This is a genomic window from Motiliproteus sp. SC1-56, from assembly GCF_017309075.1.
Lineage (GTDB): Bacteria > Pseudomonadota > Gammaproteobacteria > Pseudomonadales > Balneatricaceae > Motiliproteus.
On the sequence record NZ_JAEMGS010000006.1, the window covers coordinates 1 to 57,008 of the forward strand.

A 57,008-nucleotide genomic window follows, 5' to 3' on the forward strand; every position below is an offset into this window, starting at 1 on the left:
GGGCGCTGTGTCTGCAGGGCTGAAAATGGGCCAATATTGGCCCAGAAAGCCGCCAAATAGGGCCATCAAGCCCGAATCACCAAAATCCGACGCCCAGCCGAAGGTTCATGAAAAATGCGGGCTAGGGTTGCGCCGGCCAGTCCGGCGTCCGCCGACCAGGACGTATGCAGGTGGGTATCACCGAAATAGACGTTCTGGGGGAAATGCTGACCAACATACGGCGAGTAGTCGTCACCGCCCTTCGGATAATCATTCTCATGCAGGGTGAATTCCTGCGCGAGGCAGGGCAATACCGTCAATATACCGAGTAGCGGCGCAGCCCTGCTCAATTTCATATCCTTAACCCCCTTAGACTGCGTGCCCCTTACAAGACCTGACGCGACAGCACCGATTGCCTTGGCAAGCCGACGTTGTAACATCTGCCCCCGACTCGCACGGCGGGGATCTCGCCGGTCATCCTATTAGTTATGATGCAGGCAAATTCCAGACCTTTTATTTTTTTTCAGATGCTTGCGTGCGCCACCGCATGGGGCTGTAAACAAAGCTGACAACAATTACCCAACCACAGGTAACGTAGATACTTGGGGGGCAGGACTCCGGCTACCGTTCGCGCGCTCGGCTACCGACCGTTCCTAGACAAGAAACACTAGCGAGCCGGCTTTACATCGGCATAAAAGCTGCCGCCAAGCCACACGGCAATATTCTTCTTGAGGTGGGGTGAGCCCTCTACCTCCAGGGCATGCTCACGGATGGCATTCATAATCGTGGTATCCCCCATCCAGACTGCGGTCAGGGTTTTCAGGTCGCTGCTGATCTTCAGGTCCACCTCGTAGCCCTGGTCTTTCAGGCAGACGTCCACGTCATCGGTGATCACCAGCCACCAGTGGCGGAACTTGGAGGTATAGTCGGTAAATTCGATCTGGATCACCGTGCGCTCGGCCTTGAAGAAGGCGGTATCGATGGTACGGTGGATATCCCAGACCAGCAAGGAAGGGTCCAGGTCCTCAGCGGAGAGGTCACTGCGCACCCAACGGTGGCCCCAGGTGCCCAACTGCATGATGATCGGCAACAGATCCTGGCCGGCGTCGGTCAGGTGGTAGCGCACGCCCCCTTCCTCTTCGCAGCGTTCGGCGACACCGGCCCGCTCCAGCGTCTTCAACCGGGTGGAGAGCAGCGAGGGGGAGATCAGCGGCAGGCCGCGGCGCAGGTCGTTAAAGGTTTCACTGCCCGCCCCCAGCTCGCGAACCACCAAGTGAGTCCAGCGCTCCCCGAGCACTTCCGAGGCCTTGGCGATGGGGCAGAACTGTCCATACCCTTTCATGTCTCTTTCCCCGCTCGGCTCGCTATCAAATTAGTCCCTCCCGCCGGGCCCCGGCAAGTCCAGATTCTGTACCTGATATCCGGCTCCCCTCAGATACGAGCCTTGGCCACTTTCAGCACAAATCGTGCAACCCGCTGTATAAATGGGCTTTTTTGTAGATAAAAAGAAAGCAGCGCAGCAAAAAAGGAGTACAAATTTTGTACTAGAGCGCAAAATCCAGCAGCGCAACAATGGCAACACCTCCACCAACAACACCAACGAGGCAAGCCATGAACACTCAAGTTTCGCCCCTTATCGACCAGACCGTTTCAGCCGAACGCATCAAGGCTCAGCACAAGGCCACCTGGGAAGACGGGGACTACGCCCGCTTTGCCGCGTATATGCAGGAGGGCGCCATCGAAGTGCTGCAAAATTGGCGTATCGAGCCCGGCACCCAGGTGCTCGATGTGGGGTGCGGCGCCGGCCAGACCGCCATCCCTGCCGCCAGAATAGGGGCCGAGGTCACCGGGCTTGATCTGGCCGAAAACCTGGTGGAGGCGGCCCGCGGGCGTGCCAGAAATGAAGCGCTGACCGCCCGTTTTGACGTGGGCGATGCCGAACGCCTTCCCTATCAGGAACGGAGCTACGACACCCTCATCTCGATGTTTGGCGCCATGTTCGCGCCCCGGCCGGCGCAGGTGGTGCGCGAGTTCGCCCGGGTACTCAAGCCCGGAGGCCGCCTGATCATGGCCAACTGGACCCCAACCAGCATGCCGGCACAGATGTTTAAGGCGGTGGCGGACGTAATCCCCCCCGCACCCGGCACCGTTCCGCCGGTTCTGTGGGGCGCAGAAGAGGCGGTCATCGAGCGGCTGCAGGAGGACTTTACCGACATCCAGCTCACTCGGCGCCTCTTCCCGCGGTGGTGCTACCCGTTCGACGCCGAGGAACTGCTGCACCTGTTCCGGACCTGTTTCGGCCCGGTCAAGCGGGCCTTTGAAGGCCGCAACAGGGAACAGCAAGCCTTCTTGCGGCGCGCACTGACCGCCATCTACGAGGCCAACAGCAGCGTCGATAATGGCATTCTGACCATCACCGGCGGCGAATTCCTGGAAGTGATCGCTACCCGGCGCTAAGTCGATTGATCGGAGGATTGAGTCATGAGTCTGTTACCGAGAAACATCCGCCTGCACCTGTTCGACAGCCTGTCCCGCAAGACCCTGCGCTGTGTGGATACGGTGCCACGCGCCGAGGCAACGGGGCTGGTGGCGACTGTTTACGCCCAGATCGAGCAGGATTTTTTTATCAACGGGTCGCTGACCAGCCGCTCGCGGGTACCGGAACTGCTCGCCGCGATCTGGGCCGCCGGTCGCGAGACGATCCTGGTGGATGACCGCCTGGATCGCACCACCAAGGAGGCGATGGCCGCCACCCTATCAACCGTCAACGACTGCCCCTACTGCGGCGACATGCTGGTGAGCCTGGTCCACGCCGGCAAGCAGAAAGACGCGGCGATGCGGATCTTCCAATGCCAGGAAGAGCAGATCGAAGACGGGTTGCTGCAGGAACGGCTGGCCTGGGTGAAAGCGGTGGGTACTCCCGGCGCCACCGCCCCGGAACGCGTCCCCTTCACCAACGAGCAGTTGCCCGAAGCACTCGGTTCACTCATGGCGATGGGGGATATCAACCGCTTCAGCCACGTGGTGATGGCCGGCTCGCCGGTGAGCGCCCCCTTTGGGCTCGCCGCCATCAAGGCCTGGGCCTTGCGCCGTTTCGGCGATGAGCTGGCCGCGACCCACCGACACCCCCTGACGCCGGGATCGGCCGCAGCGCTGTTGCCCAAAGCGACGCTGCCGGAGGATATGCAGTGGGCAACACCCAATCCCCGCATCGCCCGCACCCTGACCGGCTGGCATGCCGTTATCGAAAATGAAGCCGCGCCGCAGGTACCCGACGCCGTTCGACAACGGGTGATGCAGCAGCTGAAAGCCTGGGATGGCAACGCCATGCCCATGAGTCGCAGCTGGGTTGAGGATGAAACGGCCGGGCTTGCGGACGATACGCGCACCCTGGCCAAATTCGCCCTGCTACTGGCCAAGGCCCCCTACCAGCTTGACGAGGCGTTGATCTGGCAGACCCGCTACCGGTTCAAACACCAGGAAGCGTTCATCCGCGCGCTGGCGTGGTGCAGCTATACCGCATCCCGCTTCGTCACCGCGCGGATTGCAAAAAGCCTCTGCGGCGCATCGGTCACCCTGGGCGCCGCTGCCTGATCCGGCGCAACGGGCAAGGAAAGGGAGTTCCTTCGCCCTCGCCTCTCAACGCCCAACGGCGCCGCCTGCTTGGGAAAGCGCGGGCCTCGCTAAAACGCCTCGGTCATGCTCATTCCCTAGCAGGCCTCTTTTAATAACAAATCGCACTTTCACCAAATCCCGTGGGGTTGCTAACCTGCCATGACCGCCCGTGCAGGAGGACTGGCAATGAGCAATGCATACCCGAGAACCTTTTCCCACATCGGCATCTCCGTTCCGGACCTGGAAAAAGCGGTCGAGTTCTACACCCAGGTAATGGGCTGGTACCTGATCATGAAGCCCACGGATATTGAGGAGGATGATAGCGCCATTGGCGAAATGTGCACCGACGTGTTCGGGCCTGGTTGGGAGCACATTCGCATTGCCCACCTGGCCACCGGCGACCGGATTGGGGTGGAGCTGTTCCAGTTCAAGAACCAGACCAATCCCGAAGACAATTTTGAATACTGGAAAACCGGCGTCTTCCACTTCTGCGTGCAGGACCCGGACGTCGAGGGATTGGCCGATCGCATCGTGGCGGCAGGGGGCAAGAAACGGATGGAGAAGCCCCGCTACTACTACCCGGGGGAGAAGCCCTACCGCATGATTTACATGGAGGACCCCTTTGGCAACATCGTGGAGATTTACAGCCACAGCTACGAGCTGGTTTACAGCGCGGGGGCGTATTAACGGCACCTTCAGGCTTCGAGGCCAGGCGCCTCATAGCAGGAGAGCGACACCCTTTGTCGAACTGACGGCAGTTCTCGCCGCCGCGTCCTGGGTTGAAACAAGAACGCCCCGCACTGCCGCCGGTGAGCGTGCGTTGGTTTGGTAGCGGCAGATGGATCGTAGCGGCCCGCAGGCCGCTACGCCCCTTACGGGCTTCGGCGCTACGCGCCTCGTCTCAAAAGGCTGACGCCCTTTGTCGAACTGCCGACCTCTACCATGTCAACCGGGTCATCAGCTACTCAGCAAAAAGACCCGAGCAGAGGCTGGGGCTGAGGCAATCCCGAGCCTCGCCCCGGCTGCTGCCCCGGAACTCTGTAGGTGAACAGCCCACAATCCGTTTAAAAACCTTGGAAAAATAGGAAAAATCCCGGAAACCAGCGAGAAGCGCCACATCGCTGATCGATGCCGAAGGATGTTGCAGCAACCGCATCGCTTCCCCGATGCGTTGTTGCTGCAGATACTCTTGGAATGTCACTCCCATCGACTTTTTGAAGGCTCTACTAAAGGTGAAGGGGCCAAGCCCGCATACCTCAGCAACCTGACCCGTAGTGATTTTCTCGCGCAAGTTATTGTTGATAAATGACAAAGCCAGCCTCATGGAGTGCGAATCAGCCGGGGCTGGCTGCAAGCGCAACGCCTCAGGAACCAGGCAATTAGTATTCACCCGATGCAGCAAGTTGCTCAGCCCCTCGCCATCACGCTTGACCGCTGTGACGGCTTGGGCCACGTCCGCCACCTGAGCCGCGGTGATGGGGCTAACCAAAAGATCCCAGACATGGAGCCTTAACGCCCAAAGGGCCAGATCTTCTGAGCGATATTCGGTCAGCATCAGTATCGGCAGCGTCGGGTAGAGTTGTCGAACCTCCTTGAGAAATTTCAGGCCTAAAAGATCAGGGTAATCGAACTCAAAGCAACATAGATCCGGCCTCGACGCAACCGGCCCCAGCCCCAACTTATCTTGGCGTTTCCGTCGCTCCCCCGCCCCTGTGATCCTGTTGGCCACGGGTTTCGTTACCCCCCGCCGCTCAGAACGGATCGTAAACAAATCGCTGAAAAGCACCCGGCTAGACGCCGTCGTTCGCTCGCACCTGAGATCCACCCAGAACATCTTCGGCTTTCCCATACTACTCCCTGTACTTACTGCTCCTAAAATATTTCTTAGCCCTATCGCTCCGATATCGATCGATGCCTGCCTTCACAGGAAAACATGACTCAACAGGTTTTTGTCGAACCAGAAAAACCACGCATGGATTAAGACTATTGCAGGTTTCACGACAGGTCAAAAACAAAAGCTTTTAAAACAGTCGTTTGAAAGCATTAAAACAACAATCTCTAATTAAACTATTTATTATATAGTGGTGGGATATGACATCCGTGACGAAAAAACATTTGAACAATTTTGTTAAACCGCCCGTGTCTCTGCATGCGTCCGTCATTCTGCAGCGGCCTTGATCGCGCATCCGCTTAACGCCTCATACCCTTACGCCTTCCCGACAAACCGTCCGGATACGGTGACAGCAAGATCGTCATACTCGAACGCAAGATAACACCAACCGTCTTTTTTACCCCCTCTATAGTTTACCCAGAGTCAGGGCGGAACCTGCGTTTCACCCCGGCCATTGCCTAAAACACAACAATGAGGAAGGGATCATGACCGATCTGAAACAAGCGGTACTGAAATTTCTGCGGGACGAAGAAGGGCTGGAGACGGTGGAGTACGCCGTGGCTGGGAGCTTGATTGTGGCGGGCTCTGTCGCTGCCTTTACAGCCTTGGGCGATGCTGTCGTGACCGAACTCGGACGCCTTACTACTGCTATTACCGGGGTATAGAAAGAAACTACCGGGGGTACGAACGATACCCCCGGTAGTGAATTATTAATACTCATCGAACCTCAAGGCCAGACTGATGCTGCACCCGAATCACTTACCCACCGCGCTGATCGTCTGCATACTAGGTCTAGTGGTGCTGGCGGCGCTGTTCGATCTGGCCCAGCGGCGAATTCCGAACGCGTTGGTGCTCTGGGGGCTGCTGGTGGCGCTACCGTTGCGCTACCACTATTTCGGCCTGGCCGGTCTGGGGCTGGGGCTGGCCGGCTTCGCCCTCGCCCTGCTGGTCCTGATGCCGTTTTACCTAACCAAGGGGCTCGGCGCCGGTGACGTCAAACTGATGGCCGCCATCGGCGCCTTCCTGGGGCCACAGCAGGTCTGGATCGCCCTGGTCTTTTGCCTGGCCGCCGCCAGCGTCATCGGCGTCGGTTACCTGATCGTCAAAGGCGGGGTGGGCAGTTACCTGCGCCGCTACGGTCAGATGTTGAATACCCTCCGGGTCAGCGGTAGCTGGCTTTATATTCCGCCCCAGGAGGACGAGGTGGCGGCGGAGCGGTTTCCGTTCGGGGTCGCCATCGCCGCCGGCCTGTTCGGCTTTGTCTATTACACCTCGCCCGGTTTTTATGCCGGTCTGTTGACGATGCTCGGCCAGGGAGGCACGGTCTGATGGATGCGCTGACGGATATCACCCTGGCCGGCGGCAGCCACGGTTCCCAGACAGCCTCCCAGGCCAAACTGGAAGGTGACGCTGGTAAACCCCACACATATGACCTGGCCCCCCGGCCGCAGACCCTCGCCGACACGGGGCTGGACCAGGCGTTCCTGACCGAGTTGATCGCCAAACACCTGTACCAGTCGGGGGTGTCGAGCATCCGCCAGCTGGCCGAAAAGAGCGCCCTGAGCGGCACCCTGGTCGAATCGCTGTTGCACCTGCTGCGCCAGGAGGCGCTGGTCGAGGTGCTGGGCCAACAGGCCGACAGCCGGCAGCTTCGCTTCGGCCTCACGGACCGGGGACGTCAGGCGGCACAGGTCGCTTTCGCTCAAAGAGGCTATGTTGGCCCCGCCCCAGTTCCCCTGGAACATTACCGCCGGGTGGTGGCGGGCCAGTCGATCCACCACAGCCACGTGACCCGGGCCGGCATCAACCGCGCCTTCTCCGGTGTCGTCGTGCGCCCGGAGATTCTGGACCAGCTGGGCCCGGCGGTGATTTCGGGCCGTTCGATCTTTATCTACGGGCCGGCGGGCACCGGCAAGACCTTTCTCAGTCAACGCCTGAACCGCCTGTTCGGCGACAGCTGCCTGATTCCCTACGCGCTCTACGTCAACGACCAGGTGGTGCAGGTGTTCGATCCGCTGATCCACCACCGGATCGACAGCCAGACAGCGCCCGGGGAACAGCCCTGGCTGCTGGCCGAGGGGGAGGACCCGCGCTTCTGCCGCTGCCGGCGCCCGGTGGTCGTGACCGGCGGCGAGCTGACGCTGGATATGCTGGAGGTCTTCTACGACCCGGTGACCCGTGAATACCGGGCACCGCTGCAGCTCAAGGCCAACAGCGGCATGTTCATCATCGATGATATGGGGCGCCAGCACGCCTCGCCAATGCAGATCTTCAACCGCTGGATCGTGCCCCTGGAAGACAAACACGACTATCTCAGTCTGGGGGCCGGTCGCCATTTCCAAACTCCGTTCGACCAGGTGCTGGTGTTCTCCTCCAACATCGATCCCCGCGAGCTGGCGGACGAGGCCTTCCTGCGCCGAATCGGTTACAAGATCCATTTCGACCATATCAACGCCGACGAGTACCGGCAGATCTGGCAGCAGGTTTGTGACGAGCGAGGCCTGACCTACGACGCCAGCCAGGCGGACTACGTCATCGACAATCTGCACGGCCCCCGGCAGATTCCCATGTGCCCCTGCCACCCTCGCGACCTGATCGGCATCGCTTGCGACCGATTGCGGTATCTGGACCAGGGCGGTGAGCTGACACCCGCGCTGATGACCTGGGCATGGGAAACCTATTTCGTACAGATGAATGCGGCAGTTGACTAATCGACCGATACCGGAACCGAGGTATTGAGGAGACCAAAATGATCAAGGGCAGAACCACACTGTTATTAGTGCTGTCGCTCGCCATGGCGGGCGGCGCAGCACTGGTGGCCAACAACTGGCTGGCCAACCAGCAACCGACCCTGGCCGCCGACGACCGGGTACCGGTGGTGCTCGCCGCGGTGGACATTCCCTACGGCCAGAAGATTGAGAGCCATCATGTCAAGCTCGTCCACCTGGATCCCAAGGGCGTCCCTCCCGGCGCCGTGACGCAGATAGAAGAGGTTGAGGGCAAGGTCGCCAGCCAGGAGATGCTCAGCGACGAAATCGTCCATGCCAAGCGAATCACCGCTCACCTCGAGGGAAGTACTCTGGCGTCCCTGATCGAGCCCAATATGCGCGCCGTCACTGTCCGCGTCGATGACGTGATCGGCGTGGCCGGGTTTCTGCTGCCGGGCAACCGAGTGGACATTCTCGCCTCGCGAAAAGTGAAGCAGCGCGTGGTCAGCGAAACGGTGCTCAAGGATATCAAGGTTCTGGCGATCGACCAGAAAGCCCGAAACGATCAGGACGACCCGGTCATCGTCCGTGCCGTGACCCTGGAGGTCACACCGCAGCATGCAGAAGTATTAATGAAGGCGAAAGAGGAGGGCCGCATCCAGCTGGCGCTCAGGAACCCGCTGGATGAGGAAATCGCCGTCGTCACGAAGCCCGCACCCGCGCCCAAAGCCAAACCACGTCCACGGGTGCCCCACGTCCATCCCAGTTCGGTGACGGTGATTCGTGGAGTCGAGGTGAATAAGTCCAAGGTCTCTTTGTAGAACCCAGAACCGAGCTGAACGCAAACTAACCGGCGAATCCAGCGGCATGAGGAATCCGAGATGACGCAGCAGTTTCAAAAATACCACCCAGCCATAAGAATCAGGACGACGCTGCTTTGTCTCCTCTGGTCACTGCTGGCGTTCCCCCCGCTTATCCTCGCCCAACAACCTTCAGCCGCATCTGCTTCGTTCAACGGCGACACGCGGGAAATCAACGTTCCCATCTACAAATCCAGAATCATCAATCTCGATTCTCCAGTGGCCAAGGTCTCGGTCGGCAACCCGGAAGTCGCCGACCTGTTGATCATGCGGGCCCAGCAACTCTACCTGCTGGGCAAGGGGCTGGGGACCACCAACGTCCTGCTGTGGGACAAGAACAATAGGCTGGTGAGTAGCCTGGACGTTGAAGTCACCCACGACCTCAACAGTTTAAAAGCCAAACTGCACCGCTTGCTGCCCGGTGAAGATATCGCGGTCAACAGCTCCCAGGGCGCCATCGTGCTCAGCGGCGAAGTTTCCAGCCTGACGGCCCTGGACACCGCGCTGCAGCTGGCCACCAGTTTTGCCCAGCAGGCCAAGCGGGTCGAGAAAGAACAGACCGGCGAGGTGATAAACCTGCTCAGCGTCGGCGGCGGCCAGCAGGTGATGCTCAAGGTGACGGTCGCCGAGATGAACCGTGATGTGTTAAAGCGCCTAGGGATTAAATTCAATGCCTTCGGTCCCAGCGGCAACTGGCAGTTTGGGGCCGTAAACGGGGGCGCCACTTTTCCTGATGCTATCTTTGGAACGGATGGCCTGAGAACCCCGGTATTCATGGATGGCGCCATAGCCGGGCCTATGGTCGACGAATTTGCCCCCTCGGGCATGGGCATTACCGACAAGGGGCTGTTCGGCAGTTTTCTCAGCAATGATTTCCTGTTCAACGTCGCTATCGACGCGGCCAAAAACAACGGAACCGCCTCGATCCTAGCCGAACCCACTCTGACCACGCTTTCGGGCCAGGAAGCCCAGTTTCTATCGGGAGGAGAGTTCCCGATCCCCGTGCCCGGGGATGATGGCACGACCACCATCGAGTTCAAAGAGTTCGGGGTTGGCCTGAAGTTTGTTCCGGTGGTGCTCGACTCCGGCCGCATCAATCTCAAGGTGAACATCAGCGTCAGCGAACTGGTTTCGGCCAGTGGCCTGAATCTGTCGCCCAACAATTCCAACGGCGTGTTTGTGGTTCCCGCGCTGACCAAGCGCAGCGCTCACACCACGGTGGAACTGGCGAGCGGCCAGAGCATCGGCATTGCAGGGCTGATCAATGAAAACAGCCGTGATCTTGTCGAAAAATTCCCCGGCCTTGGCGACCTGCCGATTCTGGGTCACCTGTTCCGAAGTCAGGAGTATAAAAAGAACACCACCGAGCTGGTCATACTGGTCACTCCCGAGTTGGCCAAGCCGGTCGCCCGGACCGAGCTGAGTCTGCCTACTGATAATCACCTCGAGCCCAGCGACATGGAATTCTACTTGCTGGGGAAAAACCACGGTAAAGCCAGAACAGCCGAACAAGCGCAGGTTATAACCCCTGCCGGCACCAAGGGCGGCAGCGAAAGCCGGTTTGGTCACAGCATCCAATAAAACAGCAGGCAGGACCCGCCATGTCTTTCTCACACGTTAACACCAGTCTAGCCACGTTCTTATTCCTGACTCTCAGTGGCTGCTCGTCGACGGGGACGCTTCCCCCCGCCGGTGCATCGGTGCAGAACCTGGTCAGGCTGCAGACCGAACCCCCGCCGGCAACGGTTGCGGCTTCCAGAAAAACCACATTGAACGGCCAGCAAGCGGAAGAGGTGATGCGGCACTTCCGTACCAACGTCGCCAAGCCGGTTGAGATTAATAATGAGATCCATGTCAACATCGGCAATTAAACGGTGCCGGCGCCTACACGCTAAACAGCGCGGCAATATCGTGGCCGTTACCGCCATCGGCATGGTGGCGTTACTGGCAATGGGCGGCCTGGCACTGGATGGCGGCCATATGCTGCTCAATAAAACGCGGCTGCAGAATACCGTCGACGCCGCTGCACTCAGCGCCGCAAAGAGTTTAAGCCTGGGCGAAGATGTCAGTACCGCCCGGGCTGATGCCATCGCCACCTTCGCCTTAAATGCCGAGTCAACCGGCAACCAGGAACTGGCCGACGCTTACGCGGCGGGTGATATCAGCATCGTTGTCGAATACTCGGACAGCATCCATCCCTTTGCCCCCGACGCCACGCTGACTGACCCCGCCTTCGTTCGTGTCACGGTGAACAGCTTTCCGTTGCCGGTATGGCTGAGCCAGATCGTCGGCTTTACCGACAAAGAGGTCAGGGCCAGCGCCGTGGCCGGCGAAAGCCCGGTGCTGCAAGCCGAGGCCTGCGATGTGGCGCCGATCATGGCCTGCGGAGAAGAGTCGCCCACGGATGGTTCCTATTATGGCTACCGGCCTGGCGAACTGGAGGTGTTGAAACTGGGCGCCGGCGATGCGACGACCATGGGACCGGGTAATGCTCAAATCCTCGTAACCGACGGCACCGGTGGCGCTGAATACCGCGAAGATGCGGCCGGCGGGTTTGAAGGCTGCATTAAGGTCAGTGATGATCCCGTCGCCAATACGGAGGTACTCAGTGAACCCGGGGTAAAAGTCGGCCCCACAGTGCAGGGGTTCAATATGCGCATCGGTGACCCTTCCGGCCCCTTGGACGCCAGCGTCTATAAGCCGGACGTGATCACCTATTATGAAACCCCCCTGGTTGAGCTCGTAACCGGGGCGGACGGTAGTGAGTACATGGTCGATGGGGCCGGTAACATCATCGATGGCGCCGACGCCTCGGGCGACATCGTCGCCTATGACGCAAGCGGCACCCCCGTGCCCGCCAACATATACGCCTATAAGGAGTATGACGCCGATGTAAAAAGTGAATCCTGTTCCAGGATAGGCTGCACATATGACCCAAACGGTACCCCCTACCGGCGCATGCTGACCCTCCCCATCGGCAAGTGCGATGGCACTACGGCTGGCCGCAAGCCTGTCGAGGTGTTTGGTTTCGGTTGTTTCTTCATGATCCAGAAGGTCACCCAAAAGGGTGATGAGTCGCAACTGTTCGGCCAGTTCGTGGAGGATTGCTCGAACTTTGGCAGTTTCGTGCAAAACCCCACCGACACAGGAACAGGCCCGACGCGACTGATTCTGTATAAAGATTCTGCCAGCGGTGACTCCTGATGAACCGGTTACACAACAGCCATTCCGTAACCGCAAAGCGGCAACAAGGGATTGCCGTGGTCGAGATGACGCTGGTGCTGCCCCTGCTGCTGCTGCTGGTGCTGGCGGTCGCCGAATTAGGGCGGGTGCTTTATCAATACAACATCTTGACTCAGGCCCAGCGCGACGGCGCACGCTACCTGGCTTCCGTGGCCATCAAGGGGTCAACCGGAGAGATCGAACTCAACGAAACGGTCGGAGCCAACGCAGACCGGACACGCAAGCTGATTGTCTACGGCAACGTGGCCGGGACCGGTACCCCGCTGCTAAGCGGTCTGAGTACCAGCGACGTCGCCGTGACCGTAGCCAGTCCCACGCATATACGAGTGGATGTGGTCTACAACTTTACGCCGATCTGGGATATCACCCTGCCGACGTTTGGTTATGGCGCACCGATCTCACTGAACTTCCCGCTGCGCAGCAGCATGGTCATGCGAGCGTTATGAGGTGGAGCCAATGTTAACCCAGCCCCAGACCCGGCGCCGTCAAGCAGGCATGCATAGCGTCGAAATGGCGATCGTGAGCAGCGTGTTCTTTATGTTGCTATTCGCCGTGCTGGAGGTGGGTCGCGCCCTCTTTGTCTGGAACCTGCTCGATGAAGGCGTCAGGAGAGGTGCCAGGCTGGCGGCAGTGTGTCCGGTGCCCAGCACGGACGCCATCCAGCGAGCGGTGACCTTCGGAGGCAGCTTTGTGGCCGGACTTAATGCCACCGACACCTCGGTGAAAGTGGAATATCTGCCCGAAAGCGGAGCGCCTGTTATCGAGGATCCAGTCGCCAACTTTACCGCCATACGCTACGTCCGCGTGGTAATCAGCAACTTCAGCTTCCGGTTCTTGATTCCATTGGTTGATCTCTCGGTTACCGCGCCCGACTTCAGTGCCACGCTTCCCAGTGAAAGTCTGGGTGTGGCTCCATTCGGATTTACGTCCCCACCCTGCTGAGAAGAAACATCATGCCTTTGCAATCATCGCAACAGTACAAGCAACTGACTCGGGCACATCCTAAGAACCAGACAGTCAATGTGTTGGTTGCCAGCCGTCAGCAGCAAGACCTCGATCGTATTATGAACGCAGCAGCCGGCATAGAGGGGCTGGCGCTTTTCCCCCGCCTGATCTGCAACGGCCATTGCGACCCGCTGTATGGCTTGGAGCAGCTGCCGGACATATTGATTTTCCGGGCAGGAGCCGCCTGGCGCGAAGAGCTGGAGGCGCTCAAGAACCGTTCCCCCCAGTGTGTCCCTTTCATTTTGCTGATGCCGGAACAGGATGATGCACAGATGCTCCGAGCCGCCATGCAGGCGGGAGCCCGTGACTTCTTCATCGAACCTTATGAAACAGACGCGCTGCTGGAGTCCGTCAATCGGCTGATACCCGAATGCCTTGACCAGGGCCAGGAAACTACGGCAACCCTGACCACCTTCATCAATGCGAAAGGGGGCTCTGGATCCAGCCTGATAGCGACTAACGTGGCCCACATCATGGCCCAGGTTTCCAAGCTGAACGTAGCCTTGGTCGATCTGGATATTCAATTCGGAGGCCTGCCCTACTACCTCGGTTTAACCCCGAAACACGGAATTCTCGAAGCCGTCGAGCGGGTGGAAGAGCTCGATGAAATGGCGCTGAACGGTTTCTTTATCAAATGCGATAGTGGATTACAGGTGCTGGGAAGCAAAGCGGAGCACTTGGAAATGGTCGCGGACCTGGCTCCGGATAAGCTCGGCAAGCTGATAAACCTAATCAGAGCGAACCGTGACCACCTGTTTATCGATCTGCCACGGCATATAGACCTGCTAGCGACCAATGTTCTGGAGCGCTCGGACCAGGTGGTTATCGTCGTGCAGCAGAACCTCACCAGCCTGCATGACGGGGTACGGCTTATGGGCTTTCTCAAGCGCGACCTGAGCATCGAAAAAAGCCGAATCAAGGTGGTCGTCAACCGCTATCAACCCAAGTCCGAGATATCCCTCAAGGACATGGAACATGCGCTCCAGCATAGCCCCGATATCACCCTACCAAACGCGTACAAAGAGGTTTCCGAGAGTATACAGAGCGCCAAACCCCTGTACAGCGTATCCAAGGGTGCCGCAATCACTAAAGCGCTGATGAAGCTCGAAACCCACCTCGGCGGTCACTCAATGAACCGGCCCGGCGCCATTGCCCGATTCGTTACCCGCCTCAAGGGAGCTTAGATCCATGTTTACCAGGACCAAAACCCCCGACAACCGGCTCATTGAAGAACCCGTGCCTACCCTGCCGGTCGACCAACCGGAGCCTGAAACCCGGTATTCACTTCTGTCTGCGGCCGCAGAAGAGTGCAAGGAGAGAATTTATGGTGAGCTGATGAAGATCCTAGATCTGACATTACTCGACCATATCAGTCCCGAAGAAACACGCCAGCAGATTCAGTCAATCTGTAAGCAACTGATGGAGAAACAGGAGGTCCGGTTCAGTTACCAAGACCGCCAAAAGATCATTCAGCACATCGAACATGAAATCATTGGTCTCGGCCCTCTCGAGCCGTTACTGGCGGATAAAACGATCTCCGACATTTTGGTCAATGGCACCAATAGCATTTATCTGGAACGAAAAGGGAAGCTTGAGCGCTGCCCGTTGCGCTTCACCTCAGACCGGCACCTGACCAATATCATCGATCGTATCGTTTCACGCGTCGGCCGACGCATTGATGAGTCATCACCCCTTGTTGATGCCCGGCTGGAGGACGGTTCGAGGGTTAATGTCATTATTCCACCGCTGGCCATCGACGGGCCCGTGTTATCGATTCGCCGTTTCGCCGTCGAAAGGCTTAGCATGGAGAACCTGATCAAGCTCGGAACAGTACCCGACTTTCTGGCGCCGGTTCTGGACGCGATTATCAAAGCCCGACTCAACGTAGTTATATCCGGGGGCACGGGCTCCGGTAAGACCACGCTTCTCAATATCCTTTCGGCTTGCATCCCCGATTCAGACCGCATCATCACCATCGAAGACTCAGCCGAATTGCAACTGCAACAACCCCATACCGTCAGGCTGGAATCACGTCCTGCCAACGTCGAAAACAAAGGTGAGATCAGCCAGCGTGACCTGGTCCGCAACAGCTTAAGAATGCGCCCGGACAGGATAGTCCTTGGCGAAGTCAGGGGGGCGGAAGCACTGGACATGCTTCAGGCGATGAACACCGGGCACGACGGTTCGCTTTCCACGATTCACGCTAACGCCCCAAGAGATGCCCTGTCCAGAATTGAAAACATGATCGCGATGACCGGAATCAATTTTTCGGTCAAGGCGCTGCGCTCTCAAATCGCCTCAGCCATCCATGTGATTATCCAGGTTCAACGACAACAGGATGGTAAAAGACGCCTAGTCAGCGTTCAGGAAATCAATGGAATGGAAGGGGACATCATCACCATGTCCGAAATTTTCCGATTCCAGCGCCAGGGTATTGACGAAAACGGCAAGGTAATGGGCGAGTTTATGGCGACGGGTATCGTCCCCAGTTTCTACCCTGCCCTGAAACAGCATGGCATAGACCTACCGATCGAAGTCTTTTCCGAAGAGCGGAGAGAGTCCCATGTATAACGGCACCTTGGTATTCTTGTCGGCTGTCGCTTTTGCGGTATTCGTCTTGATGATCGGCGTTACTGTTCCTGTATTTGGCGAAAGAAAGAAGGTACAGAAACGGCTTAAGAAAAGACTCGAAAGCATTACTGCAAATCCCGATTACCAGCCGGCCCAGTCGATCATCCGACAAAAATATCTGAAGCAATTATCGCCGATTGAAAAACAACTGGAATCTCTACCCTTACTCGAACGTTTAGCCAGGCTCATAGAGCAAGCCGGCCATCAGCAGTTGGCGTATCGCTTTGTCCTTCGGAGTTTCTTATTTGCCGCAGCGGCAGCCTCCATTATCTGGATGTTAACCAACTTGATCTGGGCGGCGGTTACAGCGGGGCTGTTATTGCTGGTGGTCCCTTTCGTCAAACTGCTACATGACTGCCGTAAACGGATTGAAAAATTCGAAGAGCAGTTCCCGGAAGCCCTGGACCTGATGACCCGGTCGTTACAAGCGGGGCACCCGTTTAATAAATGTATTCAAATCGTCGCCCAGGAGTTCCCCGACCCCATTGCCAAGGAATTTTCCTTGACCTATGCCGACCTTAACTATGGCAACGATATCAACTGGGCACTGGCGGGGCTGCTCGAGCGGGTGCCCAGTGTGACGCTGATCGCGTTTGTCTCCTCGATACTGATCCATAAAGACAGCGGCGGAAACCTGGCTGAAGTATTGATGAAGATCAGTACCGTTATACGCGGACGGTTTAAATTTCACCGAAAGGTGAAGACGCTGACCGCCGAGGGACGTGTGTCGGCGATGGTCCTGACGCTGGTGCCATTCGCTCTCTTCGGCATGATCTGGCTCACGACACCCGATTACCTGACCATCCTCACGCAGAGTGCAGATGGAAGAAACCTTATCATGTACGGAATGATCGCCATGGTTGTCGGGGTTTACTGGATGCGCAAGCTGTTAAGGATAGAGGTTTAACATGTTTGATTATATTTTTGCCCTCATATCCAGCCAGACCAGTGGACCTGACCAGGCGAGAATGGTCTTCAGCGTCCTGGCTTTTATTTCGATGTTGTCGCTGATGGCCGCCATTTATCTTATTGTTAACGGGCTGACAAGCCCTTCCAGACGGCGGTTGAAGGAGTTAAACGAGGGAGACAGAAGTCCATCCACACCTGCTGCGGACAGCAACGGGGTAGGCGGATTCCTGACCTTTTTAAGCGGGCTTATTCCCAACAAACAGTCTGACAGGGATAAGACTCGTGAAACGTTGATCATGGCTGGATACCGTAAAAAAGAGAGCGTCTCTTTTTACTATGCTTCCAAGATCCTCCTTTCACTAACATTTATTTTTATAGGGTTACTGATCTCTAAATTAAGCCTTAAGATCACACCTGAGCAAACCCTTTTCATAGTTACTTCCCTTTTTATAGCGGGCTTTATGCTGCCAAACTTCATACTCAAAAAACTGCTGACGCACAGACAGCGGATAATTAGGAACGGTTTTCCAGACGCCCTAGATTTGCTCGTCGTTTGTGTAGAGTCGGGGCTGTCTTTAACATCAGCATTTCAACGTGTGGCAGAGAAAGTGGAGGTCAGCTGTCCGGAACTCAGTGAAGAGATGGCCACCGTTAATGTAGAGATAAGAGCAGGGTTAAGCCGCCAAGAAGCGTTCCAGAATCTGGTTAAAAGAACAGGACTTGAGGAGATCCGAGGACTAATCACCAACTTGGAACAAAGTATTCGATTCGGAACCAGCATTGCCGACACCTTGAGAATCTATTCAGAGGAGTTTAGAGATAAGCGGATGCAGCGTGCGGAAGAACAAGCTGGCAAAATATCGACCAAGATGATTTTTCCAATGGTTACCTGTCTTTGGCCAGGCTTTTTCATCATCGCCGTCGGGCCTGCTATTTTGCAAGTTTTTGAAGCCTTTTCTAAATGATACTGTTAGCCCGAGGATTTAACATGACCTTCCTGCCCAAAGAAAAAAACAAAAACACAGTTACAGGATCCATCGGGGATTATGGAACAAATATAACAAAATTATTTATATTTATGGGCATTGCCCTGGCCTTGACCGGATGCAATACCATGGCACCGGCGCCCTCTAGGCCATCAGACGATAACACTTTTATTGAGAAATCTACGTCGCTGCCCTTTCTCGGATTACCTCAGCCTAAGTCAGTCGAAGAAGCCATCACCAACGGAAATAACGCCTACGCTGCTTCTGACTTTAACAGAGCACTATTTGAGTACGTACGCGCGCTTGACTTGGACGCTAAAAACCCGGGCATTTATGTGAGCATCGGGAATGTTCATAAAAAAATGAAAAACCATAATGTCGCCCAACTTGCCTATGGTGAAGCCTTAAAAATAGATCCGAAAAGCATTTCTGCCTTGGAAAACATCGCCTTACTCTTTTTGAAGCAGAACAACATAGCCCAAGCTAAATACCATGCTAACAAGGCCATTAACACCTACATTAACAAGACACCATCCGAAATAAAAGAAGTCGCATTCCCTGTCTCATCCTATACCCTAATGGGAATCATATCGGATTTAAAAAGCGATCATCAGCAGGCCTTGACGTACTATACAAAAGTTCTAAACAAAACAGCAGACAACCCTTCGATATATAACAACATAGGCTACTCATATTACTTATCAGGAAATCTTCGCGCAGCCGAAATGTCATTTAAAAAATCGATTGCTTTGGACAACAACTATGCAATGGCATGGAGAAACCTTGGGTTGCTTTATGCCAGAGAAAATAGATATATGGAGTCGCTCAATGCGTTGGAGCAAGTTTCCAGCAAAGCGCAAGCGTATAATGACTTGGGGTACATCTGCATTATCAACGACCAGCTTCCTCAAGCTGAATCTTTCTTAAGGAAAGCTATCGATTTAAACCCTAAATACTACAAAATGGCTAAGCAAAATCTTGAGTTACTTCAGTGGAAAAAAAACCTATCTCAGGCTGCAAAGCAACCAAGTTCCTGAATAACATCAAGCCAAGTAAAATCGTAATATGAACATTGATAACGACTTGAATATAAAAACAACAAATTAAAGCAAGCTCAGGTCGTATGTCTTTTAAGCCGGGCATAGGAATGTATTTAAAGACCAAATGCTGACAACAAGGGTACAACCTAAAAAGCTCTTTTTTTATAGCGGCTGCGCCTTTGCAGCTATAATTTCGGTTGCGCTTTTTTTTTACGCTTATTTTTCGGGATCAGATCAAGTTGATCTGACGCTATCACGGGCTTTTTATTACAGCCTCCTGTTTTTGACCTACGGTCTAAGTTGGTTACTCGTCCCTTTTCTCGCGGCCCGTACTGTCTACTTTTTTTTACGGATGGTTAAATCAGGACGCAAGCCAGGCGTTGGTCTCTTCAGCGTTAAGTTTTTATTTAATCCTGTTAATTTACTTATTTTTCGGAGCCTATTAACGGTCCAAGGCCGAACATACCGCCGCCGCTGTCTAATCTCTTTTTCTCTATTTCTATTAATGCTGGGTCTGATGTTTTTTGTCGGCAGTGTGGGAGGGTGAAGGCGTCCTGGTTAAACAAAAAGGCCGCGCAGGGCGACTATGCGGTAAGCCGGGAAGTAGATTGATCGAAGCGACCTGTAGGCCGTTTCGACCCTGAGGAGGCTTCGGCGCTTTCCGCCTCGTCCCAAATTGCTGGCGAAATCTGTCGAGCGGGAGCAGTTCTCACCCACTGCGTGCAACCATATAAAACAAAGAGCCCCGCACTAGGCGGGGCTCTTTGTTTTCAATTTGGTAGGACTAGGCAGATTCGAACTGCCGACCTCTACCATGTCAAGGTAGCGCTCTAACCAACTGAGCTATAGTCCTAAAAGGTGGTGCGTATTATAAATAGAGCGCCCTGTTTGGCAACCCCTTGCAGCACTTTTTGTGCATGCCCTGGCAGCTTTCCAACCGGCTCATCCAGATGGCCGCCGAAGCGGCCTTCCAGGCCCAACGGCCATCACCCCTCCCGCCGCCAGGTAGTCCCCTCGCGGCTGTCGTCCAGGATAATCCTCTGGGCTTTGAGCTCATCGCGGATGCGGTCCGCGGTGGCAAAATCGCGGGCTTTTTTGGCCTCGGCCCGCTGCACGATCAGCGCCTCTATCTCCTCTGCCTGCGGGCCATCCTGGCCGGCGCCGCCCTTGAGGTAGGCATCCGGGTCCTGCTGCAATAGCCCCAGGATTCCGCCCAGACGCTTAAGCTGGGCGGCCAGACGAGCAGCTCCGGTGACGTCTTCGGCTTTGATCCGATTGATCTCGCGGGCCTGCTCGAACAATACCGCCAGGGCACCGGCGGTGTTGAAGTCGTCGGCCATGGCGGCGTGAAAACGCTGCTCGACGTCGTTACCGAGCTCCCCCTCCTCGACTTCGGGAAGACCGCGCAGCGCGTGGTAAAAGCGATCCAGCGCCCCCCGGGCTTCCTTCAGGCTCTCCTCGGAGTAATCGATCTGGCTGCGGTAATGCCCCATGGTGAGGAAGTAGCGCACCACCTCCGCGTCGTACTTGTCGAGGATTTCGCGAATGGTGAAGAAGTTACCCAGGGACTTGGACATCTTCTCCTTGTTCACCCGCACCGCGCCGGCATGCATCCAGGTGTTGACGAAGGGTTTGCCGTTGGCGGCCTCGGACTGGGCGATTTCGTTCTCGTGGTGCGGGAACGGCAGATCCGGCCCGCCACCGTGGATATCGAAGGTCTCACCCAGGCAGCACTTGGACATGGCCGAACACTCGATGTGCCAGCCGGGGCGCCCTTCACCCCAGGGGGAAGGCCAGCTCACCTCGCCGGGCTTGGCCGCTTTCCAGAGCACGAAATCGAAGGGGTTCTCCTTCTGGTCGTTCACCTCGACCCGGGCCCCAGCCTGCATCTCTTCCAGGTTTCGGTTGCTCAGCTTGCCGTAGCCTTCGAACTTGGCCACCCGGTAGTAGACGTCGCCGTTATCGGCGGCATAGGCGTACCCCTTGTCGATCAGGGTCTGCACCATCTCGATGATCTGCCCCATGTGCGCGGTGGCCCGGGGCTCCTCGCTGGGCGGCAGCACGCCCAGGCGCGCCTCGTCCTCGTGCATGGCATCGATAAAGCGCGCCGTCAGACTGTCGCAACTTTCGCCGTTCTCGTTGGCCCGCTTGATGATCTTGTCGTCGACGTCGGTGATGTTGCGCACGTAGTGCACGTCGTAACCGGCGGCGCGCAGGTAACGGGTGATGACGTCGAAGGCCACCAGCACCCGGGCGTGCCCCAGGTGGCAGTAGTCGTAGACCGTCATGCCGCACACGTACATGCGGATCTTGCCGGGTTCGATGGGGTTAAAGGGCGCTTTCTCTCGGGTCAGGCTGTTGTAAATCTGCAAACTCATCGCGTCTCTTCTTATCTACCGCTTACTTGTTCGCCCAGGTATCACGCAGGCCGATGGTCTTGTTGAACACGGGATGCTCACCGCTGTGGTCATAACGGTCGGCCACGAAGTAACCTTCACGCTCGAACTGAAAACCCGCTTCGGGGGCTGCCTCGGCAAGACCGGGCTCCACCCAGCAGTTGTCCAGCACCGTCAGTGAACCGGGGTTGAGGTGCTGCATGAAGTTGGCCTCGCCCTTGTCCGGCGCGGGGTGAGCAAAAAGCCGGTCGTAGATGCGTACCGTCGCCCGCTTGCCATGACTGGCGGAGACCCAGTGGATCACGCCCCGGGGCTTGATACACTCGGGCGGGTTCTCGCCCACGGTTCCGGGAACCAGGCTGGCGCGGATCTCCTGGATGGCACCGGCCTCGTCGCGAACGACCTCCTCGGCCTTGATCACGTAGGCGCTGCGCAGGCGCACGTAATCCCCCAGCACCAGGCGCTTGAACTTCTTGCGGGAGAGACTGGTGTCCTCGCTGAAGTCGGCGCGGTCAATATAGAGCTCACGGGTAAAGGGCAACGTGCGCTCCCCCAGATCCATCTTGGGATGCGCCGGGGCGGTCATGTTCTCTACCACGCCCGCCTCCAGGTTGGTGATGACCACCTTGATCGGGTCCAGCACGCACATGGCGCGGGGGGCGCTCTTGTCGAGATCGTCGCGGATGGCGAACTCGAGCTGGGCGATATCCACCACCCCGTCGGACTTGGCCACCGGCAGCCCGTTGCAGAAGTTGCGGATCGCCTGCGGGGTAAAACCGCGGCGGCGCATGCCGCTGATGGTGGGCATGCGGGGGTCGTCCCAGCCGTCCACGGCCTTGTCATCCACCAGCTGCTTGAGCTTGCGCTTGCTGGTCACCGTGTAGTTGAGGTTGAGGCGGCCGAATTCGTACTGCTTGGGCTTGGCCGGCACCGACAGGTTCTCGATAAACCAGTCGTAGAGGGGGCGGTGATCGGCAAACTCCAGGGTGCAGATGGAGTGGGTCACCCCTTCGATGGCGTCTTCCTGGCCGTGGGCGAAGTCATAGCTTGGATAGATGCACCACTTGTCACCGGTCTGGTGATGACGCTGCTTGCGAATACGGTAGAGGATGGGATCGCGCAGGTTCATGTTGGGGCTGGCCATGTCGATCTTGGCCCGCAATACCCGGCTGCCCTCGTCGAACTCGCCGTTCTTCATCCGCTCCAGCAGGTCCAGGTTCTCCTCCACCGGGCGCTCCCGGTAAGGGCTGGGTTTGCCCGGCTGGGTCGCCCAGCCACGGTACTCACTCGCCTCTTCAGCGCTGAGGTCACAGACGTAGGCTTTGCCGGCGCGGATCAGCTCCTGGGCCCAGGCATAGAACTGGTCAAAATAGTCCGAGGCGTAGCGGACCTCGCCGTCCCACTGGAAGCCGAGCCACTGTACGTCCGCCTTGATGGCGTCCACGTACTCCTGCTCTTCTTTGGTGGGGTTGGTATCGTCAAAACGCAGGTTGCAGCGACCGCCGAACTGCTCGGCCAGACCGAAGTTGACGCAGATCGACTTGGCGTGACCAACGTGCAGGTAACCGTTCGGCTCGGGCGGAAACCGGGTCACCACTTCGGTGTGACGGCCGGCCTGAAGATCGTCTTCAATGATCTGGGCGATAAAATTGGAAGCGGAGGCGGATTCGTTTCTGCTCATGGCGCCTTCTGTAAACAATGGGGAGGATGAATTGCGAAAGGGGTCGATTATACTCTCGAAACCGGCCCGGAATAAATGAGCTCCCGGGAATTGCATGGCTGGCGGTGATCGTACTCGGCGCAGTCTATTTGCCGCAGCCCCAAACTCCATCCCAAATCGAATAAGCCAGCGAGGATCGCGTGAACAAAACCCTAACCCTGTTTCTTATTACCTTGAGCCTGTCCCTCTCCCCCGCTCTCAAGGCCGCCGATAAGCCGGCTTCAGCCGACAGCCCAGCCAACCCGCGGGTCGCCCTGCACACCAGCAAAGGCGACATCATTCTCGAGCTCTACCCGCAAAAGGCACCCGCGACGGTGAAGAACTTTCTCGATTACGTCGAGAACGGCTTCTACGACGGCCTGATCTTTCACCGGGTGATCAGCAACTTCATGATCCAGGGCGGCGGCTTTACCGAGGACATGACACGCAAGGCAACCAACGCCCCGATCAAGAACGAGGCCGACAACGGCCTGGCCAATGAAGTGGGCACCGTGGCCATGGCCCGCACCAGCGACCCCCACAGCGCCAGCTCGCAGTTCTTCATCAACACCAAGTACAACGAGTTTCTTAACTTTCAGTCCCAAACGCCCCGCGGCTGGGGCTACGCGGTGTTCGGAAAGGTGGTAGAGGGCATGGACGTGGTGCGCGCCATCGAAGCCACCCCCACCACTGTTCGCGCCGGCTTTCGCGACGTTCCCCAGACCCCGGTCGTGATCCAGACGGCCGAGCAGGTGGAGTAAAGCGGCCAATTGCATTGCGCCGGAGCGGCCCTATAATCGTTAGACTTTAGTCTGCGCTTCAAACGATATTCTCCCGCTCCGGCGGGAGACTCCACATGCGAGAACAGGTATTACGCAATGATCATTCTTCATACCAATTTCGGCGACATCAAGATTGAACTCGACAGTGACAAAGCACCCAAGACCGCAGCCAATTTCGAAAGCTATGTCCGCAAGGGGTTCTACGATGGCGTCATCTTTCACCGTGTCATCGACGGTTTCATGATCCAGGGCGGGGGCTTTGAGCCCGGCATGACCCAGAAAGAGACCGACGCGCCCATCGAAAACGAGGCGGCCAACGGCCTGACCAACAAGACCGGCACCCTGGCCATGGCCCGCACCATGGACCCCCACAGCGCCAGCGCCCAGTTTTTCATCAACGTCAATGACAACACCTTCCTCGACCATACTGCCAAGACCACCGAAGGCTGGGGCTACGCCGTCTTCGGCAAAGTGGTAGACGGCATGGACGTGGTGAACAAGATCAAGGGCGTGAAAACCACCAGCCGCGCCGGCCACCAGGATGTGCCGGTGGACGACGTAATCATCGAGTCCGCGGAAATCGTCGACTGATGTCCACGCTGTTCATCTCTGATCTGCACCTGCATGAAGAACGCCCGGACATTCTCCGGGCGTTCGCGCATTTCATGGAGCATGACGCCGCCGGTTGCGACGCGCTCTACATACTCGGGGATTTTTTTGATGCCTGGGTGGGGGACGATGACGAGTCCACGCTGATCGTTTCGGTCTGCCGGGCGCTCAAAGGGCTTGCCGATTCCGGCACCCCGGTTTACCTGCAGCGGGGTAACCGGGATTTTCTACTGGGCGAGCGTTTTGCCGAACGCTGCGGCGCGCAGCTGCTGCGGGACTCGTTCTGCATCACCCCCTATGGGGAGCCCCTGCTGCTGCTTCACGGTGACCAGCTCTGCCTGGCCGACACCGACTACCAGGCGTTCCGCCGCCAGGTGAGGGAGCCGCTCTGGCAACGGGATTTTCTCGCCAAGCCCCTGGACGAGCGGCGTGCCATCGCCCGCCAGCTGCGCCAGCAGAGCCAGGCAATGGGCCAGGAGAAGTCCCAGGAAATCATGGATGTCACGCCCGAGGAAGTGAAACGCGTGATGCGAGATGCCAATTGTCAGACCCTGATCCACGGCCACACCCACCGCCCCGCCAGCCACCGCTTCGAACTCGACGGCGAACCGGCACAACGCATCGTGCTGGGCGACTGGGACAAGCGCGGCTGGTTCCTGGAATGGAACCGGGACAACAGCCACCGCCTTCACGGTTTTCCCATTACCCACCAGGCTTGAACCCGGGGCAAGCCGGGGGCGCAATGCCCTCTATGCTATAGACTTACTGCACAGCCGACGCACCGGTGCGACAACTAGGCATATACGAGGCATAAAGAGCGATGACCCCTCAAGAACTGATCCAAGGCGTCGAACACCTGCTGTCCCTGCCGGATGCGGTGGCCCGAGCCAATGAGCTGCTGGAAAGTGACGACGCCGACCTCCACGAGATCGCCGATGTCATCGCCCACGACCCGGCACTGAGCGCGCGCCTGTTGCGCCTGGTAAACAGCGCCCTGTACGGGCTTGCCGGTCAGGTGGACTCGCTCTCACGGGCCATCACCATGATCGGCACCGATGAGCTGCGCTCGCTGATCATTGCCGCCAGCAGCACCAAAAGCTTCGGCAACCTCGCCCCCAAGGGGCTGGATATGGATACCTTCTGGCACCGCAGTGTTTACTGCGGGCTGGTGGCTAAAACCCTGACCATGCGCAGCCATCGAGGCAAAGGGGAGCCCCAGTTCCTGGCCGGGCTGCTCCATGACTGCGGGCGCCTGGTGCTTTATGACAGCCACCCGGAAACCGCGCGCGCACTCGAAGAGCGCCACGTGGCAGAGCACCGCCCGCTCTACGAGCTCGAAGAGGCAGAACTTGGCTTCACCGCTGCCGAGGTCGGGGCCCTGTTGCTGGAGTCCTGGCACCTGCCCGCCCGCATCTGCGAAGCGGTGCGCTGGCAGCACACCCCGGAAAAATGCCGGAATTTCGGCGATACCGCGCACACCCTCGCCCTCGCTCTGGGGGTCACCGAGCAGGTGGAGCCCCGGGCAGGCAACGGTCCACTGACACTCGAACCGATACTGCCGCAGAGCATGGCCCGCCTCGGCCTTGAGCAGGCTGAGCTGGAGCAGGTGGCGATGGACGCCAGCATGGCCTGTTTCGAGGTGCTGGAAGTACTCGCCCCGGGGGCGACCACGGTCTACTGAGACCGCTAGCGATCAGAGGCCCTGCACAAACGCCGCGACAGACGCGCTTGCGTTCAGCGTTTGCTCACCGGCACCCCGCTGTGAAAGCGAAAGCAATCATCCACCTCTTCGATCAGCTGCCGCTCCTGTTCGGCAAAGAAGGCGACGCGATCGTCGATCGGCCCTTGGGCGGCCTGTTCCGCCAGCTCCAGGTAATCCCGGTAGTGCCGCCCCTCGGCCTTTAACAGGGAGTGGTAATAGCGGGCCAGGGCTTCGTCCTCCAGCCGCGGCGCCAGCACCGCGAAACGCTCGCAGGAGCGGGCCTCGATAAAAGCGCCCACGATCAGGGTGTCCACCAGTCGCGCCGGCTCATGGGTGCGCACATGCTGGCGCAGCCCCTGCGCGTAACGCGAAGGCGACAGGTGGTCATAGGTGATCCCCCGCTCGGCCATCAGCGCCAGCACCTGCTCGAAATGGATCATCTCTTCGCGCACGATGCGTGACAGCCGGTGCAACAGATCGGGCTTGTCGGCGTAGCGAAAGATCAGGTTCATGGCGCTGGAGGCCGCCTTCTTCTCGCAGTGGGCGTGATCGATCAGCAGCAGCGGCAGGTTATCGAGAGCGGCCTCAACCCAGGAGGCGGGCGTGGGGCAGGCTAAGAAAAGACGGATTTCGGCCAGGATTTCCATGACGGGGGAGCCTACTTCTCAGGACAAAAGGCCCCAGTATAAACCAACTCTATACCCGCCATCACCAAAAGAAATAGCCTTTATAAACAATAGCTAAACACCCACGTTACCCCAAAGTATTAGCGGCACAATTGTCGACAATACTTAACTTAAGCCCCTGTTTCGGCTAGAATCGCCCCGCCAAAACAGAAATCGATGACCACATCGACAGGGTCTGTCCACGGCCGTCCGCGGCCCCGATCCTGGTAGATAACGAGGGCTATAACGTGCTTGAAGCTTACCGCAAACATGTAGAAGAACGAGCAGCGGAAGGCGTCCCCCCCAAACCCCTGGACGCCGAACAGACCGCCGCGCTTGTGGACCTTCTCAAGAATCCCCCCGCCGGTGAAGAAGAATTCATTCTGGACCTGCTGAAAAACCGCATTCCCGCAGGTGTAGACCAGGCGGCCTACGTCAAGGCCGGTTTCCTGGCCGCCATCGCCAAGGGCGAGGCAGAAAGCCCCCTGATCGACAAAGTCCAGGCCGTTGAGCTGCTGGGCACCATGCTGGGCGGCTACAACATCGCCCCGCTGATCGACTGCCTGGACGACGACGCGCTGGCGCCCGCCGCCGCCAAGGCGCTGTCCCACACCCTGCTGATGTTCGATGCGTTCCACGACGTGCAGGAGAAGATGGAAGCGGGCAACGCTTACGCCAAGCAGATCATGGAATCCTGGGCCAACGCCGAGTGGTTCACCTCCAAGAAGAAAGTGCCCGAGAAGATCACCGTCACCGTGTTCAAGGTACCCGGTGAGACCAACACCGACGACCTTTCTCCCGCGCCCGACGCCTGGTCGCGCCCGGACATCCCCCTGCACGCCAACGCCATGCTGAAGATGGCCCGCGAAGGCATCAACCCCGAGGAGCCCGGCACCACCGGCCCCCTCAAGCAGATCGAGGAAGTCAAGGCCAAGGGTTACCCCGTTGCCTACGTGGGCGACGTGGTCGGTACCGGCTCTTCCCGTAAGTCCGCCACCAACTCCGTGCTCTGGTTCTTCGGCGACGACATTCCCTTTGTCCCTAACAAGCGCGCCGGCGGTTTCTGTTTCGGCGGCAAGATCGCCCCCATCTTCTTCAACACCATGGAAGATGCCGGCGCCCTGCCCATCGAGATGGACGTTGAAAAGATGAACATGGGCGACGTCATCGACGTCTACCCCTACGAGGGCGTGGTCAAGAACCACGAGACCGGCGAAGAGCTGTGCCAGTTCCAGCTCAAGACCAAGGTGATCCTGGACGAAGTCCAGGCCGGCGGTCGTATTCCCCTGATCATCGGTCGCGGCCTGACCACCAAGGCCCGCGAAGTACTCGGCATGGGCCCCACCGACCTGTTCCGCCTGCCCGAGCAGCCGGCTGACAGCGGCAAGGGCTACTCCCTGGCGCAGAAGATGGTCGGCAAGGCCTGCGGCGTCGAGGGCGTACGCCCCGGCACCTACTGCGAGCCCAAGATGACCACCGTAGGCTCCCAGGACACCACCGGCCCCATGACCCGCGACGAGCTGAAAGACCTGGCCTGCCTCGGCTTCTCCGCCGACCTGACCATGCAGTCTTTCTGCCACACCGCGGCCTACCCCAAGCCCGTGGACGTCAACACCCACCACACCCTGCCCGACTTCATCATGAACCGCGGCGGTGTCTCCCTGCGTCCGGGTGACGGCGTTATCCACTCCTGGCTGAACCGCATGCTGCTGCCCGACACCGTGGGCACCGGCGGTGACTCCCACACCCGTTTCCCGCTGGGTATCTCGTTCCCGGCCGGCTCCGGCCTGGTTGCCTTCGCTGCGGCCACCGGCGTTATGCCCCTGGACATGCCGGAATCCGTTCTGGTGCGCTTCAAGGGCGAGAAGATGCAGCCCGGCATCACCCTGCGTGACCTGGTCAACGCCATTCCCTACTACGCCATCAAGCAGGGTCTGCTGACCGTGGCCAAGGCCGGCAAGAAGAACATCTTCTCCGGTCGCATCCTGGAAATTGAAGGGCTGCCCAACCTGAAGGTGGAGCAGGCGTTCGAGCTGTCCGACGCTTCCGCCGAGCGCTCCGCCGCCGGCTGTACCATCAAGCTCAACGAGGCGCCCATCAAGGAGTACCTGGAGTCCAACATCACCATGCTCAAGTGGATGATCTCCCAGGGCTACGGTGACGAGCGCACCATTGCTCGCCGGATCAAGGGAATGGAAGAGTGGCTGGCCAACCCCGAGCTGATGGAAGCCGACAAGGACGCCGAGTACGCCGCGGTCATCGAGATCGACCTGAACGACGTAAAAGAGCCGATCCTGGCCTGCCCCAACGACCCCGACGACGTCAAGCTGCTGTCCGAGGTTCAGGGCACCCAGATCGACGAGGTCTTCATCGGCTCGTGCATGACCAACATCGGTCACTTCCGTGCTGCCGGCAAGGTGCTGGAGAAGGTCAAGAGCCTGCCCACCCGCATGTGGGTTGCGCCCCCGACCAAGATGGACCAGTTCCAGCTGACCGAGGAAGGCTACTACGGCACCTTCGGCCGCGCCGGCGTGCGCACCGAAATGCCCGGCTGCTCCCTGTGCATGGGTAACCAGGCCCGGGTTGCCGCCAACAGCACCGTGGTCTCCACCTCGACCCGGAACTTCCCCAACCGTCTGGGCGATAACGCCAACGTCTACCTCTCCTCCGCGGAGCTGGCAGCCGTGGCCGCCGCCCTGGGCAAGATCCCCACCTTCGAGGAATACATGGCGTACGCGCAGGACATCAACACCATGGCTGATGATGTCTACCGCTACCTCAACTTCCACGAGATCGAGGCCTACCAGAAGGCCGCCGCCACCGTGATTCCCACCGTCGAGGCTTCCTAAGCCTTAACGGTTCACGGACCGCGATCTGAAAGCCCCGCAGGCTAACCTGCGGGGCTTTTTTATGAGTACGCCAAAGGGATTTACCGGGGCACTCATGTACAACGTGGCCACTCTGAGAAATCCGGTCGAGCGACAGGAAATGCCCCAAAGGGGACATATCGTGAGCTGGCTGGATCGGCTTCTAAGGACACTTAGCTGCCTGTTAGGTATTGTTTTCGTCCCAAAGTAGATTGTTTAAGCGCTCTAGAAGACATAAATGAACCCGACGCCAACTTCGGCTTCATAGTTGTTACGTGCGATGGGGCTATCCTCAATGTCGCTGCTGTAACGCTCATAAACCGCCTCGCCGAAAATCTGCCAATTTTCGTCGATATAATGGCGATAATTGTAATTGAATCCAAACGAGCGGAATCCTCCACTCAGATCGGTCTCATCCAGTCCCGATGCCGCTGATTGCCCTGCGTCTATGCCAAAATCTTTACTGGCATAATCGCTATCGTGAAATACCACAGCGACAGCAATTTCATGGCCAGTTCCGTCCTTGTGGTCGCCGAAGCGGCGCCCCACTGCAATCAGACCAAGACTTCCGTTATCGCCGGTTACAACTCGACCATCCAGCCAATAACGCCAATCGACATCGAAAGCACGACGTGCTTGCAGCACGAGCTCAAAGTCCTCATCCGCATCGCCGAGTCCATCCAAACGACCGTCATCGGAATCGCTTTCTTCACGCCCCTCATCGAACGCCACTGCCGCCTCAAATAGCCACTTATTAGCACGAAGACCACGCCATCCCAACGCCTCACCGGCCCAAAAGAAAATATCATCACCGCTACGCCACTGAACTGCACCAGCGGGATCGACTTCGAAGCCATACTCATCCGACCCTTCATAGGCAGATTCGTATTCAACACTCAAGCCCAGCCCGAAGCCCCAGCCATCATCACCCCTCGTAAAATCCTCGATCGAGGGTAAAGGCACTAAAGCTGTTGTTCCGTCGCCTGCTAGCGCAACTTGAAAGAAGAGGGTATGTATGAACACCCCCAACAGTAAACCTTTAGCCTTTTTCATTTAAATCCCGCTCCTGCGTGTATCGAGGCAGAATGATGCATCAGATTGTGTGGAGACAACGCGAAGTATAGTAATCGTTGGCACGAGCTTGGGTTGGTCTCGGAGCATCCAGGTAAAGAGATCACAGCTGGCAGGGTTGTGTTGTTTGCTGTCTGTCTTCAGCTGTAGCTATGCGTTCGCAATGTCACAGTCGAAGACATCGTAAAGGCCGCTCTGGATGTCCACTTTGTGTTGGTAGCTGTCACTTGGAACGCGCTCGTCTAATTTCTGCAATAGGGCGATCCCCTCCCACCCACAAATGTCGAAGCTGAAATAACCGTCCCGCGGGCCAGCGCCTTTTGAGCCTGGCGCTGGGCGTTGGCGGGCGTTGTCCGGTATCATGCCCGCTGCGCTATCAAGAGAGAATGCAATGACTGATCAATACGACACCCAAGAAGAGATCCGCCCCTTTCTGGCGCTGGTATCGAAGATGGCGGTGGGCGAAAAGCCGCTGCCGGTGCGCTTTATGTACAAGACGGTGCCGGCCAACCTGCGCGATACCGGCTGGCGCATGTATACCGGCTACGAGGACCCGGCGTTTCTCGCCGACCCCAAGAACATGATGCCCTACCCCATCGAGACCCTGGTGAAGATGGACGAATCCCTCCAGGAGCGCCTGGAGGCCAAACCCGGCACCGTCTGGGAGCGGGTTCCCGGCTCGGCCTGGGAGGAGGTGCACGATTTCGAGATCCCCAGCGAAGAGGTGGATCACGAAACCCTCCACGACCTGGATGAGTTCGAGGCGCTGAACAAGGGCGACAACCGGGACTGAGCACCCCTTCGCGGCGGGGTTTCGCAGCGACCCCGCCGCTCTCTACTGCTTTCAGCCCCGCCTCCTTCAGCCCTGCGCCAGCGCCGCGCGATAAAGCTCGGCCATCTCCTGTCCAAAACAGCAGAAAATCACCGTTTCGACACCCTCGTGCGCTTGCAGCGCCTGCGCCACCTCGCGTACCGCGATGGTCACGGCCTTGTCCGCTGGATAACCGTAGACGCCGCAGCTGATGGCGGGAAAAGCGATGCGTTTCAGTTTTTTCTCCGCCGCCAGCGCCAGGCTATTGCGGTAACAGTTAGCCAGCAGCTCGGGTTCGCCCTGGTCGCCCCCGTGCCAAACAGGCCCCACGGTATGGATCACGTAGGCGGCGGGTAACCGGTAGCCCCGGGTAAGCTTCGCCTCCCCGGTTTCGCAGCCGCCAAGCGTTTTGCACGCTGCCAGCAGCTCCGGCCCGGCGGCGCGGTGAATCGCTCCGTCCACGCCTCCGCCCCCCAACAGGGAGCGGTTGGCCGCATTGACGATGGCGTCCACCGCAAGGCGTGTGATGTCTCCCTGCTGTACCTGCATTCGGCCCATGTACGCCTCCATTTCACAAAATGATATTTGTTTATATTCAGGAATTTGCGGGCACATTTCTGGCGCGAAACTAGACGTATGGCCAATGTTTCACACCCCCCGCTTCTGGCATAGTAGCGCCACTTTTATTGCCGTCGGCGTCCCCGCTTCCGCTTAACGGGGGGAGTTGCTATTCTTAGCCGCCGCCGTACAGGGTGCATAACGATAATAACTCCATGCCCCCGCATTCAGAGCCGGTATAACAAAAGCTTAGGAGGCACGAACTGGCCGCTCCAGGCCGGTGCCGTGTGTCCGCGTCAAACACAACCCTTTTTAATTACTCTGATGTAGGAACCGAGAATGACTGGAACCCTCGCACAGTCCTTTTTGCGCAATTTCCTCGGAAATTCGCCAATCTGGTACAAGCAGGCGATCATCGCCTTTCTGATCCTCAACCCGCTGATCCTCTTCATCGCCGGCCCCGTGGTCACCGGCTGGCTGCTGATCTTCGAGTTTATCTTCACCCTGGCCATGGCCCTCAAGTGCTACCCGCTGCAACCGGGCGGCCTGCTGGCCATCGAGGCGGTGGTGATCGGCCTGACCCACCCCGAGCAGATCTACCACGAGGTAGCCGCCAACCTGCCGGTCATCCTGCTGCTGATGTTCATGGTAGCCGGTATCTACTTTATGAAGGGCATGCTGCTCTACGTCTTCACCAAGCTGCTGCTGAACGTGCGCGACAAGGTCAAGCTGGCGCTGCTGTTCTCCTTCATGGGCGCCTTCCTCTCCGCCTTCCTGGACGCGCTGACCGTAACCGCGGTGCTGATCAGCGCCGGTGTCGGTTTCTACTCCGTCTACCACAAGGTCGCTTCCGGCAAGGACTACAGCCTGGACCACGACCACTCCAGCGACGAGCACCTGGGCGAAGACCACCGCACCGAACTCGACCAGTTCCGCGCCTTCCTGCGTAGCCTGCTGATGCACGGCGCCGTCGGCACGGCCCTCGGCGGGGTCTGCACCCTGGTGGGCGAGCCCCAGAACCTGCTGATCGGCGCCAAGATGGAGTGGCACTTCGTCGAGTTCTTCGTACGCACCGCGCCCGTCTCCATGCCGGTACTGATCTGCGGTCTGCTGACCGTGGTATTGCTGGAGAAGAAGAAGCTGTTCGGTTACGGCGCCCAGATTCCCGAGAACGTCTACAAGATACTGCAGGAATTTGACCGCGCCCAGGACGCCAAGCAGACCAAGCGCGACAAGGTCGCCCTTTACGTGCAGTTCGCCGTGGCGCTGTTTTTGATCGTCGGTCTGGCCATGCACCTGGCCGAGGTAGGCATCATCGGCCTCACCGTCATCGTGCTGCTGACCGCCTTCAACGGCATCACCGAGGAGCACCAGATCGGCAAGGCCTTTGAAGAGGCCCTGCCCTTTACCGCGCTGCTGGTGGTGTTCTTCGCCATTGTTTCGGTGATTCACGACCAGCACCTGTTCCAGCCCATCATCGAGGCGGTGCTGGCCATGGACCTGGGCGTGCAGCCGGCCATGTTCTTCATCGCCAACGGTATTCTCTCGGCGATCAGCGACAACGTGTTCGTGGCCACGGTCTACATCAACGAAGTGGCGGCGGCCTACGCCAACGGCGCCATCACCCGCGAGCACTTCGAGCACCTGGCCGTCGCCATCAACACCGGCACCAACCTGCCCTCGGTGGCGACCCCCAACGGTCAGGCAGCTTTCCTGTTCCTGCTGACCTCGGCCATCGCGCCCCTGGTGCGCCTCTCCTACATGCGGATGGTGATCATGGCCCTGCCCTACACCATCGTGCTGAGCCTGGTCGGCCTGCTGGCCGTGGTGGTCGCCCTCTAACGGGCACCGCCAGCGACAACAGCAAAAAAGGCAGCCCTCGGGCTGCCTTTTTCGTTTCTGCGCCTCAGCGCGGGTAACGCGGTGGACCGTCTCAGCCCGCCCGCCAGACGCTGCCGCCGCTTTTCTTATCGATGCGATCGAGCATGGCCTCGTGCTCGGCCAGCTCCTCGGCGCTGGCACGCACCACGGCCAGGTCATACTGCCCCGGCGCCACCCGCTGTATGTCGCTGACCGCCACCTTGCCGTCGGCGCCGTGCCCCAGGGAGAGATCGGTCTGGCCGCCGGTGAGAAAGAGGTAGACGTCGGCGAGGATCTCCGAGTCCAGCAAGGCCCCGTGCAGTTCACGGTTGGAGTTGTCCACGCCGTAGCGTTTGCACAGGGCGTCCAGGCTATTCTTGGCGCCGGGGTGCTTTTGCCGGGCAAAGGTAAGGGTGTCGAACACCGTGCAGATCTGGTCCAGGGTACCGAACCGGGGGCCGGCCAAGTTGAACTCGTGGTTGATAAAGCCCACGTCGAAGGGGGCGTTGTGAATGATCAGCTCGGCGCCACGGATAAACTCGATGAACTCGTCGACGATTTCGGTAAAGCGGGGTTTGTCGGCGAGGTATTCGTTGGTGATGCCGTGCACCGAGATGGCTTCTGCCTCCACCTCCCGGTCAGGGTTGATGTACTGGTGGTAGGTACGCCCGGTGAGCTTGCGGCCCACCATCTCAACACAGCCGATTTCGATAATACGGTGGCCCTGGGAGGGTTCGATACCGGTGGTCTCGGTATCCAGAACAATCTGTCGCATGGAGCGGGTCCGGGTTGCTGCTACACAAAGGCGTATCTTAACACTACAATGGCGCTCGCGTTATTTCCCGAGGAGTCCATTTTGAGCACCAACAAAACCGTGCGGGCCTACACAGACGGCTCCTGTCTTGGCAACCCCGGTCCCGGCGGTTACGGCGTGCTGCTGCTCTACAAGGGGCACCGCAAGGAGCTGAGCCAGGGCTTTGCCCGCACCACCAACAACCGCATGGAGCTGCTGGCGGCCATCGAGGCGCTGGCGCTGCTGAACGAGCCTTGCCACGTGGTGCTCACCACCGACAGCCAGTACGTGCGCCAGGGCATTACCCAGTGGATCAGCGGCTGGAAGCGCAAGGGCTGGAAAACCGCCAGCAAGGCGCCGGTCAAAAACGTGGACCTCTGGAAGCGTCTCGACGAGCTGGCGCAGAAGCACCAGGTGGAGTGGCACTGGGTCAAGGGCCACAGTGGCCACCCCGAGAACGAGCGGGTGGATGACCTGGCCCGCGCCGCGGCCGAAGGCAAGGATCTGCTGGAAGACGCGGGCTTTGCCGGCTGAACGGGACGAAAGTGAAGGTTTTCTATCGCCCCCCGCCCCGCCAGCTCAGCCCGGTAAATTTAGCGGAGCTTGGCCCCGGCCCGCAGTCCCGCTCAGAACGCGTGCCCCAGCTTCAGGTAGAACGCGGAGTTGTCCTTCTCCCCCAGCGCGTATTCCGCCTTGATGACAAAGCCTGCCGCCGGCTTGACCAGGTAGGTGACGCCCCCTCCCCCGGCGGCGTAGCGATCCCCACCGGCACGGCAATCCGATAGCGACTCATAGAGGCAGGCCAGCCCCGCAAAGAACGTCATCCCCCAGCGCCCCTGTAGCTGAATGCGGGCCTCCATGTCCACGTGGGTGTACTGTTTCGCTAGGTAGTTGCCCCGGGTGTATCCGCGCAACTGCAGCGACGAGTAACCGCTCTGGGGCGCGCCCTCGGTCCAGCGCCCGGCCACCTGCACCCCGACCACGTGCGCCTGGCCCAAGGCCGTGAACCAGCGGTAGTCGCCCTGGATCACATCAAAGGAGTCGTCCCCGCCCAACGCTTCCCGGTAAGCGATGTTGTTGAGCATAAAGTAGTGGCCGCGGGTGGTACTGCGGGTGTTATCCCGGTTGTCGTACTCGAGCGCCAGTCCGACGCCGTTGGCATCGAACCCGGTCAGGCCGACCTGCTGGGCCACTTCGTCGCTTAACCCGTCGATACCGATGGCGTAATTGGAGGACGCCGCCTGCACCCCGAGGTACCAGAGGGGCTTGAAGCGTCGGGAGTAGCGGACAAACACCCCCTTAAGGTGGTCCTCCGTGTCCACCGTGGCGCCGCTGCCCAGGTAGTCGTCGTACTCGTTATTGATGTAGCCGCCGACCACGATGCCGCGAAACTTATGACGGTTCCCGCCCCAGTACAGGTCCGAGAACAGGCCGGCGGTGTAGGAGTGGGTGTCACTGTAATTAGCGAAACCGCCCACCATGGAGACATTCGACAGGGGATCAAACTGTTTCAGGTAGCCGGCCATGACGCCGGCCTTGAAGCCTAGCTTGGGATCGTTACTGAGGGTAGGCACCAACAGCCAGGGGGACTCCTGGGCGCGGGCGCCGAAAGAAAACGATAGCGACAGGGAAACTAGAAGCAGGCTGGTAAAAAACCGTGATGGCGCTGCAGTCCGCATGGGCTTTTCCTGGACGGGGCTCGACCCAGGAAAGCTTAGGCCATTCCACCGCTGGCTTCCGTTTAACCAGCCGCTGGGAACAAGCGGTGGCCTAGGCGCCGACCTCGGCCGCGCCCAGGAAGCGGTTGCAGATCAGCTCCTTTACCGTTTCCCGGTGGGTCACCACGTGATCGAGGAAGGCCTGGGCCGCCGGTGACAGTTTTTTCTCCTGGTGGTGCACGAAGCACCAGGTCCAGATAATCGGAAACGACGCCACGTCCAGCTCCTTCAGACACCCCGTCGCCAGCTCCAGGGCGACGCTGTGACGGGACAGGATAGAGAGCCCAAGCCCCGCCATCACCCCCTGCTTGATGGTTTCGCTGCTGCCCAGCTCCATGGTACGGCTCAGCTCCACCCCGTTGTTGCGCAAGTGATCCTCGATCGCCTTGCGCGAGCCCGAGCCCTGCTCGCGCATCAGGAAGCTCTCCTCGGCCAGGGCCTCGATGGGGATGCGCTTTTGCCCGACCAGCGGATGCCCGGGCGGGGCGATGGCGATCATGGGGTTATCCAGGATCGGATAACTGCACAGTTTCATGTCGTCGGGGACCTGGGCCATCAGTGCCAGGTCGTCCTCGTTGTTGATCAGCCGACGCAGAATCTGGTCACGGTTGGTTACCATCAGGCTCATCTGCACTTCCGGGTACTGGCGGTGGAACTCTCCCAGGAGGTGCGGGGCGAAATACTTGGCACTGGTCACGCAGGCGATCCGCAGGCTGCCCTGCATCACGCCCTTCATCTGGGTCAGGGCCATCTCCAGGTTTTCAAGACGGGAGAAAATATCACCGCAGGCCCGTTTCAGCTCCTCCCCGGCCTGGGTCAGAAAAAGCTTTTTACCCACGTGCTCAAACAGCGGCAGCCCGATATGCTCTTCCAGCTGCTTGATCTGAATACTCACCGCCGGCTGGGTCAGGCACATGGATTCCGCCGCCTTGGTGAAACTCATGTGACGGGTGACGCAATCAAATACCGACAGCTGGCGCAGGGTCATTTTCATTATTTTATATCCAGGCACTCAGGGTCGACGGGCCCTACTCCCGTGCAGCGACTCACAACGCCGACCCCGCTCTAGGCAAAACAGGCTAGAGTGTAACGAAAGCCCCCCGTGACATGAAGCTTTATACCCGCCAGCCGGAATCCGATCTCGCAGCCCCCCGGGTGGCCTAACCCTGCGCTGGATCAGACCTCAACGCCTTTGTGGCTTTCCTTGCTTACCCTTTGGCGTTACTCTTCCGGCGACAGGGGCGTTGATCCAAGGCGCGGGCCGGCGGAACGACGGCAACCACAGACCAGTTGAAGGAAAGCTCTTATGAAAGCATGGAAAACACTCAGCCTGTGCCCGTTAATGGCGGCAATGGCGCTTCCCGTCCAGGCAGATACCCTGCTGGGCATTCGGATCGGCGGCCAGTACTGGAACATGGACGGCGACGGCACCCTCGGCAACGCCGACGACTCCTCGCGGGCAGATTTTGATTTCGACCGCGAAGGCCAGGGCACCTACTACGTCTCCCTGGAGCATTTCATCCCCCTGCTGCCCAACGTCAAGGTCAAGCACACGGAGCTGGAAACCAACGGCAGCGACACCGTCTCGAACTTTGACTTCGAGGGGTTCACCTTCGACGGCCGGGTCAACAGCGACGTCGACTTCAGCCATACCGATCTGATCCTCTATTACGAGCTGCTCGACAACTGGGTGAGCCTGGACCTGGGTCTGAACATCATGCAGATAGACGGCTCCGTGAGTGTCACCGAGGTCGATACCGCGACCACCGAACGGGTCGACTTCGACGGCTACCTGCCCACCCTGTACGTGGCGGTCGAAGGGCAACTGCCCTTCACCGGGTTCAGCATTGCCGGTGAAGTCAGCGGCCTGGCCGGCGGCGGCCACCAGTTCTACGATGCCCAGGCGCAGCTGCAGTACAAGGTGATCGATAACATTGCGTTCGACATCGAACTCCAGGCCGGCTACCGCCAGACCCGCCTGAAGCTGGACGACATCGACGACCTGGACACCGATATCGAGTTCTCCGGCCCCTTCGCCGGCATCCAGATCCACTTCTAAGCAGTATCGCTTAGCCACGAAGTGGCGGCCCCGCCGGGGCCGCCGCACTCTCTCCCCTTAGACCCCCTTTCCTCACTATCAGCTCGCTTGCAGTCGCCGATGCCTTGCCAGATACACCGGGGTGCGGGCCTTGGGCAGCTTCTCCACGAAGTGGTAACGGGCCACATGGTAACTGGGATCGAAGCCGTAGAAGTTGAGTTTCATTCGCTCCAGTTCCTCTTCCCGGTATTCCTCCAGGGGCTTTTCGGCCTCATCCTGCGCACGGCGCAGGCGTTTGCCTTCCAGCCGCTCGCCCAGGGTCGAGCATTCCGCCAGGGTCCGGGCTTCCATCTCCACCAGCGCCTCGAACTCAGTCAAAGTTTCGCCGAAGCAGCCGTCGATCAGCCCCAGTTCGCTTGCCTCCGGGGCACCCAGGGGCAGGCGATTTTCGGTCAGAGCCTTGGCCCGCACCTCACCCACCCGCTTGGGCAGCAGGTAGCTCCAGTACTCCGAGCCGTAGAGGTTGCCCATGGACTTGTAGTGGGGGTTCAGCACCACACCTTCCCGGGCCAGCACCCGGTCCGCAGCCAGCGCCATGAACACGCCGCCCGCGCCGGCGTTGCCCCGCAGGGCGGCAATCACGTACAGGCTTGGGGTCTCGATCAACTCGCGACACAAGTCGTTCATGGCGTTGATGTTGCGCCAGGACTCATCGGCCGGGCTTGATGCCGCTTCGATGCGGTTGAGGTGAATGCCGTTGGACCAGAAATCCGCCCCGCCCCAGAGCACCAGCACCCGAATCTGCCGCTGCTTGGCCTCGGCCACCGCCCGGCGCAACCGCTCGCACTGCTCGCTGTCCATGGCGCCGTTGTAAAAGTCGAAGTAGAGGTGGCCAACCCCATTCCGTTCCCGGTAACTGAGCTCCTGCCAGGTGGCGCCGGCGGGCTCGACCGTGGGCAGCAACCGATGCTCGGGCAGGTGCTCGGCCAGCGGCCCCAGTACCTGTGTGGCGGGCAGCTTGAAGGCGGGTTCACCCTCGGCGGGTTCAGCGGCACGCAGGTGGGTGATCCAGACCGCCCCGTCCACGGTGGCGCGGCACACCGCGCCGTCGCGACGGGCCAGCAACTCGCCGGGCGCGCCGCTAAGCTGGCTCTCCGGGTGGGCGTTGTAGAGATAACAGGCTTTTCCGCCGATGCAGTCGCGCACCCCGGGCACCCCGTCACCGGCGCGAATTTTTCGGAGCACCGTGGCGGTATCATCCGCCGCCCAGTCAACGGCCCGGTCCGCCTGGGTCATCAGGCAGTGCCAGCGCCCCTGGACGTCAGGCCGGTCATAGTCCAGGGGTTCTGGCCGGCAGTCCCCCTGCTCAATACGTTCGATGGTCAGCAGAATGCCTTGCAGCGCCGCCTCGGTCACCTCGTTCCGGTAGAGGCTGCTCTTGGCGGCCGCGCGCATCGGGAATTCGACGCTGGCCCAGATATCCCCCGCGTCCATCTCGGCGTCGGCCTGGAGGCAGGTCACCCCCCAGGTGGTCTCACAGCGCAGGATCGCCCAGTCCAGTGACGAGGGCCCCCGGTCGCCCTTGATCCCGGGGTGAACGATGATGCAGCGGTGGTTGCGCCAGATCGACTCGGGGATCGCCCGCTTCAGAAACGGGGCAACGATCAGCTCCGGCTGAAACAGCGCCACCGCCTGCTCGGCCACGGCATCGTTGATGTCGAACTCGATGGAGAGGGCGTGTCCGCGCCGGGCCAGCTCCACGTACAGGCGCTGGCTGAGGGAATTAAAGGCGTGAGTCAGAAAGAGTATGCGCATATTTTCCGTTGATCATTTAACCGCGTGTTAGAGGTTCCGGTCCTGGGCATTGAGCGCGAGAATAGTTGTGCCAGGGCTAGGCGGAAGTGCGCCTGAAAAGCGGAGCGTACTGCAGTACGTGGGCATTTTCAGGGGCGCTTCCAACGACGGGATGGCGCAAATAGACCGCGCTCAACAGATGCGGGGAAGCTGCTCGCCATTGATGTAATCCACCATCCGCGTTCCCCCGAAGGCGGTCTCCATCTGCACGAAGCCGTGGGCGTCCTCGATCACCTCGCCGATGATCGCCGCCTCCCGCCCCTTGGGGTGCTCCCGCATCACCGCCAGCAGCGCTTCGGCCTGCGCCGGCGGACAGAACGCCACCAGCTTGCCTTCGTTGGCGACGTAGAGGGGATCGAGGCCCAGGAACTCACAGGCCGCCTGAACCTGGGGTCGCACCGGCAGAACCGCCTCCTGGATGCACATGCCCGCGCCGCACTGGCCGGCGATCTCGTTGAGGGTGGTGGCGAGTCCGCCCCGGGTCGGATCGCGCAGGCAGTGAATCTCCGGCACCGCCGCCACCATGGCCGCGACCAGATCGTGCAGGCCCTGGCTGTCGGATTCGATGGTGGTCTCGAAGCTGAGGCTCTCCCGCAGCGACATGATGGCCACCCCGTGATCTCCAAGAGTGCCCGAAACCAGGATCTTGTCCCCCACCCGCACCTGGTCGCCACCGAGGTTCAGCCCTGCGGGCACCACCCCGACGCCGGTGGTGTTGATAAAGCAGCCGTCGCCCTTGCCCTTTTCCACCACCTTGGTATCCCCGGTGACGATCGGCACCCCGGCCTCCCGGGCGGCGGCGGCCATGGAATCGACGATACGCGCCAGGTCCGCCAGGGGAAAGCCCTCCTCGAGAATAAAGCCCGCGGAGAGGTAACAGGGGCGTGCCCCGGCCATGGCCACGTCGTTGACCGTGCCGTGCACGGAGAGACTGCCGATGTCACCGCCGGGAAAGAACAGCGGCGCGATCACGTGGCTGTCGGTGGCCATCACCACCCGCCCCGGCGGCAGCGAGAAGGCGGCCTGGTCGTTCATGGCGTTGAGACAGGAGTTGTCAAAGGCGGCGACGAACAGCTCGTCGATCAATTGCGCCATGGCCTTGCCGCCGGCGCCGTGGATCATCTCCACCCGGCCCTGTTTCAAGTCGAGTTGACTGCTGTAGTTACGTCGTTTCATGAATCACTCTTATCGGTCGGCATCGGTGGCGATGGTCTGTCCTTCATCGCGGTAGCGGCCGTAACTGTAGTGCGCGGCGCAGGCCCCTTCGCTGGATACCATGCATGACCCCAGGGGGGTCTCCGGGGTGCACTGCTTGCCGAACAACTTGCAGTCCCGCGGCGTCTTGACGCCCCGCAGGATGGCGCCGCACTCGCAAGCCTTGTTCTCCCGCGCGCTGCGCCGGGTCAGGGTAAAGCGCTTCTCGGCGTCAAAGTCGGCATAGGCCTGCTTGATCCGCAGGGCGCTGTAGGGGACCTGACCCAACCCACGCCATTCGAACACCCGGCGCAGCTCGAAGATCTCCGCCACCATCGCCTTGGCCTTCTGGTTTCCCTGTTCAGTCACGGCGCGGGAAAACTCGTTCTCAACCTCCGCCCGCCCCTCGTTAAGCTGGCGCACCAGCATGCGAATGGCCTGGAGGACGTCCAGCGGCTCAAAGCCTGCGATGACCACCGGCTTCTGGTACTCCTCGGCGAAATAGTGGTACGGCTGGCTGCCGATCACGGTGCTGACGTGGGCCGGGCCGATAAAACCGTCCAGGGGAAGAATACCCAGCTCGCGCACCTCCGGGGACTCGAGAATGTTGCTGATCGCCGCCGGGGTAAGCACGTGGTTGCAGAAGACGCTGAAGTTTTTCAGCCCCAGCTTCTGGGCCTGTTTGATCACCAGCGCGGTGGGCGGCGTGGTGGTTTCAAAGCCGATGGCGAAGAACACCACCTCCCGGTCGGGATGCTGCTGGGCGAGTTTCAGCGCGTCGCTGCAGGAGTAGACCATGCGCACGTCCGCCCCCTGGGCCTTGGCCTTGAGCAGGCTCTGCTTGCGCGAGCCGGGCACCCGCATCATATCGCCGTAGGAGCAGAGGATAACCCCGTGCTCGACCGCCAGTTCGATGGCCGCATCCAGGCGGTCGATGGGCAGCACGCACACCGGACAGCCCGGGCCGTGGATCATCCTGACGTTGTCCGGCAGCAGGTCGGGAATGCCGTAGCGAAAGATGGCGTGGGTGTGACCGCCACAGAACTCCATCAGGCTGTAGGTACGGCCGGGGTCGGCCTCGCGTCGAATCTGGGCCGCGATCTCCCGGGCCAGCTGGCCGTCGCGGAACTCGTCAACGTACTTCATCAATCAGCTCCGTGCGCTCAAAGGGCGGCATCCAACGCTTCACGGCGGGCGTGCTCATCCAGCTCGGCAAACAGGGCCAGGGTTTTCTCGGCCTCTTCAGGATCAATCTTGTTGAGCGCGTAGCCCACGTGAAGGATCACGTAGTCCCCCACCGCCAAGTCATCGATCAGGGCGACATTGATCTCCTTGCGCACCCCGCCGATATCGGCCAGCGCCGTCTCGTCGTCCAGGAGCTGTTCGATCCGCACCGGAATTGCCAGACACATGAATTACAACCTCAATCTGTGTTCAGTGCGACCCAGGCCTGCCCCAGGCTGAGTCCGCCGTCGTTACAGGGTATTTGCTCAGCCCTGAGCACCCTCAAGCCCTGCTGCCCCAGGTGCTGGCTGAGGCCGTTGCTGAGCAGCGCGTTGAGAAAACAGCCGCCCCCCAGCACCAGGGTGTCGAGCCCGCTTGCCCGACGATGCCGCACCAGCCAGGCCGCCAGCCCGCGCACCAGTTGGTCGTGAAACAGGGCGGCGCCATAACCCGCCCGTTCCGGCCCCAGTTCCAGCAGTCGCGCCAGCAGGCCCCACGTATCCAGCCCACCGTCGTCGGTGAGCCTGATCAGCAGCGGCTCAGGTGAGACCTCCCCCTGGGCCTCGGCCAGCGCCTCGAGCATCATAGCCGGCTGGGCCTCGAAGCGCGCCTCCTCTTTCACCCCGAGAAGCGCCGCCGCCGCATCGAACAGGCGGCCGGCGCTGGTGGTCTCGGGGCAGTTCAGGTTGCGCGCCAACATCTGGGTCAGGATACCCGCCCCGTCCCGTTCGGCAAAGCGCGCTTCAATTTCACGGCTGCGCCCCAGGCGGTGCAGCACCCCGGCGGCAATTCGCCAGGGCTCCCGGGCGGCCCGGTCCCCCCCGGGTAAAGGCAGCGCACTGAGGTGGCCCAGGCGCTTAAATCCCCGGCTATCCACCCGCAACAGCTCCCCCCCCCAGAGACGCCCGTCGTCTCCCAGCCCCAGCCCGTCCAGTGCCAACCCCAGCACCGGTGCCTCGATGCGGTGCTCGGCAACCACCGCGGCGATATGGGCATGGTGATGCTGAACCTCGATCAGCGGCAACCGGCGCTCAGCGGCATACTCCCGGGCGAAGCGGCTGGAGAAAAAGTCCGGGTGGCGGTCCATGGCGACGCGCTCTGGCTCGATCTCCAGCAGCTCGCACAGGTGAGCCAGGGTATCGGTCAGTGCGCGGCAGTTGCGCGGGTTGTCCAGGTCGCCGATATGCTGGGAGACGTAGGCCCGGGAACCCTTGGTCAGGCACAGGGTGTTCTTAAACAAGCCTCCCACCGCCAGGGTGGAGGGGCCGGAACGGCCCAGGTGAATAACTTGCGGGGCCATGCCCCGGCCACGCCGCACCAGCGCCGGGGGGCGATGGCCGGCGTGGACCACCGAGTCATCGCAGCGAATGCGTATGTCCCGGTCGTGCAGCAAAAAACCGTCCACCAGCCCTTGAAGGCGGATCAGGGCTTCCTGGTTATCGGTCACCAGCGGCTCTCCGCTGGGGTTGGCGCTGGTCATCACCAGCAGCAACGCTTGCGGCTCCGCCAGCCAGGCGGTTCCGGCGGGTTGCCCCGCCGCCTGGTGGAACAACAGGTAGTGCAAGGGCGCGTGGGGCAGCATCACCCCGTAGCGGGACAGCCCCGGCGCCACACCGGTCAGCGCTCGACCGGGGCGCGCCGGGCAGAGAACGATCGGTGCGACCGCGCTTTCAAGGTGATCGATCGCGGGGGCGTCCAGGGTCACAACCTCTGCCAAAGAAGCCCGATTGGCACCCATGACGGCAAAGGGTTTCTCGTCCCGCCGTTTGCGGGTTCGCAGCCGCGCCACGGCGTCAGAATTGCGGGCATCACACACCAGGTGAAAGCCACCCACCCCCTTGATGGCCAGGATGTCCCCCGCCTGCAGGCGGTTAAGCGCCTCCACCAGCGGGTCCGACACTTCCAGCGCCTGCCCGGCCTCGTCGTGCAGGCTCAGTTGCGGACCGCAGTCGGGGCAGGCGGTGGGCTGGGCATGAAAACGGCGATCGCCGGGGGTTCGGTACTCGTCGCTACAGTGCAAGCAGAGGCTAAAGGCCGCCATGGTGGTGCGGCAACGGTCGTAAGGCAGCCCCGTGATCAGGCTGTAGCGGGGACCGCAGTTGGTGCAGTTGATAAAGGGGTAGCGGTAGCGACGGTCTTGAGGGTCGAAAAGCTCCGCCAGGCAGTCTTCACAAACCGCAGCATCGGGCGCAACCCCTACCGCCACCTCGCCGCCGCCACTGCCGAGAATACGAAAGCCGTCGCCGGCGAGCGGAGAGCTGAGAGGGGCGCGGTGAATGGCTTCGATCCGCGCCAGGGGCGGGGCCTCTTCGCGCAGGGCCCGCTCAAAACGCTCCAGCAGGGCCTCGGCACCGAACAGGTCGATGCGCACACCGCCGGCATCATTGCTGACCTGCCCGGACAGTCCCAGGCGCCGGGCCAGGTTGTAGACGAAGGGGCGAAACCCCACCCCCTGAACCTGCCCCGTGACCCGCAGGTGGCGTCCCTGGAGCTGATCCATAGCCTGGCTCACCCGCCGCGTTTTCCCTTGGCCGCGGCATCCTGGCCGTTCTTTTCCAGTCCGTAGCGCTCCAGCTTGTTACGCAGCCCCACCCGGGAAAGCCCCAGCTCTTCGGCGGCGTGGCTCTTGTTCCAGCGGTGACGGATCAGCGCTTCACGCAGGATTGAGGCTTCCAGCAGCTCCACCCGCTCCTTGAGGGTTCCGCGCAGCCCGGCGATGCTCTCCCATTCCCGGGCGTCCGCGCCTTGCGCGGCGCAACTCACCCCGCGAATAATATGGGACGAGATCAGCTCGGCCCCCAGCAGCGGCTCGCGAGAAAAGACCAGCATACGCTGCACCTCGTTCTGGAGCTCACGCACGTTGCCGGGCCAGTCGTATTCGCACAGACAGCTCAGGGCTTCCTCGGTAAACCCTTCCACGGACTTGCCGAAGGTCTCCACCGCCTGGTGGAGGATCGTCTCGGCCAGGCTCGGAATATCCATGGGACGCTCACGCAGGGGGGGCAGCTCCAGGGTGACCTGGGCCAGGCGGTAGTAGAGGTCCTGGCGAAAGCGCCCGGCCCTAACCTCCTCCTGCAGATCTCGGTTGGTGGCGGCCACCACCCGCACGTCGACACGGCGTTTCTGATCAGACCCCAGCGGGCGGATCTCCCCTTCCTGCAAGACCCGCAGCAGCTTGACCTGGAAAGCCGGCGAGATCTCGCCGATCTCGTCCAGAAAGATGGTGCCCCCGTGGGCCTGTTCGAACAGCCCCACGTGGTCGGAAATGGCGCCGGTAAACGCCCCCTTGCGGTGGCCGAAGAGCTCGCTCGAGAGCAGTTCATCGTGCATGGCGCCGCAGTTTTCAGAGACGAAAGGCTTTTCGGACCGGGCCGAGCTGTAGTGCAGCGCCCGGGCGAACAGCTCTTTGCCCGTGCCTGACTCACCGGTGATCAAAAGCGAGATGTCGTAGGGGGCGATGCGGCTGAGCTGGGCGCAGGCTTCATTCAACGGGCTGGTTTCGGTGCGCCGAATCCGTTCCAGTTGAAAGTTCTCTTTGAGCACGCTGCGCTTACGCTTGAGCTGTTTACGAACGCTAGGCGCGGTCACCTTCATCTCGGTGCTCAGCAGTCCGCTCTCGTTCTGCAAGCGGTAGAGCTGGGCGGCATTGCGCACCGTCATCAGCAGCTCGTCAGGATGCCAGGGCTTGGTGATGTACTGGTAAATGCCCCCTTCGTTGATACCCTGGATGATGCCCTCGGCGTCGGTGTAGCCGGAGATGATGATCCGCCAGACCTGGGGCCAGCGGGCCCGGACCCGGGTCAGGAACTCCACGCCGGTGACGCCGGGCATGCGCTGATCACAGAGAATCACCTGCACCGGGTGTTCGGTAAGCAGGCGTTCGGCCTCATCCACGGAGCCGGCACAGAGGACGTCGAACTCCTCGTCCAGCGTCCGGTTCATGGTTTCCAGTGAGCGGGCTTCGTCGTCCACCAGCAGCACGCAGGGGCGTTCGCCTGTATTCAGCGGCATGACGCTACCCCCTCCGTGCGCATCGCGTGTCTTCACCCTTTACCCAGAGTGCGCTTGAGGCTGGCCACCTGGGACTCCAGGGCATCAAGTTTGGCTTGCAGCAGCGCCTGCTGCCGTTGCTCGATCCACGCGTACCACCCCTGCATGCCTTCGCCGGTGCGGGCCGAGAGCTGCAGAACCTGGATCTCGGGGTTGACCCGGCGGGCATATTCAATGCACTGCGCCACGTCGAAATCGAGGTACGGGAGCAGATCCACCTTGTTCAGGATCATCAGATCCGCGGCGTGAAACATGTCCGGGTACTTGAGCGGCTTGTCCTCGCCCTCGGTCACCGACAGGATCGCCACCTTGTGAGCTTCGCCCAAGTCAAAGGCCGCCGGACAGACCAGGTTCCCCACGTTCTCGATAAAGAGCACCCCCTGCTCGCCCAGGTCAAACTGCTCCAGGGCATGGCCCACCATGTGGGCATCCAGGTGACAGCCCTTGCCGGTGTTGATCTGCACCGCCTTGGCCCCGGTGGCGCGGATTCGATCGGCGTCGTTGGCGGTCTGCTGGTCCCCCTCGATCACGCCGCAAGTGAACGTCTTGCCGATATCCTCGATGGTGCGGGTCAGCAGCGTGGTCTTACCCGAACCGGGGCTGGAGACCAGGTTAAGGGCCAGCAGGTTCTGCTCGGCCAGCTTTTCGCGGTTGGCCGCGGCGTAACGGTCGTTCTTGCTGAGGATATCCTGCTCGATCTGCACCATTCGACGCTGACTGAGGCCGGGAGCGTGGGCGCCCGCAGCACCGCGTCCGTAGTGGAGATCCCCCTTGGCGTCAGGCGCGTGGCTGTGGCTTTGGCTGTGGCTATGCGCGTGATCATGCGCGTGGCTATGAGTATGGTCATGATCGTGCGCGTGGGCATGGCCATGGTGTAGGTCGTGGCCTTCGATTTGTGTGTTACCGCTGGCGCAGCCGCAGGTGGTGCACATGGGCGATCTCCCCTAAAACTGTTCTTACTGTCAGTACATCGAAATAGCGCTCCCCGATCGGGCTGCTTCGCTATTCCACTTCTAACTCTTTTACCCGCATCTCGTCACCCGCCACCATCTGGACCTGGTAGCCGTTACAGTGGGGACAGGGGTCGTAGCGGGCCTGGTACTCGAACTGCTTGCCGCACTCGTGGCACCAGCCGGTGCCGGGTATCTCGATGATCTCCAGTTCGGCGTCCTGGGCGATGGAGCCCTTGCAGACCGCCTCGAAGCAAAAGCGCATGGCTTCGGCCTCGACATGGGAGAGGCGGCCGATCTCCAGCCACACTTTTTTCACCCGGCTGAAGCCCTGGGCGACGGCACTCTCTTCCAGCACCTGGATTACCCCCTCGGCGAGGGACATCTCATGCATGCTTCACCTCAAATTCATGACTGACGCAGGGGTCCAGGGACAGCACCTGCCAGGCCACCCACGCCTGCAACTGTTCGGGGGGCGCTGCCAGCCAGCTCTCCAGCCCCTGAAAAAGCGCCCCCCGGGGGTGAAAGTTCCACTCGGTCGGCGCCAGAATACGGTAATCCTCCACCCGGCCCTGGCCAATCGCCTCCCGGTGAAGCAGCAGCCCGCGGGCCGTTCGCACCCAGCCGAGTGCAGCCCCGGACTCCAAGACCTGAGCGCCGCACAGCCCGGACAGATCGTTTTCATCAAGACGCCGATAGAGCTCCAGCGTATCCAACAGACGGGCCACCAGCCGCGTAGTCGGTAACTGCGCCCCGCTGTCGAGGCGGAAGCGAATCCAGGGGTGGTGCTGTTGATAGCTAAGGGCTCCCGTCTCCATGCAGACCCCATCCCATCGGGGCTCGCGGACAAAACCCTTCTCCGTCATCCACTGCCCCAGTGCCTGCAGCTGGGCCACCTCCGGCGAATCGGGCATCAGCACCGGCGACCCGGTTCCGGGCAACCCCGCCAGGCGTCGCTCGGCTTCACGCAGGCGCACTGCCAGGGGCGCCGGGTGATGCCGCAGCCACTCCTCCAGCGCCGCGGCCGACTGCGACCGCCAGCGCGCAGCCCCCATTCCCAGCAACTCCCGGCTCAACAAGGCCGCAAGTGCATCCAGAATCTGGCGACGAATCGCCGGCGCCTGCTGACTGAAACCACGCAGCTGCCGGTGCAACGGCGCATAGGCGGCCATCTCCGGCTCCTGTCCCAGCAGGCGGGGCAAGTCCACCAGAAAACGCCACAGGTACGCTTGCAGCGCTTCGCACAGGGCGCCTTCCTGCGCCTCCCTTGATGGCTGCGCGCAGGCCTCAAGCGCCGAGCAGGCAAGCCTTGCCGCGAGCCCCTGGGCTTGGCCACAGAGGTTGAAAAGCGCCGGGATACGGTCAATCACCGCGTCGGCAGGCAACCCTTCAAAAAGCCGGGTCACTTCCCCGGGCCGGCTGGAGCGGATCTGGACCGGTGCATCGCTGCCCGGATCCAGCTGAATATGGATCTTTCCCTCGATACTCAATCCCGGGCTCCCGTCGCCGTCGCTACCAAGCGGCGGTCAGCCTGTCAGCCCGCCGCGCCCGCACCGCCCAGGAAGGCGCGCCTTGAGAGCGCACAGCCCTGGGAAGCAGGTTGTTCCTGGCCATTATCCGTCGCTGCCTGCTCCGGTTCAATTGCCCGGACCGGGATCGATTTCAGCAGCTGCAGCACATCCTCGGCGGTGCGTCGAATCTCGGCCTGGGCTTTCCACTCGTGAACGGGGGAAGCCAGGGAACAACTCAGGTAGCTGCCGATGCTCTCTTCCCGGCGGGGACTGAATTTGTACTCCCCCTGGGGAAAGGCCAGCACCACCTCTTTGCCCTTGCCGGTCTCGAACTGTTGCGGCCAGGGGGAGCCCGCCTTGGGCACGATCAGCAGATTCAGAAACCAGGGGGTGATCAGTACGCCCAGCCAGTGCCCTTCCCACGCCTGAAAGCCGACTGCCTCCACGGCCAATGCCGTATTCACCACCGGCAACCCCGCCATGCGTTCGCTCAAAATGGCGTTGAAGACCGCTTCCAGCACGGGCCCTGGATTCTCCGCAAAACCGGTCTCATGCGCTGCTTGCTGCTCTAGCGTCACGTCTTTCTCCTTCACTGCGCGGCGTCGCCCTGACCCAGGGGCCGCATCGAGAACTGATCCAGTTCGGCGAGGTAGGCCAGGGCCTCCTCGGCACGCACCTTGTCGATTTTTTCCACGGCGAAGTTACCCACCTGGATCAGCAGGTAATCACCGAGGGCGACCGGCTCATCCATCAGGATCAGGCTCACCTCCCGGCTCTCGCCCAGGCTCTCAACCCGGGCCACCTGACCGTCGAGCGCCACCACCTTGGAGGGTACTCCGATGCACATCAGACCGCCTCGCCCACGCAGGGCTTGAGGGGGTGCCCCAAGGCTTCAAGCTCCGCCACGGTCAAATCCACCAGTTCATCGAGTTTGGGCTGCATCGCTTCGCTTAGTTCGGTACTGGTCTCCAGCGAAAACGGTACGACCCCGAACAGGGTCATGCGCTTGGGCATTTCCCCGGTCACGGTCAACACCCCGAGCAAATCGGAAATGCCCAGCTGGTGGGGTGATATTTTGGACTTGAACAGCGCCGGCACCTCATCGTCCACGAGGCGCACCAGGGTGCCCGGGGCCGCGCCTGTGTTGACCGCATCCACCAGGATCACGTGGTCCCGGTCCGCCATGGAAGCCAGCAGTTCCATCCCGGCGGTGCCGCCGTCCATCACCTCAACCCCGGCCGGAATCCGGTAGCGCTGCTCCAGGGCCTCGACCACGCGCACGCCGATGCCCTCATCGGTCAGCAGAATATTGCCGACCCCCAAAACCAATATACTCATTGCCACTCCTCGGGCGACTCATCCAGCCCCCTGATAACGGAAATGCCGGTCTCGGGATTACCCCAGACCGGCACTCCTGCCCCGACTACTGCTTAAAGGGCGCGCACCTTAACGATTTCGTTGTTCTCGGTATCGACCATGTGAATGGCGCAGGCGATACAGGGATCAAACGAGTGCACGGTGCGCAGCACCTCCAGCGGACTCTCCGGGTTGGCCACCGGGTTGCCGAGCAGGGACGCCTCGTAAGGGCCGGGCACGTCGTCGGCATTGCGGGGACCGGCGTTCCAGGTACTGGGCACCACCGCCTGGTAGTTCTTGATCTTGCCGTCCTCAATCACACACCAGTGCGACAGCACACCACGGGGCGCTTCGTGGAAGCCCACGCCACGGATCTCCCCTTTCGGGAAGGAGGGACGATTGTAGGTGTCGGTATCGCCGGTGGCGATGTTGTTCACCAGCATCTGCCACTGGGCTTTCATTTCATCGAGCATCACAGCACAGCGCACCGCGCGGGCGGCGTGACGACCGAGGGTTGAGTGCAGGTGCTCGATGCCGACGCCCCCGGGACCGCCCACCAGCTTGTTGACGCTGTTGAGGCTATCCACCAGGAAGTTGAGATGGGTCTTGGTAGACTCGTGACCGGCCGCCGCCATGCAGAGCACGTTGGCCAGGGGCCCTACCTGGGCCGGGCGGCCCTGGAAGGTGGGCGACTTGATCCAGGAGTACTGGCCGTCGTCGTTGAAGTCGTCGTAGTTGGGTACGGTTTCACCTTCCCAGGGATGCAGGGGCGCCTCACCGGTGTACCAGGAGTGCTTGGAGCTCTCGGCGACGCTCTGCTTGAAGAAGTCGTCCTGGAAGCTCTTGATCGGGGTGAAGGTGGACAGGTCCCCATTGCGGATATAACCACCGGGCATGGCGAACTTCGTGCCCTTGGCGTCGATCGGCAGATCCGGTACGCAGAGGTAGTCGGTGACCCCCTTGCCATAGCCGGCCCAATCGGTGTAGAAGGCGCCGACCGCGGCCAGATCCACCAGGTAGGCGTTCTTGACGAAGCTGTCCAGCTTGTCGATCAGGCTCTTGATGTAGACCAGGCGTTCCATGTTGAGCACGGACTGGCTGTCCATGTTGATGGAGTTGGTGACGCCGCCCACGGCCAGGTTCTGGATGTGGGGCGTCTTACCACCCAGCACGGTGACGATCTTGTTGGCCTCGCGCTGGATTTCCAGCGCCTGCAGGTAGTGCGCCGCGGCGATGAGATTCACCTCCGGCGGCAGTTTCATGGCGCTGTGCCCCCAGTAGCCGTTGGCGAATACGCCGAGCTGGCCGGAGTTGACGAAGCCCTTGAGCTTCTCCTGCACGCGGCGCATCTCGTGGACGCTGTTGAGCTCCCAGCTGGAGAGGCTCTCGGCCAGGGAAGCGGCCTTGGCCGGGTCGGCGTCCAGGGCGGAAACGATATCCACCCAGTCCAGGGCGGAGAGGTGATAGAAGTGGACGATATGATCGTGCACCGCGTGAGCGGTGATAATCAGGTTGCGGATGTGCTGGGCGTTGACCGGCACCTCGAGGTTGAGGGCGTTCTCCACCGAGCGCACCGAGGCCAGGGCGTGGACAGTGGTGCACACGCCACAGATGCGCTGGGTGAAGACCCAGGCGTCGAGGGGGTCACGCCCCTCGAGAATCTGCTCGATGCCGCGCCACATCTGGCCCGAGGACCAGGCCTTGGACACCTGGCCATTTTCCACCTCGACGTCGATACGCAGGTGGCCTTCGATACGAGTAACGGGATCCACGACGATACGTTGTGCCATGGTAATTCTCCTAATTATTCTGCGGTGCGGCCAGGGCCCACACCTGAAACTGTTCTGCAGCCGGCCGCGGCCGGCTGCGCATCAAAGTTCGGTGATCAGGCGTGGGCCTGCTGGTGCTTGGGCATTACCGGGAATAGCTTGACGAAGAACAGGTAGCCCATGATCTCGATCGCCACGATGCCGATGGAGACCATCAGCTCCGCCGCCGAGGGGAAGTAGACGTAACCGGCACCCGGGTCGAAGCCCACCAGGAAGGCGTTAAAGCGGTAGGTGGCCCCCGCCAGTAGCAGGCTGACCGCGGCGATCAGCAGGAAACGGCCCTGGCGGTTGAACCGGGACGAGCCGAGGATCAGCAGCGGCACCACAAACAGAGCGGTTTCCAGCAGGAACATATTGCCCTGCAGATCCCCTTCAAAGGCGCCGCCCAGGGCGCCCCGTCGGATCAGATCGCCAAAGCGGATCACCAGGTAGGCCGCCACCAGCCCCACGATCACCTTGATCAGCCCACGGTGAAGATGGGTTTCGCTGGGCTGGCGCAGACCGACCGCGGCCATGGACCCCTCGAAGATGACGATACAGAACCCCATCAGCATGGCGGTCATGATCGCCAGCAGCGGCATCAGCTGTTGCGCCTGCCACAACGGATCAACCTTGTGCCCCATCGCGATCAAGAGAGAGCCTAGGGACGACTGGTGCATGGTGGGCAGCAGCACGCCGATGGCGATGAAGATAAAGAGCACCTTTTCCAGGCGAGCCCGCCAGACATCGGCCCTGAACTTCTCGAGAATCACCGGCAGGAACTCGATAAAGAGCACCAGGCTGTAGGCGCTGACGCACAGGCCCACCTCCAGCATCACCGAGTTGAGGTTCATCTGGGCCGGGTTGAACATCTGGTAGAAGTTCCAGTAGCGACCCATGTCGATGACCGCTCCCAGACCGCCGAGGCTGTAGCCGAAAAGACTCGCCAGCAGGGCCGGGCGCACCAGCGGGTGGTACTTGCCCTTGTTGGCGATGTAGACGGTCAGGGCCAGCACGTAGCCGCCACAGGCAAAGCCGGTGCCCACCACAATGTCGTAGACCACCCAGATGCCCCAGGGGTACCCGTCGTTGAGGTTGGTGACCGCTGCCAGGCCGTTGGCGAAACGGTCCACCAGCAATACCAGGGCGATAACCGCCAGGATACCCAGGAACAGGAACGGCGCCGTAAAAAGTCGGCCACCGATGGGTTGATGATGACTCATGCCTCGCCCTCCCCTTCGTCATCGTGTTTGGTATTGCGGCGGGCGAAGTAAAGCAGCCCGGCAAGCAGCCCCGCCGGCGCCAGCATGCCGCCATAGATGGAGTGCTGCACGGTTTCGGACATGGAGGCGTAGGAACGCTCGGGCAGATCCGGCAGCCCCAGCTTGGTGTGTTCCATACCGGCGATCACCATCACCTGGGTGCCGCCGCCCTCGCTTTCACCAAAAATATGCGGGTGATACGCAGCGGCCTTGGCGCGGTGAGTGTAGGTGGAACCTACCCGCTCCAGTGGAAAGCTGTACTCTTCACCGGGGGTCATCGCCAGGCGACGCTTGGCTTCGGCCAGCAATTCCTCGCGGGTGCCGAAGATATTGGCGCCGGTGGGACAGACTTCCACGCAACCGGGATTTTGCCCCTTGCTGATCCGCTCCACCCCTTTCTGGTTGCAGAGCTGGCATTTCTGGATCTGGCCGAAGGCCTCATCGTATTCGTACTTGGGCACGTTGTAGGGACAGGCCGCAACGCAGTAACGACACCCGATGCAGGCATCGGGATTGTGGCTGACGATACCGGTTTCCGGGTCCTTGATCATGGCGCTGACCGGACAGACCGACACGCAGCCCGCGTCCACGCAGTGCATGCAGTTACGCTTGATGAACGCGAAACCGTCGGTGGCGCTGTTCTTGGTCTCGCCGGTACCGTGCTTGTACGCCTTGATAATGTTCAGGGTATCACCCGAGAGTTCTTCGGCCTGATCCCACTGCACCTCGTTATCCCGCACCACCGACGGCATGTCGTTGACTTCCTTGCACTTATAGACACAGGCGCGGCAGCCGATACAAAGGGTGGAGTCGTAGAGCATGCCCACCGCGTTGGGCAGCGGCTCTTTGTTCCCGCGCGCCTCGACGGTGGAGCTGGCGGTGGCGATCAACGCCCCGCTTCCCGCCACCTTCAGAAAATCACGCCTATTCATGGCCGCCTCCCGTTCTATCAAGAGTGGGTTGTCCTTCTGAGCGCCCTAACCCGGCCATCTCACCGCTATTGAGAAAATCACGTCTGTTCATGATCGCCTCCGGTTACGGGTTATCTTGGCTGTCGTGATCGCTGACGCGGTCTTTCTCGAGTTTGCCCAGCTGCTTCACCGCCATGGCCGTTGCGCCCAGCACGGCGCCGCCGACAGCACCCAGCAGCGCCGCCGCCCCCGGTGTCACGCCGGTGCCAACAGGTTCGGCAATGCCTGGGAAGGTGGTGGGGGGCGTCACGGTCTTGACGTCAGACAGTGCATGAATCGGCTTGTTGAAGCCCACCCCTTCCTCGGTGCAGCCGAAGCACGGATGGCCCACGCCCACCGGCCAAGCACCGCCGCCCACGTCACCGAACTCGATGGCCGGGCAATTGGCGTAGGTTTCCGGCCCCTTGCAGCCGAGCTTGTAGAGACAGAAGCCTTTCTTGTGGCCGGCGTCACCAAATTCCAGCGCGAAACGGCCGGCATCGAAGTGAGGACGGCGTTCGCAGTTCTCATGGATCAGCCGTCCGTAGGCAAAGCGGGGACGGTTGAGGTGGTCCAGCTCGGGCACCGTGCCGAAGGTGACCAGGTGCAACACCGTAGAGAGGAAGTTGTAGGGGTTCGGCGGGCAGCCGGGAATATTGACCACGGCCTTGTCGGTCAGCACCTTGTCCACCGGGGTCGCCTCGGTGGGATTGGGACCGGCGGCAGGGATTCCACCCCAGGAAGCGCAGGAGCCGATGGAGATAATAGCAGCGGCCCCCTCGGCCGCCTCACGGACATGCTCAACGATGGGCTTGCCCGCTACCTTGCAGTAGATACCCCCGTCTTTCATGGGTATAGAGCCATCCACCACCAGCACATACTTGCCCCAGTTCTCCTTCATGGAATGAAGCTTGGCCTCTTCGGCCGCGTGCCCGGCGGGGACGCTCAGCGTCTCGTGATAGTCGAGGGAGATGAGATCAAGAATCAGGTTTTCCAACGTGGGATGGGTTGAGCGCAACAGCGACTCGGTACACCCGGTACACTCCTGGGCGGACAGCCAGATCACTGCTGGTCGGCGCGGACTGGCGATGGCGTAGGCCATCTGCACACCGGCTCCGCCGGTCAGTCCCAGGGTCGCCGCCACCCCGGTACAAAACTTCATAAAGGTGCGACGCGAAACCCCGAGCCGCTCTGCTACTTTGTGTAGCTCGTTATTATTCATGCTGTTCATTCCTACCTAGTGCCCTATCGCGTTTTTAACCACGCGCATCCCCGTGGTTTGCTGCTTTTGCCATGCAAGTGGTACATCGCTAACCAGTGGCCGGATCAACATCCGTGCCAATTGATAAAGCGCAATCAGCTCAAATAGCGCATCTAAAAATCAAGCAGTTATGCAAACAGAGAAAAAAGGTAGGAAAACGTTTAAAAAACAATTCGATTCCACGAAAAAGCAATAATGGAAACATTGTTTTCAGACGCAGCAGGACACGGACTAACCAGTCCGGCGCATTTTTTAACCCGCCCCCTTATGCGAGCGGTAAAAAAACACGCCGGGTCGCCCCGGCGCGCAAAGAACCTCATTACAGGGTGAGGCATGAGGTTGTCAGTCGTGAAGTGCCAAAAAGCCATAACCAGGCTCTTTGCCACAAACAGCTCTAAACAAACACTGTGCCAATAAAAATTTATCTATCTGTAACATATGGTTAGATTCTTTTCCGCGTCGATTGCCGGGCCTGGATTGGTAACGTCAAATATACGCCTGCCAATAACCTGAAAACTTGCTTTCCATCTAAGACCAAAGTTCAAATCCACTCCCGTTAACCCAAAGCTTTTTTGCGCAGGATCCACGGCACACTCCCCTCAGCTGAACCATACTTCCCTGCGCTATGACGGGTAGATTCAGCCAATGCCCATCCCCCCATCTCGGCAGGTGGACCCGAGTTTACCGCTAGCGAAGACAAACCTAATTCGCTGTACCCATTCCTTTCTCAAGGAGCAGACCCATGAACAAATGGAAACTTGTGACCACCTCCCTTGCATTTGCACTCGTCGCCGGCCTTACCGGTTGTGACAGCAGCGACGGACCGGCAGAAGAAGCCGGCAAGAAGATGGATGAAGCCATGGAAACCACGAAGGAGAAACTGGAGGAGCTCGGGGATAAGATGAGCGATGCCATGGACAGTGCCGGTGACAAGATGAGCGACGCCATGGATACCACTGAAGAAAAGATGGAAGAGACCGGCGACAAGATCAAAGAGGCAACCGAATAACGCCTTTGCAGCGTACGCGGCTTTTCCGAAGCCGGCGCGGCAAACAACGGGTCTGCCGAACTTACTTGGAACCAACAGGAAACGGACCGGCAGTATCGCTCGCCGGGTTGTACAAGCGACGGTACCGACCACCACTGAGTTCG

55 protein-coding genes and 1 tRNA gene are annotated in these 57,008 nt (G+C 60.2%); 28 read left to right on the plus strand and 28 right to left on the minus strand.

What is annotated here, in order from left to right; genetic code table 11:
- Positions 1-65: 65 nt before the first annotated feature.
- Both JGZ97_RS07810 and JGZ97_RS07815 read right to left on the minus strand, forming a co-directional pair.
- Positions 66-335, minus strand: a complete 270-nt coding sequence (locus tag JGZ97_RS07810; RefSeq protein WP_207062061.1) for a DUF3604 domain-containing protein — start codon at positions 333-335, stop codon at positions 66-68.
- 311 nt (positions 336-646) lie between these two features.
- Positions 647-1,321 (minus strand): helix-turn-helix domain-containing protein, encoded by a 675-nt coding sequence (locus tag JGZ97_RS07815; RefSeq protein WP_207062062.1) that lies wholly within the window; start codon positions 1,319-1,321, stop codon positions 647-649.
- Between the two features lie 269 nt (positions 1,322-1,590).
- On the opposite strand from JGZ97_RS07815, the gene JGZ97_RS07820 reads away from it, so the two are divergent.
- From JGZ97_RS07820 to JGZ97_RS07830, 3 genes are all read left to right on the plus strand, one after another.
- Positions 1,591-2,436, plus strand: a complete 846-nt coding sequence (locus tag JGZ97_RS07820; RefSeq protein WP_207062063.1) for a class I SAM-dependent methyltransferase — start codon at positions 1,591-1,593, stop codon at positions 2,434-2,436.
- A 24-nt stretch (positions 2,437-2,460) separates the two neighbouring features.
- Positions 2,461-3,573 (plus strand): hypothetical protein, encoded by a 1,113-nt coding sequence (locus JGZ97_RS07825; protein ID WP_207062064.1) that lies wholly within the window; start codon positions 2,461-2,463, stop codon positions 3,571-3,573.
- A 207-nt stretch (positions 3,574-3,780) separates the two neighbouring features.
- Entirely contained in the window at positions 3,781-4,281 is a 501-nt protein-coding gene (locus JGZ97_RS07830) for a lactoylglutathione lyase family protein (protein ID WP_207062065.1), read from the plus strand.
- Between the two features lie 274 nt (positions 4,282-4,555).
- Here JGZ97_RS07830 and JGZ97_RS07835 read toward each other — a convergent pair whose 3' ends face one another.
- Positions 4,556-5,443: a response regulator transcription factor gene (locus JGZ97_RS07835; protein ID WP_207062066.1), complete on the minus strand. Its 888-nt coding sequence runs from the start codon at positions 5,441-5,443 to the stop codon at positions 4,556-4,558.
- 527 nt (positions 5,444-5,970) lie between these two features.
- Here JGZ97_RS07835 and JGZ97_RS07840 point away from each other — a divergent pair.
- The 14 genes from JGZ97_RS07840 (at position 5,971) to JGZ97_RS07905 (ending at position 18,864) form a co-directional block, all read left to right on the plus strand.
- Positions 5,971-6,150, plus strand: coding sequence for a Flp family type IVb pilin (locus JGZ97_RS07840; protein ID WP_207062067.1), 180 nt, complete (start codon positions 5,971-5,973; stop codon positions 6,148-6,150).
- A 76-nt stretch (positions 6,151-6,226) separates the two neighbouring features.
- Positions 6,227-6,814, plus strand: a complete 588-nt coding sequence (locus JGZ97_RS07845) for a prepilin peptidase (protein WP_207062068.1) — start codon at positions 6,227-6,229, stop codon at positions 6,812-6,814.
- A complete protein-coding gene (locus JGZ97_RS07850) occupies positions 6,814-8,196 on the plus strand; it encodes an AAA family ATPase (RefSeq protein ID WP_207062069.1) in 1,383 nt (460 codons plus the stop codon). The genes JGZ97_RS07845 and JGZ97_RS07850 overlap by 1 nt, the downstream gene beginning before the upstream one ends.
- Positions 8,197-8,264: 68 nt before the next feature.
- Positions 8,265-9,014: a Flp pilus assembly protein CpaB gene (cpaB, locus tag JGZ97_RS07855; protein WP_370584028.1), complete on the plus strand. Its 750-nt coding sequence runs from the start codon at positions 8,265-8,267 to the stop codon at positions 9,012-9,014.
- 60 nt (positions 9,015-9,074) lie between these two features.
- Positions 9,075-10,634 carry a type II and III secretion system protein family protein gene (locus JGZ97_RS07860; protein ID WP_207062071.1) on the plus strand — a complete coding sequence of 520 codons (1,560 nt, stop codon included), beginning with the start codon at positions 9,075-9,077 and terminating at the stop codon, positions 10,632-10,634.
- Positions 10,635-10,753: 119 nt separating this feature from the next.
- On the plus strand, positions 10,754-10,924 hold the full coding sequence (locus JGZ97_RS07865; protein WP_207062072.1) for a hypothetical protein: 171 nt from the start codon (positions 10,754-10,756) through the stop codon (positions 10,922-10,924).
- A 40-nt stretch (positions 10,925-10,964) separates the two neighbouring features.
- The gene (locus JGZ97_RS07870; RefSeq protein ID WP_207062073.1) at positions 10,965-12,257 is read left to right on the plus strand and encodes a Tad domain-containing protein; all 1,293 of its coding nucleotides are present in this window, start codon (positions 10,965-10,967) and stop codon (positions 12,255-12,257) included.
- Positions 12,257-12,742, plus strand: a complete 486-nt coding sequence (locus tag JGZ97_RS07875; RefSeq protein ID WP_207062074.1) for a TadE/TadG family type IV pilus assembly protein — start codon at positions 12,257-12,259, stop codon at positions 12,740-12,742. Before JGZ97_RS07870 ends, JGZ97_RS07875 begins: the two co-directional genes overlap by 1 nt.
- Before the next feature lie 10 nt (positions 12,743-12,752).
- On the plus strand, positions 12,753-13,238 hold the full coding sequence (locus JGZ97_RS07880) for a TadE/TadG family type IV pilus assembly protein (RefSeq protein WP_207062075.1): 486 nt from the start codon (positions 12,753-12,755) through the stop codon (positions 13,236-13,238).
- A gap of 11 nt (positions 13,239-13,249) precedes the next feature.
- Positions 13,250-14,485 (plus strand): AAA family ATPase, encoded by a 1,236-nt coding sequence (locus JGZ97_RS07885; protein WP_207062076.1) that lies wholly within the window; start codon positions 13,250-13,252, stop codon positions 14,483-14,485.
- A 4-nt stretch (positions 14,486-14,489) separates the two neighbouring features.
- Positions 14,490-15,872 carry a CpaF family protein gene (locus tag JGZ97_RS07890; protein WP_207062077.1) on the plus strand — a complete coding sequence of 461 codons (1,383 nt, stop codon included), beginning with the start codon at positions 14,490-14,492 and terminating at the stop codon, positions 15,870-15,872.
- Positions 15,865-16,839 carry a type II secretion system F family protein gene (locus tag JGZ97_RS07895; protein ID WP_207062078.1) on the plus strand — a complete coding sequence of 325 codons (975 nt, stop codon included), beginning with the start codon at positions 15,865-15,867 and terminating at the stop codon, positions 16,837-16,839. Before JGZ97_RS07890 ends, JGZ97_RS07895 begins: the two co-directional genes overlap by 8 nt.
- 1 nt (position 16,840) lies before the next feature.
- A complete protein-coding gene (locus JGZ97_RS07900; RefSeq protein WP_207062079.1) occupies positions 16,841-17,806 on the plus strand; it encodes a type II secretion system F family protein in 966 nt (321 codons plus the stop codon).
- A 23-nt stretch (positions 17,807-17,829) separates the two neighbouring features.
- Positions 17,830-18,864 (plus strand): lipopolysaccharide assembly protein LapB, encoded by a 1,035-nt coding sequence (locus JGZ97_RS07905; protein ID WP_207062080.1) that lies wholly within the window; start codon positions 17,830-17,832, stop codon positions 18,862-18,864.
- 779 nt (positions 18,865-19,643) lie between these two features.
- Here JGZ97_RS07905 and JGZ97_RS07910 read toward each other — a convergent pair.
- The 3 genes from JGZ97_RS07910 to JGZ97_RS07920 form a co-directional block, all read right to left on the minus strand.
- A tRNA-Val gene (locus tag JGZ97_RS07910) sits at positions 19,644-19,720 on the minus strand.
- 133 nt (positions 19,721-19,853) lie between these two features.
- On the minus strand, positions 19,854-21,239 hold the full coding sequence (gene cysS, locus JGZ97_RS07915; protein ID WP_207062259.1) for a cysteine--tRNA ligase: 1,386 nt from the start codon (positions 21,237-21,239) through the stop codon (positions 19,854-19,856).
- A 28-nt stretch (positions 21,240-21,267) separates the two neighbouring features.
- Entirely contained in the window at positions 21,268-22,944 is a 1,677-nt protein-coding gene (locus tag JGZ97_RS07920) for a glutamine--tRNA ligase/YqeY domain fusion protein (RefSeq protein ID WP_207062081.1), read from the minus strand.
- A 179-nt stretch (positions 22,945-23,123) separates the two neighbouring features.
- On the opposite strand from JGZ97_RS07920, the gene JGZ97_RS07925 reads away from it, so the two are divergent.
- The 4 genes from JGZ97_RS07925 to JGZ97_RS07940 all read left to right on the plus strand — a co-directional run bounded on the left by JGZ97_RS07925 (position 23,124) and on the right by JGZ97_RS07940 (position 26,034).
- Entirely contained in the window at positions 23,124-23,723 is a 600-nt protein-coding gene (locus JGZ97_RS07925) for a peptidylprolyl isomerase (RefSeq protein WP_370584029.1), read from the plus strand.
- Positions 23,724-23,840: 117 nt separating this feature from the next.
- On the plus strand, positions 23,841-24,335 hold the full coding sequence (locus JGZ97_RS07930; RefSeq protein WP_207062082.1) for a peptidylprolyl isomerase: 495 nt from the start codon (positions 23,841-23,843) through the stop codon (positions 24,333-24,335).
- Entirely contained in the window at positions 24,335-25,072 is a 738-nt protein-coding gene (locus JGZ97_RS07935) for a UDP-2,3-diacylglucosamine diphosphatase (protein ID WP_207062083.1), read from the plus strand. The genes JGZ97_RS07930 and JGZ97_RS07935 overlap by 1 nt, the downstream gene beginning before the upstream one ends.
- Before the next feature lie 101 nt (positions 25,073-25,173).
- Entirely contained in the window at positions 25,174-26,034 is an 861-nt protein-coding gene (locus tag JGZ97_RS07940) for an HDOD domain-containing protein (protein ID WP_207062084.1), read from the plus strand.
- A 53-nt stretch (positions 26,035-26,087) separates the two neighbouring features.
- Here the strand turns inward: JGZ97_RS07940 and JGZ97_RS07945 are convergent, their stop codons facing one another.
- On the minus strand, positions 26,088-26,702 hold the full coding sequence (locus JGZ97_RS07945) for a tRNA-(ms[2]io[6]A)-hydroxylase (RefSeq protein WP_207062085.1): 615 nt from the start codon (positions 26,700-26,702) through the stop codon (positions 26,088-26,090).
- 266 nt (positions 26,703-26,968) lie between these two features.
- Between JGZ97_RS07945 and acnB the strand changes: the two genes are divergently transcribed.
- Positions 26,969-29,569, plus strand: a complete 2,601-nt coding sequence (gene acnB / locus JGZ97_RS07950; protein WP_207062086.1) for a bifunctional aconitate hydratase 2/2-methylisocitrate dehydratase — start codon at positions 26,969-26,971, stop codon at positions 29,567-29,569.
- A gap of 243 nt (positions 29,570-29,812) precedes the next feature.
- Here the strand turns inward: acnB and JGZ97_RS07955 are convergent, their stop codons facing one another.
- Positions 29,813-30,640: a MipA/OmpV family protein gene (locus JGZ97_RS07955; RefSeq protein WP_207062087.1), complete on the minus strand. Its 828-nt coding sequence runs from the start codon at positions 30,638-30,640 to the stop codon at positions 29,813-29,815.
- A 409-nt stretch (positions 30,641-31,049) separates the two neighbouring features.
- On the opposite strand from JGZ97_RS07955, the gene JGZ97_RS07960 reads away from it, so the two are divergent.
- The gene (locus JGZ97_RS07960; protein ID WP_207062088.1) at positions 31,050-31,451 is read left to right on the plus strand and encodes a DUF2185 domain-containing protein; all 402 of its coding nucleotides are present in this window, start codon (positions 31,050-31,052) and stop codon (positions 31,449-31,451) included.
- Positions 31,452-31,517: 66 nt separating this feature from the next.
- Here the strand turns inward: JGZ97_RS07960 and JGZ97_RS07965 are convergent, their stop codons facing one another.
- A complete protein-coding gene (locus JGZ97_RS07965; protein WP_207062089.1) occupies positions 31,518-32,027 on the minus strand; it encodes an O-acetyl-ADP-ribose deacetylase in 510 nt (169 codons plus the stop codon).
- 339 nt (positions 32,028-32,366) lie between these two features.
- On the opposite strand from JGZ97_RS07965, the gene nhaB reads away from it, so the two are divergent.
- Positions 32,367-33,869: a sodium/proton antiporter NhaB gene (gene nhaB, locus JGZ97_RS07970; protein WP_207062090.1), complete on the plus strand. Its 1,503-nt coding sequence runs from the start codon at positions 32,367-32,369 to the stop codon at positions 33,867-33,869.
- A 91-nt stretch (positions 33,870-33,960) separates the two neighbouring features.
- Here the strand turns inward: nhaB and dnaQ are convergent, their stop codons facing one another.
- Positions 33,961-34,662: a DNA polymerase III subunit epsilon gene (gene dnaQ / locus JGZ97_RS07975; protein WP_207062091.1), complete on the minus strand. Its 702-nt coding sequence runs from the start codon at positions 34,660-34,662 to the stop codon at positions 33,961-33,963.
- 81 nt (positions 34,663-34,743) lie between these two features.
- On the opposite strand from dnaQ, the gene rnhA reads away from it, so the two are divergent.
- On the plus strand, positions 34,744-35,214 hold the full coding sequence (gene rnhA, locus JGZ97_RS07980; RefSeq protein ID WP_242521618.1) for a ribonuclease HI: 471 nt from the start codon (positions 34,744-34,746) through the stop codon (positions 35,212-35,214).
- 92 nt (positions 35,215-35,306) lie between these two features.
- Here rnhA and JGZ97_RS07985 read toward each other — a convergent pair whose 3' ends face one another.
- Positions 35,307-36,359 (minus strand): BamA/TamA family outer membrane protein, encoded by a 1,053-nt coding sequence (locus JGZ97_RS07985; protein WP_207062093.1) that lies wholly within the window; start codon positions 36,357-36,359, stop codon positions 35,307-35,309.
- A gap of 91 nt (positions 36,360-36,450) precedes the next feature.
- Entirely contained in the window at positions 36,451-37,392 is a 942-nt protein-coding gene (locus tag JGZ97_RS07990) for a LysR family transcriptional regulator (RefSeq protein ID WP_207062094.1), read from the minus strand.
- 312 nt (positions 37,393-37,704) lie between these two features.
- On the opposite strand from JGZ97_RS07990, the gene JGZ97_RS07995 reads away from it, so the two are divergent.
- On the plus strand, positions 37,705-38,457 hold the full coding sequence (locus tag JGZ97_RS07995) for a TIGR04219 family outer membrane beta-barrel protein (protein WP_207062095.1): 753 nt from the start codon (positions 37,705-37,707) through the stop codon (positions 38,455-38,457).
- 78 nt (positions 38,458-38,535) lie between these two features.
- Here the strand turns inward: JGZ97_RS07995 and JGZ97_RS08000 are convergent, their stop codons facing one another.
- The 16 genes from JGZ97_RS08000 to JGZ97_RS08075 form a co-directional block, all read right to left on the minus strand.
- Positions 38,536-40,251 (minus strand): hydrogenase maturation protein, encoded by a 1,716-nt coding sequence (locus JGZ97_RS08000; protein WP_207062096.1) that lies wholly within the window; start codon positions 40,249-40,251, stop codon positions 38,536-38,538.
- Between the two features lie 171 nt (positions 40,252-40,422).
- Entirely contained in the window at positions 40,423-41,466 is a 1,044-nt protein-coding gene (gene hypE / locus JGZ97_RS08005; RefSeq protein WP_207062097.1) for a hydrogenase expression/formation protein HypE, read from the minus strand.
- Between the two features lie 9 nt (positions 41,467-41,475).
- Positions 41,476-42,630, minus strand: a complete 1,155-nt coding sequence (gene hypD / locus JGZ97_RS08010) for a hydrogenase formation protein HypD (protein WP_207062098.1) — start codon at positions 42,628-42,630, stop codon at positions 41,476-41,478.
- A 17-nt stretch (positions 42,631-42,647) separates the two neighbouring features.
- Positions 42,648-42,896 (minus strand): HypC/HybG/HupF family hydrogenase formation chaperone, encoded by a 249-nt coding sequence (locus JGZ97_RS08015; protein WP_207062099.1) that lies wholly within the window; start codon positions 42,894-42,896, stop codon positions 42,648-42,650.
- Positions 42,897-42,907: 11 nt separating this feature from the next.
- Positions 42,908-45,208 carry a carbamoyltransferase HypF gene (gene hypF, locus JGZ97_RS08020; RefSeq protein WP_207062100.1) on the minus strand — a complete coding sequence of 767 codons (2,301 nt, stop codon included), beginning with the start codon at positions 45,206-45,208 and terminating at the stop codon, positions 42,908-42,910.
- A gap of 8 nt (positions 45,209-45,216) precedes the next feature.
- Positions 45,217-46,719, minus strand: a complete 1,503-nt coding sequence (locus JGZ97_RS08025) for a sigma-54 dependent transcriptional regulator (RefSeq protein WP_242521619.1) — start codon at positions 46,717-46,719, stop codon at positions 45,217-45,219.
- 32 nt (positions 46,720-46,751) lie between these two features.
- Positions 46,752-47,690, minus strand: coding sequence for a hydrogenase nickel incorporation protein HypB (gene hypB / locus JGZ97_RS08030; RefSeq protein ID WP_207062101.1), 939 nt, complete (start codon positions 47,688-47,690; stop codon positions 46,752-46,754).
- A gap of 70 nt (positions 47,691-47,760) precedes the next feature.
- Positions 47,761-48,102 (minus strand): hydrogenase maturation nickel metallochaperone HypA, encoded by a 342-nt coding sequence (gene hypA, locus JGZ97_RS08035; RefSeq protein WP_207062102.1) that lies wholly within the window; start codon positions 48,100-48,102, stop codon positions 47,761-47,763.
- Entirely contained in the window at positions 48,095-49,198 is a 1,104-nt protein-coding gene (locus tag JGZ97_RS08040; RefSeq protein ID WP_207062103.1) for a hypothetical protein, read from the minus strand. The genes hypA and JGZ97_RS08040 overlap by 8 nt, the downstream gene beginning before the upstream one ends.
- Before the next feature lie 44 nt (positions 49,199-49,242).
- The gene (hybE, locus tag JGZ97_RS08045) at positions 49,243-49,797 is read right to left on the minus strand and encodes a [NiFe]-hydrogenase assembly chaperone HybE (RefSeq protein WP_207062104.1); all 555 of its coding nucleotides are present in this window, start codon (positions 49,795-49,797) and stop codon (positions 49,243-49,245) included.
- A gap of 11 nt (positions 49,798-49,808) precedes the next feature.
- Positions 49,809-50,066 (minus strand): HypC/HybG/HupF family hydrogenase formation chaperone, encoded by a 258-nt coding sequence (locus tag JGZ97_RS08050; RefSeq protein WP_207062105.1) that lies wholly within the window; start codon positions 50,064-50,066, stop codon positions 49,809-49,811.
- Positions 50,066-50,557, minus strand: a complete 492-nt coding sequence (locus JGZ97_RS08055; protein ID WP_207062106.1) for a HyaD/HybD family hydrogenase maturation endopeptidase — start codon at positions 50,555-50,557, stop codon at positions 50,066-50,068. The genes JGZ97_RS08050 and JGZ97_RS08055 overlap by 1 nt, the downstream gene beginning before the upstream one ends.
- Before the next feature lie 92 nt (positions 50,558-50,649).
- A complete protein-coding gene (locus tag JGZ97_RS08060) occupies positions 50,650-52,365 on the minus strand; it encodes a nickel-dependent hydrogenase large subunit (RefSeq protein ID WP_207062107.1) in 1,716 nt (571 codons plus the stop codon).
- A 95-nt stretch (positions 52,366-52,460) separates the two neighbouring features.
- On the minus strand, positions 52,461-53,606 hold the full coding sequence (hybB, locus tag JGZ97_RS08065) for a Ni/Fe-hydrogenase cytochrome b subunit (RefSeq protein WP_207062108.1): 1,146 nt from the start codon (positions 53,604-53,606) through the stop codon (positions 52,461-52,463).
- Positions 53,603-54,577, minus strand: coding sequence for a hydrogenase 2 operon protein HybA (gene hybA / locus JGZ97_RS08070; RefSeq protein ID WP_207062109.1), 975 nt, complete (start codon positions 54,575-54,577; stop codon positions 53,603-53,605). The genes hybB and hybA overlap by 4 nt, the downstream gene beginning before the upstream one ends.
- Before the next feature lie 103 nt (positions 54,578-54,680).
- Entirely contained in the window at positions 54,681-55,817 is a 1,137-nt protein-coding gene (locus JGZ97_RS08075) for a hydrogenase small subunit (RefSeq protein WP_207062110.1), read from the minus strand.
- Between the two features lie 113 nt (positions 55,818-55,930).
- Here JGZ97_RS08075 and JGZ97_RS08080 point away from each other — a divergent pair, with 113 nt between their 5' ends.
- Positions 55,931-56,254: a hypothetical protein gene (locus JGZ97_RS08080; RefSeq protein ID WP_207062111.1), complete on the plus strand. Its 324-nt coding sequence runs from the start codon at positions 55,931-55,933 to the stop codon at positions 56,252-56,254.
- Between the two features lie 344 nt (positions 56,255-56,598).
- Entirely contained in the window at positions 56,599-56,865 is a 267-nt protein-coding gene (locus JGZ97_RS08085; RefSeq protein WP_207062112.1) for a hypothetical protein, read from the plus strand.
- Positions 56,866-57,008: the final 143 nt, after the last annotated feature.

Coding starts and splice junctions, on each gene's coding strand:
- JGZ97_RS07810 (WP_207062061.1), bottom strand. CDS start 335: ATGAAATTGAGCAGGGCTGCGCCGCTACTCGGTATATTGACGGTATTG.
- JGZ97_RS07815 (WP_207062062.1), bottom strand. CDS start 1,321: ATGAAAGGGTATGGACAGTTCTGCCCCATCGCCAAGGCCTCGGAAGTG.
- JGZ97_RS07820 (WP_207062063.1), top strand. CDS start 1,591: ATGAACACTCAAGTTTCGCCCCTTATCGACCAGACCGTTTCAGCCGAA.
- JGZ97_RS07825 (WP_207062064.1), top strand. CDS start 2,461: ATGAGTCTGTTACCGAGAAACATCCGCCTGCACCTGTTCGACAGCCTG.
- JGZ97_RS07830 (WP_207062065.1), top strand. CDS start 3,781: ATGAGCAATGCATACCCGAGAACCTTTTCCCACATCGGCATCTCCGTT.
- JGZ97_RS07835 (WP_207062066.1), bottom strand. CDS start 5,443: ATGGGAAAGCCGAAGATGTTCTGGGTGGATCTCAGGTGCGAGCGAACG.
- JGZ97_RS07840 (WP_207062067.1), top strand. CDS start 5,971: ATGACCGATCTGAAACAAGCGGTACTGAAATTTCTGCGGGACGAAGAA.
- JGZ97_RS07845 (WP_207062068.1), top strand. CDS start 6,227: ATGCTGCACCCGAATCACTTACCCACCGCGCTGATCGTCTGCATACTA.
- JGZ97_RS07850 (WP_207062069.1), top strand. CDS start 6,814: ATGGATGCGCTGACGGATATCACCCTGGCCGGCGGCAGCCACGGTTCC.
- JGZ97_RS07860 (WP_207062071.1), top strand. CDS start 9,075: ATGACGCAGCAGTTTCAAAAATACCACCCAGCCATAAGAATCAGGACG.
- JGZ97_RS07875 (WP_207062074.1), top strand. CDS start 12,257: ATGAACCGGTTACACAACAGCCATTCCGTAACCGCAAAGCGGCAACAA.
- JGZ97_RS07880 (WP_207062075.1), top strand. CDS start 12,753: ATGTTAACCCAGCCCCAGACCCGGCGCCGTCAAGCAGGCATGCATAGC.
- JGZ97_RS07885 (WP_207062076.1), top strand. CDS start 13,250: ATGCCTTTGCAATCATCGCAACAGTACAAGCAACTGACTCGGGCACAT.
- JGZ97_RS07890 (WP_207062077.1), top strand. CDS start 14,490: ATGTTTACCAGGACCAAAACCCCCGACAACCGGCTCATTGAAGAACCC.
- JGZ97_RS07895 (WP_207062078.1), top strand. CDS start 15,865: ATGTATAACGGCACCTTGGTATTCTTGTCGGCTGTCGCTTTTGCGGTA.
- JGZ97_RS07900 (WP_207062079.1), top strand. CDS start 16,841: ATGTTTGATTATATTTTTGCCCTCATATCCAGCCAGACCAGTGGACCT.
- JGZ97_RS07905 (WP_207062080.1), top strand. CDS start 17,830: ATGACCTTCCTGCCCAAAGAAAAAAACAAAAACACAGTTACAGGATCC.
- JGZ97_RS07920 (WP_207062081.1), bottom strand. CDS start 22,944: ATGAGCAGAAACGAATCCGCCTCCGCTTCCAATTTTATCGCCCAGATC.
- JGZ97_RS07930 (WP_207062082.1), top strand. CDS start 23,841: ATGATCATTCTTCATACCAATTTCGGCGACATCAAGATTGAACTCGAC.
- JGZ97_RS07935 (WP_207062083.1), top strand. CDS start 24,335: ATGTCCACGCTGTTCATCTCTGATCTGCACCTGCATGAAGAACGCCCG.
- JGZ97_RS07940 (WP_207062084.1), top strand. CDS start 25,174: ATGACCCCTCAAGAACTGATCCAAGGCGTCGAACACCTGCTGTCCCTG.
- JGZ97_RS07945 (WP_207062085.1), bottom strand. CDS start 26,702: ATGGAAATCCTGGCCGAAATCCGTCTTTTCTTAGCCTGCCCCACGCCC.
- JGZ97_RS07955 (WP_207062087.1), bottom strand. CDS start 30,640: ATGAAAAAGGCTAAAGGTTTACTGTTGGGGGTGTTCATACATACCCTC.
- JGZ97_RS07960 (WP_207062088.1), top strand. CDS start 31,050: ATGACTGATCAATACGACACCCAAGAAGAGATCCGCCCCTTTCTGGCG.
- JGZ97_RS07965 (WP_207062089.1), bottom strand. CDS start 32,027: ATGGGCCGAATGCAGGTACAGCAGGGAGACATCACACGCCTTGCGGTG.
- nhaB (WP_207062090.1), top strand. CDS start 32,367: ATGACTGGAACCCTCGCACAGTCCTTTTTGCGCAATTTCCTCGGAAAT.
- dnaQ (WP_207062091.1), bottom strand. CDS start 34,662: ATGCGACAGATTGTTCTGGATACCGAGACCACCGGTATCGAACCCTCC.
- JGZ97_RS07985 (WP_207062093.1), bottom strand. CDS start 36,359: ATGCGGACTGCAGCGCCATCACGGTTTTTTACCAGCCTGCTTCTAGTT.
- JGZ97_RS07990 (WP_207062094.1), bottom strand. CDS start 37,392: ATGAAAATGACCCTGCGCCAGCTGTCGGTATTTGATTGCGTCACCCGT.
- JGZ97_RS07995 (WP_207062095.1), top strand. CDS start 37,705: ATGAAAGCATGGAAAACACTCAGCCTGTGCCCGTTAATGGCGGCAATG.
- JGZ97_RS08000 (WP_207062096.1), bottom strand. CDS start 40,251: ATGCGCATACTCTTTCTGACTCACGCCTTTAATTCCCTCAGCCAGCGC.
- hypE (WP_207062097.1), bottom strand. CDS start 41,466: ATGAAACGACGTAACTACAGCAGTCAACTCGACTTGAAACAGGGCCGG.
- hypD (WP_207062098.1), bottom strand. CDS start 42,630: ATGAAGTACGTTGACGAGTTCCGCGACGGCCAGCTGGCCCGGGAGATC.
- JGZ97_RS08015 (WP_207062099.1), bottom strand. CDS start 42,896: ATGTGTCTGGCAATTCCGGTGCGGATCGAACAGCTCCTGGACGACGAG.
- hypF (WP_207062100.1), bottom strand. CDS start 45,208: ATGGATCAGCTCCAGGGACGCCACCTGCGGGTCACGGGGCAGGTTCAG.
- JGZ97_RS08025 (WP_242521619.1), bottom strand. CDS start 46,719: ATGCCGCTGAATACAGGCGAACGCCCCTGCGTGCTGCTGGTGGACGAC.
- hypB (WP_207062101.1), bottom strand. CDS start 47,690: ATGTGCACCACCTGCGGCTGCGCCAGCGGTAACACACAAATCGAAGGC.
- hypA (WP_207062102.1), bottom strand. CDS start 48,102: ATGCATGAGATGTCCCTCGCCGAGGGGGTAATCCAGGTGCTGGAAGAG.
- JGZ97_RS08050 (WP_207062105.1), bottom strand. CDS start 50,066: ATGTGCATCGGAGTACCCTCCAAGGTGGTGGCGCTCGACGGTCAGGTG.
- JGZ97_RS08055 (WP_207062106.1), bottom strand. CDS start 50,557: ATGAGTATATTGGTTTTGGGGGTCGGCAATATTCTGCTGACCGATGAG.
- JGZ97_RS08060 (WP_207062107.1), bottom strand. CDS start 52,365: ATGGCACAACGTATCGTCGTGGATCCCGTTACTCGTATCGAAGGCCAC.
- hybB (WP_207062108.1), bottom strand. CDS start 53,606: ATGAGTCATCATCAACCCATCGGTGGCCGACTTTTTACGGCGCCGTTC.
- hybA (WP_207062109.1), bottom strand. CDS start 54,577: ATGAATAGGCGTGATTTTCTGAAGGTGGCGGGAAGCGGGGCGTTGATC.
- JGZ97_RS08075 (WP_207062110.1), bottom strand. CDS start 55,817: ATGAATAATAACGAGCTACACAAAGTAGCAGAGCGGCTCGGGGTTTCG.
- JGZ97_RS08085 (WP_207062112.1), top strand. CDS start 56,599: ATGAACAAATGGAAACTTGTGACCACCTCCCTTGCATTTGCACTCGTC.